Here is a 57,671-nt window from a genome sequence, read left to right as displayed (position 1 = left end):
CGTGACTGATGCGTTCGCGCAACAAGGCGGCGAACAGCTGATCCAGCGCCAACAGCTCGATTTCCGTCGGGGCGCCCTGCAGGCAGGGCTGAAAACGCGCGATTATATCCTGCCCGTCGCAATATTCGGTAATCAGGTAGGCGCGCCCGCGCAGCCAGCACCAGCGCCGCTCCAGCACGGCCAGCGGACGCGGGGTGGCGATGCCGAGCACCTGCAGGCGATGGCCCGCCACCCAGCTGTGCCAAGCGCGACTGGGGCGCCAGAAGCGCTTCAACCAGTGGCCGAGGTGCTTGATGTTGTAGCGTTTGACCACCAGCGTCCGATCCGCCAACTCGACCCGCGCCACAGTGGCGGCGCCGCCGGTCTTGTAGACATGCCCCTGTTCGGTGAACCGGTCGAGGTTAGCCAGCAGCGGCGCCAGGTCTTGCTGCGCCTCGCGATGCACGACACGCAAACCGAACGCGCCGACCCGGGCCGAGAACAGACTGCAATCGCGGGCGATCTTCTTCAGGTAGTCGCGCACCCGCCAGCGCTTGGACTTGGCGATCTGCTTGAGCAAGGCTTCCAGCGGCAGGGCATGCTCACCATTGACCAGCAGGTAATGCACCAGCAGCTCTTCGATATGCGGTTCCAGTTCGGCCGGCAGTTGGGCAAAGAACACCCCGAGATTTTCCAGCACCTTGTCGCGCACCAGTGGCTGTCCCGGTATCTGCGTCCTGACCCCGCCGCCATCGATGACAAACAGCTGGCCGTTATGCCGCAGCAGGTTGTCCAGATGCAGATCGGCCTGCCACAGCCCCCTGGCATGCAGCTGCGCGATCATCGCCAGGGCGTCAGCCAGTACGGCTTGCTGGGCCGCGGACAACCACGGCGGCGCCTCGACGGCGCGCCAGGCATCCCCCAGACTCTCAGCCGGGTCGAGGTACTCGAACAGCAGCCAGCCGCCCTCGCCTTCGCGCAGGCCATCGGCCAGCAGCAGCGGCGTCGGCAGCCCCTGCCCGGCGAGCAAGCGCGCACCGTCCAGTTCACGCTGAAACTGCCGGTCGGCCTTACCGCCCACCAGCAACTTGGCCAGCACCCTGCGCCCACGCCATTCGGCCACACCGACATAGCGCTGCCCCGGCAGCACCCGCAGCAGTTGTTCCAGCACCAGGGTGGCGGGGCCGGCGGCGTCCGCCAGTTCGATGCGCAGCGGCAACGACGGGCAGCGCCCGGCCCGGCTCAGCTCGGCGAGTCTCATCGGCGCGCCTCCTTGTTGCGCCGGCGGCTGCCGAGACGTTGCCACCAGTGTTCGACATCAGCGTCCGCGCCCAGATAGGCCGCCAGTAGCTGACGCACCTCGCGCTCCCCCCAAACACTGGCACGGCGCAGTAACGGTTCAAGATCCTTGACCCGGTCACGCTCGCCGAACAGCAGCGGCCGGGTCTTTTCCAGGTCGATCAACTGCGCCTGAAAACCGCCGGCGCGGCCCTTGAGGAAAATATGCTTGGGATAAAAACAACCGTGCATCTGCCCGGCAGCGTGCAGACAGCGGGCCAGCTCACCGCAGGCTCGCAGGATGCCTGTGCGTTGCGCCTCAGGCCGGGCATTCCAGCCGGGCAACAGGCTATCCAGATCCTGCCAGCCATCCAGGGCCTGGGTCAGCAGGATCGCCCGGCGCTCGCGTGCCACCTTGCGCTCGGCGAAAAACGTCGCTTGCAACGCCGGAATGCCCAGCTGCCGGTAGCGCTGGATATTGCGAAACTCGCGGGCGAAGGTCGGCTCACCCAAGGGGCAGGTCAGGCGGCGGGTCAGGTGATTGCTCTGCCGCTTGAGGTAGAACGCCGCCTCGCCCAGCTCCAGGCGATAGACACTGCTCCAGCCACCGCGCTCGGTATTGGGCTCGTCCACCGCTTCCAGCTTGAGCGCCCAGAGCGCATCGAAGCTGGCCAGCCCATGGCGTTCGAGCAGCGCGCGCTCCGGCGGCGCAATAAAGTCGATCATTCCCGGCCCTCGAAAAAACCCACGATCTGCCGCACGCGTCGCTTATCGCTGCCATTCAGGCGCTGACGCCCGCGGTACTGCAGATAAAAGCGCAGACGCTGAGTGCGCGACAGCTGGTGCTTGGCGACCTTGTCCAGGCAGGCCAGATCCTTGACTTCGCGATAACGCAACAACGGCCCCCACCAGAAGGCACCGGTCGGGCAGTCGATCAGGAACAACTCGGCCCGGTCGTTGACCAGCAGGTTGCGCCACTTCAGATCGTTATGGGTGAAGTGGTGGTCATGCAGAACCCGCGTGGCGCGCGCCAGCTGGCGGCTGATGCCATCCACCCAGCGCGCATCACCGAGCCGGGGATCGCCGCGACCGGCCAGCAGCGCCAGATCCTCGGTACGATCCAGCTCGCGGGTGATCAATGCGCCGCGAACGAAGGCTCCGGCCTTGCGCTCCAAGCCATAGGCGACGATGGGCGCGGTGGCGATGCCCCATTTGGCGAAACACTTGAGGTTCTGCCACTCGGCCTTGACCCGCGGCCGGCCAATGTAGCGACGCAGGCCCTTGCCGGCGCCCCAGTAGCGTTTGACGTAATAGCGCACGCCGGCGCGCTCGATGCGGATGACCTCGGACAGGGGGTCGCGGGTCAGGCGCTCGCCTTCCAGGGCAAACACCGCCTCCAGGCTGGCAAAGTCGCTCGCCAGTTGGGCATAGGCCGGATCGAGGTGCCAACCGGCCATCAGAGCGCATCCCCGTAACGCTGCTTGCGCGCATACAGCTTGTCCGCCTTGCGCTGCAGCCAGGCCAACAGGCGCGCTTCGTCGCGCAGAATCTGGCGTAGCGGCAGACGAAAATAGCCCTGGAGAAAACGCAGTTTGTCGCGCCGGCTCAGGCCGATATTCAGGGCCGAGAAGTACAGCGCGGCGAGATCCTTGTCGCGCCAGCGCCGCGGCAAGCGGGCATGGGTCTGCGCGCGGTGCAGATCGATCAGCGACAGGCGAAAATCGGCGGCGCTGACCGGCTTGTCGGTGTGCAGTAGGAAGTGGCAGATGTAGCAATCGCGGTGATTGACCCCGCCGCGGTGCATGGCGCCGGTCATCTTCGCCACTTCGGCGATCAGCGCGCGCTTGAGTGCTGGCGCCGGCGGGTGCTGCGGCCAGTCGAGGCTGAAGTCCTCCAGGCTGACGGTGGGCGCCAGCTCCTCGGTGACGATGAAGGAATGCTGCCGCGCCGGATTGCTGCCGCATTCGCCATAGGCCACCGCGGTCATGGTCGCCACGCCGACCTCCTGCAAACGCCGGATCGCCCGCCACTCCTGACCCGCGCCGAGCACCGGCCACTTGGCGGTCAGCAGGTTCTTGGCGATCTCGCGCCAACCGATGCCGCGGTGAATCTTGACGAAGTAGCCGCACCCGGCCACTTCGGTGCGCAGGGTACGGCGGCCTTCCAGCTCGCGGTAAACCTGGCCCTGCAAGGCTTCCACCTCGGCAAAGGCATCCTTGCCGGCCCATAGCGTCTCGAAGGGTTCGCTGAGCAACAATTTCATGGACGCTCCGCCAGGATCACATCGGCCGCGCGCTGCGGCATGGAATACAGATCGGCGCAGCCGGCATAGGCCAGGCCGTTGCGCCCCCAGAACGCGCGGCGCCGATCGTCGGCCAGCATATCGGCCAAACAGTGATTGAGCCGCTCCTGCACGAAGGGGCTGGGCAGCACCCGGCCGGCATCCGCATCGCGAATGTAATGGGCATAGCCGCAGACATCGGTCACCAGCACCGGCAAGCCGGCGACCAGCGCCTCGAGCAGCACGGTGCCGGTGTTTTCGTTGTAGGCCGGATGGATCAGCAGGTCGGCGCCGAGCAGGAACCGCGGGATATCGCTGCGGCCCTTGAGTATCTGCACCTGCTCGGCAATCCCCAGCGCCTTGGCCTGCAGCTGAAAGGTGCGCGGGTCGTCCTGGCCGATGACGATCAGCCTGCTGCGCTGGCGCAGCTCGCGCGGCAGGGCGGCGACGGCTTTCAGGCTGCGATCCAGGCCCTTGGTCTTGAACCCGGAACCGATCTGCACCAGCAACAGTTGGTCATCCGCCAGGCCGAACTCGCGGCGGAACCCGGCGCGAATCTCGCCGGCATTGGCCGGCGCCCGACGATCCTGGGCGATGCCCGGCGGCAGCAGGTGAAAGCGCTGCCGCGGGGTGTGGTAATGCTTGACGAACAGCGGCTGCTGCACCTCGGAGATCATCAGAATCGCGGTCTTCGCTTCAGGCGCGAACACCGCCCGCTCGTAGTCGGCGAAATGCTTGTAACGGCCCCACTTGCGGTAAATCGGGTGGCGCAGGGTCTGCGCCTTGTCCTCGAAACAACCGTCGGCGGCGTAATACACATCCAGCCCCGGCATCTTGTTGAAGCCGATCACCCGCGCTACCGGACGCCTGGCCAGATCGGCCTCGACCCAGGCCGTGAGCTTCTCGTTGCGCTTATGGTTGAACAGCGCCTTGACCGGCACCACCACCACCTCGAAGCCGGCGGGAATCTCGCCTTCCCAGATCGGCGTATACACGCGAATGGCGTGGCCGCGCTGCTGGCACTCCAGAGCGATGCGCAGGAAATCGCGCTGCAGGCCGCCAAAGGGGAAGTATTTGTAGAGGATAAAAGCCAACTGCATCAGGCGTGCCCTTCAATCGCGTAGCCCGGATGCACTCCGGGGAAAATGCTCGGCACCCGCATCAGACGGCGTCCTCGGCCAGCAGCAATGCCTGCAACTCGCCGGCCACCCGCTCCGGCAACAGCGTCTCGAAGCAGGGCTTATGGCGGTCGCCGGAACCCGCCGCCGGCCCGGTGGCGCACAAATGAACCTGGCAACGGCCATAGGCGCCCACCCGCCCCGGCAAGGTCGGTCCGTACAGCGAGATGGTCGGCACATCCAGCGCCGCGGCCAGATGGCCGAGCCCGGTGTCGACCGCCACGCAGGCGCTGGCGCCGGCGATCGCCTTGGCCACGCCGGCCAGATTCAATTTGGGTAGCAACGCGGCATGCTCCAGGCCGGCGACTATGCCTTCGGCGCGGGCCTTCTCGACCTCGTTGGCCCAGGGCAGACGAATCGCCCAGCCCTGTTCGCTCATGCGTTCGGCCAGCTCGCGCCAGCAGGCCTCCGGCCAATGCTTGCTCGGCCAGGTGGTGCCGTGCAGGAACAGCAGATACGGCTGCTCCACCGCACCGGCCAGGCGCGCGCGATTCAGGCCGTAGTCGCCCATGCCCGCCGGCAGCGGATAGCCCAGCGCCTGGGCGAACAACTGGCGCACCCGCTCCAGCGCGTGCTGCTCGCGGGGCACGCGGTATCGGCGGTCATAGAAGCGGCTGGCAATCGGCTCGCGCGCGGAATCCGCCCCCAGGCCCGCCACCGGGGCCTTGACGTAACGGCTCAGCCAGGCACTTTTCAACAAGCCCTGGGCATCGATCACCAGGTCGTAACGGGTCTCGCCCAGCCGCTGCTTGAAACGGCGCCACTCGCCGTTTTTCAGGGTCTGCCAGAGGTGCTTGCGCCAGCGCCGCAGCGCCACGGGGATCACCTGGGCCACGGCCGGGTGCCAGGCGGGAATCTCGGCGAAGCCCTCTTCCACCACCCAATCGAACTGGATACCGGGAATCGCCCGCGCCGCATCGGTGAGCGCCGGCAAGGTGTGGATGACATCGCCGAGCGAGGACGTCTTGATCAGCAAAACCCGCACTATTCGACCTCGACCGGATCGGCCACCAGACGCTCCAGCGCCTCGAGCACCGGCCGCGCCGGCAGCTCGCGCAGGCAGTTGTAGTGGCCGTAGCGGCAGGTGCGCTCGAAGCAGGGACTGCAGTCGATGCCCAGCCGGACGATCTCCACCTGCTCGGCCAGCGGCGGGGTGAACTGCGGCGAGGTGGAGCCGTAGACCGCCACCAGCGGCCGATTCAGCGCGGCGGCCACATGCATCAGGCCCGAGTCGTTGGAGACCACGGCGCTGGCGCAGGACAGCAGGTCAATGGCTTCGGCCAGGCTGGTCTCGCCGGCCAGGTTCAGCGCTTCCTCGCGCAGCCCGGGGATCAGCCGCAGGCGGATTTCCTCACCGACCGCATGGTCGTTCTGCGAGCCGAACAGCCACACCTGCCAGCCGGCGCGGATCTTCGCCTCGGCGACCTGGGCGTAATGCTCGCTCGGCCAGCGCTTGGCCTCGCCGAACTCGGCACCGGGGCAGAGCGCCAGCACCGGCCGATCCAGACTCAGGCCGAACTTGGCCTGCGCCGCCGCCCGGCTGCCTTGGTCGATGTGCAGGGACGGCCGCGGATAAGGCCTGGTCAGCTCCGCACCCGGTTCGAAGGCCAGCGCCATGAAGCGCTCGATCATCAGCGGGTAGCGTTGTTTATCCAGGACGCGCACATCGTTGAGCAGACCATAGCGCATCTCGCCCTTCCAGCCGGTGCGCTTGGCGATGCCGGCGAAGAACGGCACCAGCGCCGACTTCAGCGAATTGGGCAACAGGATCGCATGATCGTACTGGCCGGCCAGGGATTTGCCGATCTTGCGCCGGGTCGCCAGTTGCAGCACCCCGTGGCCGAGCGGAAAGCTCAGGGCGCGGCGCACCTCGGGCATGCGTTCGAGAATCGGCCGGCTCCACTCGGGCGCCAGCACGTCGATCTCGCACCCGGGGTGACGCTGCTGCAGGCACTGAAACAGCGTCTGCGCCATCACCATGTCACCGACCCAGCTGGGCCCAACGATCAGAATTCGCATGTATTTTCCACAAACGCGCAGGGAGGCTTACGCCTCCCTGCCATAGCCTCGAACAAGCGTTATTTGACCAGCGTACGCCACTCGGCGTGGCCACTGGCCTTGCCGGCCACCAGGTCGAAATAGGCTTTTTGCAGTTTCTCGGTCACCGGGCCGCGGCGGCCGGCGCCGATCTGGCGGTCATCGACTTCGCGAATCGGCGTGACTTCGGCGGCGGTGCCGGTGAAGAAGGCCTCGTCGGCGATGTACACCTCGTCGCGGGTGATGCGCTTCTCGATCACCGGGATGCCCAGCTCGGCGGCCAGGGTCAGGATGGTGCTGCGGGTGATGCCGTTGAGGCAGGAAGTCACTTCCGGGGTGTAGACCACGCCGTTCTTGACCAGGAAGATGTTCTCGCCCGAGCCTTCGGCCACATAGCCTTCGGTGTCCAGCAGCATGGCCTCGTCGGCGCCGCCGGAGATGGCTTCCTGCAGGGCCAGCATCGAGTTGATGTAGTTGCCGTTGGCCTTGGCGCGGGTCATCGAGATGTTGACGTGGTGACGGGTGAAGGAACTGGTGCGCACCTTGATCCCGACCTGCAGGGCTTCGTCGCCCATATAGGCGCCCCAGCTCCAGGCCGCGACTATCACATGCACCTTCAGACCAGTGGCGCGCAGGCCCATGGCTTCCGATCCGTAGAACACCATCGGGCGGATATAGGCGCTGTCCAGGTTGTTCTCGCGCACGGCGGCGCGGGTCGCCTGGTTGATCTCGTCTTTGCTGAACGGGATCTTCATGCCCATGATGTGGGCGGAGTCGAACAGGCGGTCGGTGTGCGCCTGCAGACGGAAGATCGCCGTGCCGTCCGGGGTGTCGTAGGCGCGCACGCCCTCGAACACGCCCATGCCGTAGTGCAGGGTGTGGGTCAACACATGGGTGGTCGCGTCACGCCACGGCACCAGTTTGCCGTCATACCAAATCACGCCATCACGATCGGCCATCGACATAGTTGCCTGCTCCTCACATTCGATTCGTACACAGTAGCCGGGGCGCTATACGCTACCCGCCCACGCAAAGTTCAGTTCAAGCCCAGTTCCCGCCAGATGCGCAGCACGCTGCGTCTTTGCTCATGGAACTGGTCGCCGCCCACCACCCCCGGCTGCTTTTGCAATGCCTGGCGATGGGCCGCCGCGCGGTAGGCCTTGTAGGCCTCCCGCAACAGGCGGGCATCCTCGACGGCCAGCAAGCCAACGCGTTCCAGGCCTTCCAGGATGCGGATGTTATCGGTGAATTCCACCAGCTCGGGATATTCTCGCGACCAAGCCAAGGCCGCGTATTGCACCATAAATTCAATATCGACGATACCACCGGCATCCTGCTTGAGGTCGAACGGCGCCGAGGCCTCGAACGCATTGACGGCGGTGCCGGCAGCCGTGGCCCGGGTGCCGAGGTTGTCGCGCATCTTCGCGCGCATCTCGCCGACCTCGACGCGCAACAGGTCGAGATCACGCTCGCGGCCGAGCACCGCCGCGCGCACCGCCTCGAACGCCTTGCCGACCCGCGGACAACCGACCAGCACGCGGGCGCGCACCAGGGCCTGGTGCTCCCAGGTCCAGGCTTCGTTTTCCTGATAACGCTGGAAGGCGCCCAGCGAGCTGACCAACAACCCCGCCACCCCCGAGGGCCGCAGGCGCATGTCGACCTCGTAGAGCTGGCCGGAGTTGGTCTGGGTGGTCAGCAGGTGGATGATGCGCTGGCCCAGGCGATTGAAGAACTGCGCGCCGTCGATGGGCTTGGCGCCATTGGTCTCGGCCTGGGAATCGCCATCGTGGATGAACACCAGATCCAGATCCGAGCCATGGCCCAACTCGATGCCGCCGACCTTGCCATAGCCGACGATGATGAAATCCGGATCGCAGACACTGCCATCGGCACGCTGCGGCACCCCGTATTTACCGACGGTATGCCGCCAGGCCAGGGCCAGCACCTGCTCGAGGATCGCCTCGGCCAGCCAGGTCAGGTAGTCGCTGACCTTCATCAGCGGCAGGCTGCCGGCGATCTCCGAGGCGGCCACGCGCAGGCGGTGCGCCAGCTTGAAGTGACGCAGCGCCTCCATCTGCTGTTCGAGGTCGTCCTCGGGGATGCGCATCAGCCGCTCACGCAGCTCGGCCGCCAGTTCCGGCGCCAGCGGCGGCTTGAACAAGCGCCCCTCGTTGAGCAATTCGTCGAGCAATAAAGGAAACCGGGCGATCTGCTCGGCGATCCAGGGGCTGGCGGCGCAGAGGGTCAGCAGGCGCTGCAGGGCACCGGGGTTTTCCGTCAGCAGCACCAGGTAGGCCGAGCGCCGCGCCACCGCCTCGATCAGCGGCAGCACACGCTCCAAAACCAGGTCGGGGTTGTCGTGCTCCACCGCCTGCGCCAACAGCCTGGGCATGAAGGCATCCAGGCGCTCACGACCGAGACGCTGCATGGCCCGCACCTGATTGCCGTTGCGCAAGCCGGCCAGGCGCTGCCACGCCGACTGGGGATCGGCGAACCCCGCTTCGGCCAGTTGCCGACAGGCCGCCGCCTCGTCCTGAACCGCGTCCCACAGCGGCAGCCACTCACCGCCGACCGCTTCATCGGCGGCGCTTTCGGCGTCCTCATCCGGATCGGCGATGACCTGGCGGAAATGCCAGTCGACCCGGCCCCGCCAGTGCATCAGTTGCCGGTGAAACGCCGCCCAGTCGGCGAAACCGAGGATAAAGGCCACCCGCGCCCGATCCCGGTCGTTATCGGGGAGCATCTGCGTCTGCCGATCGCCGATCGCCTGCAAGGCGTGTTCGGTATAGCGCAGAAACTCGTAACCCTGGCGCAACTCGTCGACCACCGCGGCCGGCAGATAACCCTGCCCCTCCAGGGTGCCGAGCACCTGCAGCAGCGGCCGTTGCTGCAGACTCAGGTCGCGCCCGCCGTGAATCAACTGGAAGGCCTGGGCGATAAATTCCACCTCGCGAATGCCGCCGGCACCGAGCTTGATGTTCTCGGCCATGCCCTTGCGCCGCACCTCCTGCTGGATCAGTTGTTTCATGGTGCGCAGCGCTTCGATCGCGGAAAAATCCAGGTAGCGCCGATAGACGAACGGCCGCAGCATCTCCAGCAACTGCGCTCCGGCGACCTGATCGCCGGCGACCACCCGCGCCTTGATCATGGCGTAGCGCTCCCAGTCGCGGCCCTGATCCTGGTAGTACTGTTCCAGCGCGTTGAAGCTGAACACCAGCGAACCCGAGGAGCCATAAGGGCGCAGGCGCATGTCGGTGCGAAAGACGAAGCCGTCGACGGTGATCGCGTCCAGGGCCTTGATCAGGCGCTGCCCCAGACGAATGAAGAATTCCTGATTATCCAGCGGACGCTTGACCCCCTCGGTCTCGCCACCCTCCGGGTAGCCGAAAATCAGGTCGATGTCCGAGGACAGGTTCAGCTCATGGGCACCCAGCTTGCCCATGCCGAGCACCACCATGTGCTGCGCCTGGCCGCTGCGCCGACCCATGGGCGTGCCGAACTGGGCGCAGTGCTGCGGATAGAGCCAGCGATAGGCCAGATCGATGCAGGCATCGGCCAGCGTCGAGAGGTCGCGGCAGGTTTCGATCAAGTCGGCCTGACGGCTGATGTCGCGCCAGATGATGCGCAGCTGCTGGCGGTTGCGAAAACGCCGCAGACGCCGCCCCAGCTCATCTTCATCGGCGCAATCGAGCAATGCCGCAGCCAGTTGCGCGCGCAGCTCGCCGGCTCGCAACGGGCGCTCCAGCTCGCCGCAGTCGCCCAGGCCGAGGAGCATCTGCGGGTCGCGCCGGGCTTGTTCGACGACGAAATCGCTGCTCGCCGCCACGCGTCGGAGCACCTCGCGCCGCGCACTCGGCCAGGCGGCAAAAGCGGCCGCGGCAGCCGCCGAGTGCTCGGCGAAAGCCGCCTGCAAGGACTGCTCCGCACGCAGAGCAAGGGGGGCAAGGGTGGCAGGCAAAGAAGCCAGCACGGGCAGGCTCATGGTCTATCCTTTTTGGCGAACTGCAAGTGACACGCTGAAAGCCGGAAACCCGCTGGGTTGATACGGCGCGCACAACTGACAGACAAATAAAGTGTAGTTTTGCTACTAAAGAATGTATCCGAAGGGCTGAAATTAGCGTCCATATGTAGTAAAACTACACGGAGCCGGCCCTACCCTCCGGTAAATCCAAGAATTCACGTGCCCCGCTCACGAAGCCGGTCACGAATCCTGGCCTCCGATTCTGGAAGCCTTTCCGCCCTGGAGCAAGCCATGCAAGACCTCGATCCCGTCGAAACCCAGGAATGGCTGGACGCCCTTGAGTCTGTTCTCGACAAGGAAGGCGAAGACCGCGCGCATTACCTGATGACCCGCTTAGGCGAACTGGCCACCCGCAGTGGTACCCAGTTGCCTTATGCGATCACCACCCCGTACCGCAACACCATCCCGCTGAACCACGAAGCACGCATGCCTGGCGACCTGTTCATGGAACGCCGCATTCGCTCGCTGGTGCGCTGGAACGCCCTGGCCATGGTGATGCGCACCAACCTGAAAGACCCCGACCTGGGTGGCCACATCGGCACCTTCGCCTCCAGCGCGACCCTCTACGACGTCGGCTTCAACTACTTCTTCCAGGCCCCGACCGAGGAACACGGCGGCGATCTGATCTTCTTCCAGGGCCACGCCTCGCCAGGCGTCTACGCCCGCGCCTTCATGGAAGGCCGGATCAGCGAAGAGCAACTCGACAACTTCCGCCAGGAAGTCGACGGCCAGGGCCTGTCGTCCTATCCGCACCCCTGGCTGATGCCCGATTTCTGGCAGTTCCCCACCGTGTCCATGGGTCTGGGCCCGATCCAGGCGATCTACCAGGCGCGCTTCATGAAGTACCTGGAAAGCCGCGGCTTCATTCCCGCCGGCAAGCAGAAGGTCTGGTGCTTCATGGGCGACGGCGAGTGCGACGAGCCGGAATCCCTCGGCGCCATCTCCCTGGCCGGCCGCGAGAAGCTGGACAACCTGATCTTCGTCATCAACTGCAACCTGCAGCGCCTCGACGGCCCGGTGCGCGGCAACGGCAAGATCATCCAGGAGCTCGAAGGGGTGTTCCGCGGCGCCCAATGGAACGTCAACAAGGTGGTCTGGGGTCGCTTCTGGGATCCGCTGCTGGCCAAGGACAAAGACGGCATCCTGCAACGGCGGATGGACGAAGTGGTCGACGGCGAGTACCAGAACTACAAGGCCAAAGACGGCGCCTTCGTCCGTGAGCATTTCTTCAACACCCCGGAACTCAAGGCGATGGTCGAAGACCTCTCCGACGACGAGATCTGGAAGCTCAACCGCGGCGGCCACGACCCCTACAAGGTCTACGCGGCCTACCACCAGGCGGTCAACCACCAGGGCCAGCCGACCGTGGTGCTGGCCAAGACCATCAAGGGCTACGGCACCGGCAGCGGCGAAGCGAAGAACATCGCGCACAACGTCAAGAAGGTCGACGTCGACAGCCTGAAAAAATTCCGCGACCGCTTCGACATCCCGGTCAAGGACGACGAGCTGGAAAACCTGCCGTTCTTCCGTCCCGAGGAAGGCAGCGCCGAGGCCAAGTACCTGGCCAAGCGCCGCGCCGCCCTCGGCGGTTTCGTGCCGCAGCGCCGGGTCAACAGCTTCAGCATCCCGACCCCGCCGCTGGACACCCTGAAAGCCATCCTCGACGGCAGCGGCGACCGCGAAATCTCCACCACCATGGCCTTCGTGCGCATCCTCGCGCAACTGATCAAGGACAAGCAGCTGGGCGAGCGCATCGTCCCGATCATCCCCGACGAGGCGCGCACCTTCGGCATGGAAGGCATGTTCCGTCAGCTCGGCATCTACTCCTCGGTCGGCCAGCTGTACGAGCCGGTGGACAAGGATCAGGTGATGTTCTACCGCGAGGACAAGAAGGGCCAGATCCTCGAGGAAGGCATCAACGAGGCCGGCGCCATGTCCAGTTGGATCGCCGCGGGCACCAGCTACAGCTGCCACAACCAGCCGATGCTGCCGTTCTACGTGTTCTACTCGATGTTCGGCTTCCAGCGCATCGGCGACCTGGCCTGGGCCGCCGGCGACAGCCGTGCCCGCGGCTTCCTGATCGGCGGTACTGCCGGGCGCACCACGCTCAACGGCGAAGGCCTGCAGCACGAAGACGGTCACAGCCACCTGCTGGCCTCGACCATTCCCAACTGCCGCACCTATGACCCGACCTACGGCTACGAGCTGGCGGTGATCATCCGCGAAGGCACGCGGCAGATGATCGAAGAGCAGCAGAGCATCTACTACTACATCACCGTGATGAACGAGTCCTACCAGCAGCCGGCCATGCCGGAAGGCGTCGAGGCCGGCATCATCAAGGGCATGTACCTGCTCGAGGAAGACCAGAAGGAAGCCGCCCACCATGTGCAGCTGCTGGGCAGCGGCACCATCCTGCGCGAAGTGCGCGAGGCGGCGAAAATCCTCCGCGAGCAGTTCAACGTCGGCGCCGACGTGTGGAGCGTGACCAGCTTCAACGAGCTGCGCCGCGAAGCCCTGGCCGTCGAACGGCACAACCGCCTGCACCCGGAACAGAAGCCGCAGCAGAGCTATGTCGAGCAGTGCCTGAGCGGCCGCCACGGCCCGGTCATCGCCAGCACCGACTACATGAAGCTGTTCGCCGACCAGATCCGTCAGTGGGTACCGAGCAAGGAATACAAGGTGCTGGGCACCGATGGCTTCGGTCGCAGCGACAGCCGCAAGAAGCTGCGTCACTTCTTCGAAGTGGATCGCCACTGGGTAGTGCTGGCCGCCCTGGAAGCCCTCGCCGACCGCGGCGATATCGAACCCAAGGTAGTGGCCGAGGCCATCGCCAAGTTCGGCATCGACCCGGAAAAACGCAACCCACTGGACTGTTAAGGAGACGCATTGTGAGTGAACTGATTCGCGTACCCGACATCGGCAGCGGTGAGGGCGAAGTAATCGAACTGATGGTCAAGGTCGGCGATCGCATCGAGGCCGACCAGAGCCTGCTGACCCTGGAGTCGGACAAGGCCAGCATGGAAATCCCGGCACCCAAGGCCGGGGTGATCAAGAGCCTCAAGGTCAAACTGGGCGACCGCCTGAAAGAAGGCGACGAGTTGCTCGAACTGGAAGTCGAAGGCGCCAGCGCAGCGGCTGCGGCCCCTGCCGCAACGCCAGCCGCACCCGCCGCACCCGCCGCAGCGCCCAAGGCTGCGGAGCCTGTCGCGGCGGCACCAGCAGCGGCGGCCGCCGCGGCCGTGCAGGACATCCACGTGCCCGACATCGGCTCGGCCGGCAAGGCCAAGGTCATCGAGGTGCTGGTCAAGGCCGGCGACAGGGTCGAGGCCGAGCAGTCGCTGATCACCCTGGAGTCGGACAAGGCCAGCATGGAGATCCCCTCGCCGGTTGCCGGCGTGGTGGAAAGCGTCGTGGTCCAGCTGGACGCCGAAGTCGGCACCGGCGACCTGATCCTCAAACTGAAAGTGACCGGGGCCGCACCGGCGCCGGCGGCACCGGCGGCGATGCACACCACGCCGCCCGGCGCCGCGCCAGAAGTGGTCGCCGAAGTCAATGCCATCGCCAAGCTGGCGGCAGCCGCCGCCATTGCCGCGGCCACGCCTCCGGCATCCAGCGGCGACAAGGTGCACGCCGGTCCGGCCGTGCGCCAGCTGGCCCGCGACTTCGGCGTCGAGCTGTCGACCGTGCCTGGCAGCGGCCCGAAAGGCCGGGTGCTCAAGGAAGACGTGCAGGCCCACGTCAAGGCGATGCTGCTGAAAGCCAAGGAAGCCCCGAGCGCAGCTGCTGGTGCCACTGGCGGTGCAGGCATCCCGCCGATTCCGGAAGTGGACTTCAGCCGCTTCGGCGAAGTGGAAGAAGTGGCCATGACCCGCCTGATGCAGGTCGGCGCCGCCAACCTGCACCGCAGCTGGCTCAATGTGCCGCACGTGACCCAGTTCGACTCGGCCGACATCACCGAGCTGGAAGCCTTCCGCGTCGCGCAGAAGGCGGTGGCCGAGAAGGCCGGGGTCAAGCTCACCGTGCTGCCGCTGCTATTGAAAGCCTGTGCTTACCTGCTCAAGGAGCTGCCGGACTTCAACAGCTCGCTGGCGCCGAGCGGCAAGGCGCTGATCCGCAAGAAATACGTGCACATCGGCTTCGCCGTGGACACCCCGGACGGCCTGCTGGTGCCGGTGATCAAGAACGTCGAGCAGAAGAGCCTGCTGCAACTGGCCGCCGAAGCCGCCGCCCTGGCGGAAAAAGCGCGCACCAAGAAGCTCGCCGCCGACGACATGCAGGGCGCCTGCTTCACCATCTCCAGCCTCGGCCACATCGGCGGCACCGGCTTCACGCCGATCGTCAACGCGCCGGAAGTGGCGATCCTCGGCGTGAGCAAGGCGACCATTCAGCCGGTCTGGGACGGCAAGGCGTTCCAGCCCAAGCTGATGCTGCCGCTGTCGCTGTCCTACGACCACCGGGTGATCAACGGCGCCGCCGCCGCGCGTTTCACCAAGCGCCTCGGCGATGTGCTGGCAGACATCCGCAGCATGCTGCTGTAACCCTCGGTTTCAACTTTCGAGCACGCCACGCTCGTACCTCAACCCCGCCCTGTTTGGCGGGGTTTTTTTTGCCCATGTCCTCGTTACGGGTCGCATGAGGGGGGGGCGGGACAGCGAAACGTTCCAACCCGGATTCGCCCCATCGCGCAAAGACGCCGACATCGCCGACATCGCCGGCGTGCCTCAGCCCCGCTGCACCTTGCGGATCAGAAAGCTCAGCGCCTTGGCCAACTCAGCGGCGCCCTGGTGGTCGCGCACGATGGTCAGCAGCGGGCTGCCATCCACCGGGTTATACAGCACGCAGCTGATGCCGCTGGACGGGCAGTCGTAACGGATGAACGGGTCGACCCCGAACAACGCAATACGCTGGTTGCGCACAGCCATGTCGCTGCCTTGGCCACGGATCTCCTCGCGCAGCAGCAACTCACCGGGCGCGCCCAGGCGCAGCTGATAGAGCCGATCCTGGCGCTGCGCCTGGCCCACCTGATAACCGGCGCGCAAGGCGTAGCTCGAGAGCAACGCATTGCAGTGCAAGAGCAGGGCTTGGCGCTCGTCCTGCTGCAGGTACAGGCGCTTCAAGTTCGCCAGATAACCGGCCTGCTCGACGCTGCTCAGCCCCGCTGCCGGCTCGCTGGCCAAGCCCGGTAGTGCAACCAGGCAGCCCAGCAATAACGTGGCGGGCATTAGTTTTCTTGTCAGTCGCAATTGCATGATGCACCCTTACTCGCCGTTATAGTGAAGTGGGCCGAACCCTCGCCTCAGCCAGCATACTGGAAGCCAGCCGCTTGATGAAAAGCCATCCCGATGCCGCGAGTCGATTAGCATCCGAGGTTGTGACGCAGTTGCCAGTGCCGTCGAGGCTCGGCATGCTGCGCTTCGAGCGTTTGAATGAGGCCAGCTGGGCGTTGTTGTTTCTCGACCCGGCCTGCGAACGCCAATTTGGCATCCCCGCCAGCGAGCTCTGCGCGCTGATCGACGCCCCCTATGCCTGCCTGATGGAACCTGAAGCCCGCCATCGGCTGCATGACAGCATTCAGTTGCAACTGGCGCAGCACGCGCATTATCTGATCCATTACACCCTGCATACCGCGCACGGCCCGGTCTGCCTGATGGAAATGGGCGAGCCGTTCAAGCAGCACGACCGCCATCTGCTGTGCGGCTACCTGATAGTCACCGACAGCGCCCCGACCCTGCCCGCGCAGAACGGTGAGGCGCAGCAACGGCAGCAGCGCTCACACGCCCAGCAAAGTCTGATCGTGCGCCTGGCGCGTCAGCGCTACACGGCCAACGATCCGTTGCGCGAAGCCGCCGAGCTGATCACCCGCACGGCTTGCAGCCTCTATAAGGTGGCGCGGGCGAGCATCTGGAACCTAAATGGCGCCTGCCTCGAGCCGGTGGCCCTGTTTCGCCGCGACCTCCACCGCCATGAACGCGCAACGCCGATCGCCATCGGCGAATTCCCCGCCTACCTGCAAGCCCTCCAAGCTGGCCGGGCGATCGATGCCCACGATGCGGCGCTCGACCCGCGCACCCATGAGCTGAGTGCCAGCTACCTGCAACCAATGGGCATCGAGGCCATGCTCGATGCCAGTATCCGGGTCGACGGCGAAGTGGTCGGCGTGCTGTGCCTGGAGCACATCGGTTCTCAGCGGGTGTGGCAGGTCGACGAAATCGCCTTTGCCGGCGAGCTGGCCGATCAGTACGCACAAGTGCTGAGCAATCAGCAACGGCGCAACGCCACCGGCGAACTGCACCTGTTCAAGCGCGCCGTCGAGCAGAGCGCCAGCGCCTTTATCCTGGTCGACCGCGACGGGCTGGTGGAATACGTCAACCCGAGTTTTACCGCCATCACCCTGTACAGTTCCGACGAGGTACAAGGCCAGCGCCTGTCCGAGCTGCCGGCCCTGGAAAACCTCGGCGAGCTGCTCTTCGAGGCGTCCAGCAGCCTCTCCGAACACAACAGTTGGCACGGCGAGTTCAAGAGCCGGCGTAAGAACCTCGACCCCTACTGGGGGCAATTGTCGATATCCAAGGTGCATGCCGATGACGGCAGCCTGACCCACTACATCGGCATCTACGAAGACATCACCGAAACCAAGCAGGCCCAGCAACGCATCGAGCGTCTGGCCTACAGCGACAACCTTACCGGCCTGGGCAATCGCTACGCCTTTATCCGCGCCCTGGAACAGCGCGTTGCCAACGATGACGGCAAGCCGTTCAGCCTGCTGCTGGTGGATATCGACAACTTCAAGCGGATCAACGACAGCCTCGGCCACCAGACCGGCGACAAGCTGCTCGTCAGCCTGGCCCGGCGCCTGCGCAACAGCCTCAGCCCAGCGGGCATACTCGCGCGCTTCGCCAGTAACGAATTCGCCATCCTGCTGGAGGTCGCCGACCTGGCGGATGCCCAACAGCTGGCCCACCAGGTGCTGCATACCCTGGACAAGCCGCTGTTCGTCGACAATCAATTGATCAGCGTCACCGGCTCGGTGGGGGTGGCCAACGCACCCGAGCACGGCACGGATCCACAAACCCTGATGAAGCATGCCGGCCTGGCGCTGCACAAGGCCAAGGCCAACGGCAAGCACCAGCTGCAGGTTTTCACCACGGCGCTGAACGCCGAGGCCGACTACAAACTGTTCGTCGAAAACAACCTGCGCCGCGCACTGACCCAGAACGAGCTGGAGGTGTTCTATCAACCCAAACTGTGCCTGAAGACGGGCCGGGTGGTCGGCATGGAAGCACTGCTGCGCTGGCGCCACCCGGAGAAAGGCATGATCCAACCGGATCAGTTCATCGGCGTGGCCGAGGAAACCGGGCTGATCATTCCCATCGGCAAATGGGTGGTGCGCCAAGCCTGCCTCATGAGCAAACAGCTGAGCGCGGCCGGTCTGGGCAACCTGCAGGTGGCGATCAACCTGTCGCCCAAGCAGTTCTCCGACCCCGACCTGGTTGGCTCGATCGCCGCGATCCTGCGCGAGGAACTGTTGTCGCCAAGCCTGCTCGAGCTGGAGTTGACCGAAAGCCTGCTGCTGGAGGCCACCACCGACACCCACCACCAGCTCAGCCGCCTGAAAAACCTGGGGCTGTCCCTGGCGATGGACGATTTCGGCACCGGCTACTCGTCGCTGAGTTACCTGAAGAAATTCCCTATCGATGTGATCAAGATCGATCGCAGCTTCATCAAGGACATCCCGGACAACCAGGACGACGTGGAGATCACCTCGGCGGTGATCGCCATGGCCCACAAGTTGAAACTCAAGGTAGTCGCCGAAGGCATCGAAACCGCCGCGCAACTGGGCTTCCTGCGCCGCCAGCGCTGCGACATCGGCCAGGGCTACCTGTTCGACCGGCCAATCGCGGCAAGCGAGCTGATCGCACGACTGCAGCGCTACCCCGGCCACGGCTAGCCGCCCAGGCACCGGCCTGTAACGACGCGCCACCCGCGCGGTCTATCGATACACGCGCTTATGTTGAGGAAATCGCCCATGGTTCTGCGTTCGCAAATTCTTGCCCAGCAACTCGAACTGCCCAGCGCCGAGCAGGCGCTGCCCGGCCGCGATACGCCACTGCCGGTGCCGGCTGCCCACTACGTCAACGGCCACTCCCTGCAAGCGCCATTCCCGGCCGGCCTGCAGCAAGCGCTATTCGCCCTCGGCTGTTTCTGGGGCGCCGAGCGACGCTTCTGGCAGCAACCGGGCGTGTGGAGCACCGCCGTCGGCTATGTCGGCGGCCATACGCCCAACCCGACCTACGAGGAAACCTGCTCCGGCCTGACCGGCCACACCGAAGCGGTGCTGGTGGTGTTCGACCCGCAACAGATCAGTTACGCGGCGCTGCTGAAAGTCTTCTGGGAAGCGCACAACCCGACCCAAGGCATGCGCCAGGGCAACGACAGCGGCAGCCAGTACCGCTCGGCGATCTACTGCTACGGCGCCGAGCAACTGGCCGCCGCCCAGGCCAGCCAGGCACAATTCCAGGGCGAACTGGAGAAGGCCGGCTTCGGCCCCATCACCACGGAAATCCGCGAAGCGCCGCCCTTCTACTATGCCGAGGCCTACCATCAGCAATACCTGGCGAAGAACCCCGGCGGCTATTGCGGCCTGGGCGGCACCGGGGTGTGCCTGCCGGCGTAGCCGGCAGCTGCAAGCCTTGTAGGGCGGGTGCAACCCGCCCTACGAGCTTTTCACTTGAAGCTTATGGCTTGCCGCCTGCCGCTTGCTCCTCGATCAGCCAGTCCATCCGCCAGCCGGCCTGGCTTTGCCCGAGCAACGAGGTCAGCCAGGGCAGGATCTGCTTGAGCTCGTCCTCCAGGCCCCAGGGCGGATTGCTGATCACCAGGCCGGAACCGTTCAGGCGTTGCGCATCATCGGCGGGGTGCACATAGAGTTCGATGCGCAGCAGCTTGGGCGCGTTGCTCTTTTCCAGATCGCGGTAGAAGCGCCGGAGCTGGCCCAGTTCCTTGATCGGGTACCAGATCGCCACCACCGCCTGGCGCATGCGGCCAATGGCTTCGCTCAACGCTTGCACGCAACGCTCCTGTTCATCGGCCTGCTCGAACGGTGGGTCGATCAGCAGCAATACGCGCTTCTCGCGGGTCGGCAGCAAGGCTCGCGGCACGTACCAGCCTTCGCCCAGGTGCACGGCGACGCGGCGGTCAGCGGCCATGTTTTCCTTGAGCAGGCGGCCGTCTTCCGGGTGTTTTTCGTTGAGGTGCAGGCGGTCCTGTTCGCGCGTCAGCATGCGTGCCAACTCCGGCGAACCGGGGTAATGGCGCAGCACGCCGTCGGGGTTCATGGCGCGGATCACTTCCAGGTAATCGACCAGCTGATCCGGTACATCCTCGGCCCGCCACAGCCGGGCGATGCCCTGCAGCCATTCGCCGGTGCGGCTGGCCTGATCCCCGGCGAGGTCGTAGAGACCCACGCCGGCGTGGCTGTCGAGGTAGGCGAACGGCGCCTCCTTGCGCGACAGCAGAGCGATCAGGCGGCTCAAGATAACGTGTTTCAACACATCGGCATGGTTGCCGGCATGGAAGGCGTGACGGTAGTTCATGGTGGCGGGGCTCCTCAGGCCGCACAGTTTAACAGGCGCCCTGGCTTGGCGTGCTAGCGGATCGATTGCCCCAGTGGCGCCCGCAACAACTCGAGCAGGCGTTCCAGCGCGGCATGTTCGGCGGCATCGCGACGACGCATCAGCAGGGTCGGCGCCGCCGCCAGATCTGCCTCGATGGCCCGCCAGGCCACCAGTTGCCCACGCGGGTGCGACTGCAGCAGGCTGCGCGGCAGCAGGCCGATGCCCATACCGGCAGCGATACCGCCGAGGATCGCATCGATAGAGCCGTAGCTCTGGCGCGCTACCACCTGCAGCGCATGGCGTTCGCTCCAGCTCTGCAGACGCTCGCGGTAGTGACAGCCGATGGGAAAGCCGAGCAGACTCAGCGGCTCCTGCAGCAGCCGCTCGGGATCCTGCCCGATCGGCAGCACCAGCACCAGCTCTTCGTGCCAGAGCACTTCGCCCTGCAGTTGCGGATGCTCGAACGGCCCGCCGATCAGCGCCGCCTCCAGACGCCCGGCCAGCAGCTCATCGAGCAGGTGACGGCTGGTGCCCGTCAGCAGGCTCAGATCGACCCGCGGCGCATCGCGATGAAAGGCCGCCAGCACCTCCGGCAGGCGTACGGCAGCGGTGGTTTCCATGGCGCCGAGACGCAACTCACCGCCCCAGTTGTCCTCCTGCACGCTGCTCCAAGCCTGTCGACAGAGCTGCTCCAGCGCTTCGGCGTGAGGCAGCAGACGCTCACCGGACGGGGTCAGGCGCAAGCGCTGCGCCTGGCGCTGGAACAGGCTGACGCCAAGCTGCTCTTCCAGTTGCCGCAGACGCGCCGACACATTCGACGGCACACAGTGCAGCTGCTGCGCGGCAGCGGTTAACGAACCGCTGCGACTGACCGCGAGAAAATGACGTAACAACTGCGGATTCAGACGTTCCCAGGATGACACCGCCACCTCGACTTTCATTAAAAGTGAAAAACAGGCGCAGTATTCTTCACTGGCAGTCTTGATTCGGCAACCGTTAAGGTAGCCGGGTCATCCCGTAGAGCGCCCTTATGCAGCCGGTATCGCCCCGCCAGATCTTTCTCGCCCTGCTCGCTGGCGGCGCTGCTCTGGTGGTGGTGCATGCCCTGGGGCGCTTCGCCTTCACCCCGCTCCTGCCGCACTTGCTCGGCGATCAGCTGCTCAGCCTGGAACAGGGCGCGCACCTGGCTAGCTGGAACTACCTCGGTTACCTGCTCGGCGCGCTGTTGGCCCTGGCCCTGTACACGCCATCACGCCTGCGTCTGGCGCTGCCGCTGGCCCTGCTGCTGAATGCCCTGCTGACTCTGGCGCAAGGTTTCTGCAGCGATTATCCGCTGCTGCTGGGGTTACGTCTGGCCAATGGCATCAGTAACGGCGTGGTCTTCGTGCTGGCTCCGGCCCTGGTGCTGGAGTGGCTGGCCCAGCGTCAGCGCGCCAGCCTCAGCGGCCTGGTCTACCTCGGCTTCGCCGCCGGGCTGATGTTGGCCGGCTGGCTGGCCGACGCGCCCGCCAACTGGCTGCACGGCCCCGAACGTTGGTGGCCGGTCGCCGCCTTTGCCCTGCCACTGGCCCTGCTCAGCGCCTGGTTGCTCAGCCGCCTGCACCTGCAGCAGCCGCAAGGCGAGCCCGTCGCAGCCCGCAGCCGCTTGTTCGATCGCGCCAGCACGCCGCTGTTTCTGGCCTACGCCGGCGCCGGCCTGGGCTACATCCTGCCGATGACGTTCTTGCCAACCCTGGCGCAGGAACAATTACCCGCCGGCCACGCCCTGATCGGCGGTGCCTGGCAATGGAGCGCCCTGGCCTGCGTGTTCTCCATCCCACTGTGGAATGCCCTCGGCGTAGGCTTCGGCGACCGGCGTGCCTTGCTCGCCACCTACCTGCTGCAAGCCCTGGGTTGCGCCGCCCCCCTGCTGTACCCCGGCGCCGCCGGCGTGCTGCTCTGCGCCCTGCTGGTGGGCGGCACTTTTATGGGTAGCGTACTGCTGACCCAGCGCCTGGCGCGCACCCTGCAGCCGCATCAGGGGCCACGCCTGTCGGCCGCGCTGATCGCCCTGTACGGCGGAGCGCAACTAGCCGGCCCCTGGCTGGCCGGGGTATGGCTGGGCGCCGGCGGCAGCCTCACAGAAAGCTTCGCCCTGGGTGTCGCCGCGCTGTTATGGGCGCTCGCCTGGATCTGGCCAACCCCAATCTGTACTCACCCTGCATCAGGAGCCGCGCATCCATGACCCTGCAATCGCTGTTCGACTGCCAATGGCCAATCATCCAGGCGCCCATGGCCGGCGCGCAAAACCACAGGCTCGCCGCCGCAGTGTGCAATGCCGGCGGCCTGGGATCCCTGCCCTGCGCCATGCTCGACGCCAGCGGCTTGCGCGCCGAACTGGCGGCGCTCAAGGCCAAGACCGCCCAGCCGTTCAACCTGAACTTCTTCTGCCATACCCCGGCAGCCGCCGAGCCGCAGCAGGAAGACGCATGGCGCAGCAGCCTCGCGCCCTATTACCGCGAACTAGGCATCGACCCGGCCAGCATCAGCGCCGGCGCCGGCCGACAGCCGTTCAGTGATGAGTTGGCCAGGGTCGTCGAGGAATACCGCCCGGCCGTGGTCAGCTTCCACTTCGGCCTGCCCGGCGCCGAGTTGCTGGCCCGCGTCAAAGCCTGCGGCGCCAAGGTGCTCAGCTCGGCGACCACGGTCGAAGAAGCGCTCTGGCTTGAGGCCCAGGGCGTCGATGCGATCATCGCCCAGGGCCTGGAAGCCGGCGGCCATCGCGGCCACTTTCTCGACCTGGATATCAGCCGCCAGCTCGGCACCTTCGCCCTGTTGCCACAGATCGTGCAGGCGGTGCGCGTGCCCGTGATCGCCGCGGGCGGTATCGCCGATGCCTCAGGCGTGCGCGCGGCCATGGCGCTGGGCGCGGCCGGAGTACAGGTCGGCACGGCTTATCTGTGCTGCCCGGAAGCCACCACCAGCGCCGTGCATCGCGCCGCGCTGACCAGCCCAGAAGCCCGCCACACCGCGCTGACCAACCTGTTTAGCGGCCGCCCGGCGCGGAGCATCGTCAATCGGCTGATCCGCGAGCTGGGCCCGATCAGTTCCATGGCGCCCGGCTTCCCCCTGGCCACGGCCGCGGTCGCACCGCTGCGTAGCACGGCGGAAAGCCTCGGCAGTGGCGATTTTTCACCCTTGTGGGCGGGGCAGAATGCGAGCGGCTGCCGCAACATACCCGCCGCCGACTTGACCCGGGAACTGGCCAGCGGCTGTGCCCGCTGAAGCTTTATCACCCCCATGGATAATACTGGGCAGGCACTAGCGGCGCTCCTTAGACTCCGGCTCAACGCCATTGGAGATACGTCCATGTCCGAGTCCCTGCTCAGTTCCCGCAACCTGGCCTTCGAACTTTACGAAGTGCTGGACGCCGAAGCCCTGACCCAGCGCGAGCGCTTCGCCGAGCACAGCCGCGAGACCTTCGACGCGGCCATCGACACCGCCCGCAGCATCGCCGAGAAGCTGTTCGCCCCGCATAACCGCAAGAACGACGAGCACGAACCCGAGTTCGTCGACGGCGCGGCGCGGCTGATCCCCGAGGTCAAGCCGGCGGTGGACGCCTTCCTCGCGGCCGGCTTTCTTAACGCCACCCGCGAATTCGAACAGGGCGGCATGCAGCTGCCCAACCTGCTGTCGCAGGCCTGCTTCGCCCACTTCCAATCGGCCAACGCGGCGACCGCCTCCTACCCGTTCCTGACCATGGGCGCGGCCAACCTGATCGAGACCTTCGGCAGCGCCGAGCAAAAGCGGCGCTTTCTGCAACCGATGATCGACGGCCGCTGCTTCGGCACCATGGCCCTGACCGAACCGCACGCCGGCTCCTCGCTGTCGGACATCCGCACCCGCGCCGAACCGGCGGGCGATGGCACTTACCGGCTCAAGGGCAACAAGATCTTCATCTCCGGCGGCGACCACCCATTGAGCGAAAACATCGTGCACATGGTGCTGGCCAAGCTGCCGGACGCACCGCCCGGGGTGAAAGGCATCTCGCTGTTTATCGTGCCCAAGTTTCTGGTCAACGACGACGCCAGCCTGGGCCGACGCAACGACGTGGTGCTGGCCGGGCTGCTGCACAAGATGGGCTGGCGCGGCACCACCTCCACCGCGCTCAACTTTGGTGATAACGCGGGGGGCGACAACGACGGCTGCGTCGGCTACCTGGTGGGCCAACCGCACCAAGGCCTGAGCTACATGTTCCAGATGATGAACGAGGCGCGCATCGGCGTCGGCATGGGCGCGGTGATGCTCGGCTACGCCGGTTACCTGTATTCGCTGGACTACGCCCGCCAGCGCCCGCAAGGCCGCCTGCCGGACGGCAAGGATCCGACCTCGAGCCAGGTGGCGATCATCGAGCACGCCGATGTGCGGCGCATGCTGCTGATCCAGAAGGCCTATGTGGAAGGCGCCTTCGACCTCGGCCTGTATGCCGCGCGGCTGTTCGACGACACCCAGACCCTGGCAAGCGAGGAACAGCGCCAGAGCGCCCTGGAACTGCTGGATCTGCTCACCCCGATCGTCAAATCCTGGCCTTCGGAGTTCTGCCTCAAGGCCAACGAGCTGGCGATCCAGGTTCTCGGCGGCCACGGCTACACCCGCGATTACCCGGTGGAGCAGTACTACCGCGACAACCGCCTGAATCCGATCCATGAAGGCACCCACGGCATCCAATCGCTCGACCTGCTCGGGCGCAAGGTGTCGATGAACGGCGGCGCGGCGCTCAAGCAACTGGTCAAACTGATCCAGCAATGCTGCCAACAGGCCAGCCAATACCAGGCGCTGAATGCCCTGCGCCAACCGCTGGAACAGTTGCTGGCGCGGCTGTCGGCGGTGACCCTGGCGCTGCTGGGCGATTTGCTCGGCGGCCAGGTCAACCAGGGCCTGGCCAACTCGGCGCTGTACCTGAATGCCTTCGGCCATATGGTGATCGGCTGGCGCTGGCTGGAGCAAGCGATCAAGGCCGAACAGGGTTTGGCGGCGGGCAATCCGGCGGATGCCGACTTCTACCGGGGCAAGCTGCAAGCCGCGCGCTACTTCCTGACCTGGGAAGTGCCGAGTTGCCAGCACCACCTGGCCATCCTCGAAGCCCGCGACGACACCTGCCTGGGCATGCAGGACGCCTGGTTCTAGAACCCCCAGGAGGAATCATCCAACGCCTCGCATTCGCGAGGCGTTTTTTTTGACAGCCGGGCAAAGGCAACGGTTAGAATCCGTGGCACGCACCATGCATATCGGTGTGACCGCCTTTCGAACCGGAGTACCTCCTTGGACGCCAGCACCATCAATAATCTGTTCTTGATCGGTGCATTGCTGGTGGCCCTGAGCATTCTGGTCAGCGCCTTCGGCTCGCGCTTCGGCATCCCCATCCTGGTGATCTTCCTCGCCGTCGGCATGCTCGCCGGGGTCGACGGCCCCGGCGGCATCCTCTTCGCCGACTACTCCCTGGCCTACCTGGTCGGCAACCTGGCGCTGGCGGTGATCCTGCTCGACGGCGGCATGCGCACCCGGGTCAAGAGCTTTCGCGTGGCGCTGTGGCCGTCGCTGTCGCTGGCCACCGCCGGGGTGCTGGTCACCGCCGGACTGACCGGCGTCGCCGCCGCCTGGCTGTTCGAGCTAAGCCTGATGGAGGGCCTGCTGATCGGCGCCATCGTCGGCTCCACCGATGCCGCCGCGGTGTTCGGCCTGCTCGGCGGCCGCGGCCTCAACGAGCGGGTCAGCGCCACCCTGGAAATCGAATCCGGCAGCAACGACCCCATGGCGGTGTTCCTCACCGTCACCCTGATCGCCCTGCTGGCCAAGGGCCAAAGCGGTTTCGGCTGGGATCTGCTGAGCCAGCTGCTGTTGCAGTTCGGCCTCGGCGGTCTGTTCGGCCTGGGCGCAGGCTGGCTGCTGCTCAACCTGGTCAATCGCATGAGCCTGGCGGGCGGCCTCTATCCGCTGCTGGTGGTCAGCGGCGGATTGATCATCTTCGCCATCACCAACGCCGTCGGCGGCAGCGGTTTCCTCGCCATCTACCTGTGCGGCCTGCTGCTGGGCAACCGGCCGATCCGCTCGCGCCACGGCATCCTACACATGCTCGACGGCCTGGCCTGGCTCAGCCAGATCGGCATGTTCCTGGTGCTCGGCCTGCTGGTCACCCCCCGCGAGCTGCTGCCCATCGCCCTGCCGGCCCTGGGCCTGGCGCTGTGGATGATCCTGATCGCCCGGCCGTTGTCGATCTACCTCGGCCTGCTGCCGTTTCGCGCCTTCCATGACCGCGAGAAGCTGTTCATCGCCTGGGTCGGCCTGCGCGGCGCGGTGCCGATCATTCTCGCGGTGTTCCCGCTGATGGCCGGCCTGGAGCATGCCCAGCTGTTCTTCAACCTGGCCTTCTTCATCGTCCTGGTCTCGCTGCTGCTGCAGGGCACCAGCCTGCCCTGGGTGGCCAAGTGGCTGCGCGTCACGGTGCCGCCGGAACCGGCGCCGGTGTCGCGCGCCGGCCTGGAGGTGCACCCGACCAGCCAGTGGGAGCTGTTCATCTACCGCCTCGGCGCCGAGAAGTGGTGCATCGGTGCCGCCCTGCGCGAACTGAAGATGCCGGAGGGCACGCGTATCGCCGCCCTGTTTCGCGGCACGGAACTGCTCCACCCTTCCGGCAGCACCCAGCTGGAGGCCGGCGACCTGCTCTGTGTGATTGGCCACGAACACGACCTGCCCGCCCTGGGCAAACTGTTCAGCCAGGCTCCCAAACGTGGCCAGGATCTGCGCTTCTTCGGCGACTTCGTCCTGGAAGGCGATGCCGAACTCGCCGCGGTTGCCGCGCTGTACGGTCTGAAGCTGGAGGGCATCAATGGCCAACAATCGCTCGCGCGCTTTATCGCCCACGAGATCGGCGGTGAACCTGTGATCGGCGACCAGGTCGAATGGCAGAGCCTGATCTGGACAGTGGCGGCAATGGAAGGGAACAAGATCCGTAAAGTCGGCGTCAAATTCCCCGAAGGTAGCCGTCCAGGGTCAGGTCTGTTTCTCTGATCGGCGGCTGCAAACCTGCTGCGCCACCCCTTTCAGCAGCCTGTTAGACTCAATATCTTTTCGAGCCGCACGATCGCGACCATGCCCTCTCTACGCACCTATTTAATCCTAGCCCTACTCGGGTTCTGCCTGAGTGCGGCCCCGAGCCACGCCGTCGAGCCGCCCCAAAGCGCCGACGTGCAGCGCAGCCTGGACGGCCTGGCCGAGCGCAAACTGCCGGAGGCCGAGCAATTGGCGCTCAAGCAAACGCTCGAGCAGACCCTCGGCTTCCTCAATGCACAGGCCGACAGCGAAAAACGCCTGGCCGACCTCAAGCAACAGCTCGAACAGGCGCCACGGCTGATCCATGAAGCACAGCGCGAGCTAACCCGTCTCAAGGCCAGTCAACCCGCCTCGGCCACCCAGCGCCATGCCAATGCAACTGTGCCGCAATTGGAGCAATTGCTCGGCGAGCGTAACAGCCAGCTGAACGACTGGCAGAAGCAGATCGCCGACGCCAACAGCCTGATCATCACCGCGCAAACCCGCCCCGAACGGGCGCAAGCGGAAATCAGCCACAATCAGACGCGCACCCAGGACATTAACAACCTGCTAAAAAACGGCAAGGACGCCGGCAAGGCGCTGACCGGCGAGCGGCGCAACCTGCTCAATGCCGAACTTGCCGCACTCAGTGCGCAAACCCTGCTGCGCCGCCAGGAACTGGCCGGCAACAGCCTGCTGCAGGATTTCGGCGGCAGCCAGCGCGATTTACTCGACGAGCGGATCAAGCGTCTGGAGCAGGAACTGCTCGACCTGCAGTCGCTGATCAACGAAAAACGCCGGGCGCAATCCGAGAAAACCGTCGCCGAACAATCGCTCGAAGCAGAGAAAGCCGGTTCCGGCAAGCTGCTGACCAGCGTCAGCAGCCACAACCTCAAGTTGTCCGACTACCTGCTCAGCGCCACCGAGCGCCTCAACCAGCTGACCCAGCAGAACCTGCAGATCAAGCAGAAGCTCGACAGCCTCAACCAGGCCGACCAGGCCTTGGACGAGCAGATCAGCGTGCTGCAGGGCAGCCTGCTGCTGGCGAAGATCCTCTACCAGCAGAAACAGGCGCTGCCCGCCCTGGAACTCGACAGCAATCTGGCCAACGAGATCGCCGACCTGCGCCTGTACCAGTTCGAGCTCAACCAGCAACGTGAGCGGCTCAGCAATCCCGACGCCTATGTCGACAAACTGCTGGCCAAGCAGCCCGCCGCCGACACCGCCGCTCCGGAGCTGCGCGACACCCTGCTCGAGCTGATCAACTCCCGCCGCGAGCTGCTCGACCGCCTCAACCGCGAACTCAATACGCTGCTCAACGAGTCGATCACCCTGCAGCTCAACCAGAAACAACTGCAGAGCACCGCCGGCACCCTGCGCGCCACCCTGGACGAGCAGATGTTCTGGATCCCCAGCAACAAGCCGCTGAACCTGGACTGGTTCGTCAGCGCGCCGGAACTGTTCCAGCGCCAGATCGCCGACCTGCCCTGGGGCTCCAACCTGCGCGCCCTGGGCGCCGGCCTGGCCGAGCGGCCGCTGCTGTTCCTGCCGCTGCTGCTGCTGATCGGCCTGCTGCTGTGGAAGCGCGGCTTCCTCTACCGCAAGCTGGCCGAGCTGCACCAGGACATCGGCCACTTCAAGCGCGACAGCCAGCTGCACACGCCGATGGCAATCCTGCTCACGGTGCTGCTGGCCCTGCCCGGCACGCTGTTCCTCGCCCTCTCCGGCCTGGCCCTGCAGCTCGACGCCCGCGGGCAGAACCTCTTCCTCGGCGCCGCCCAGCTAGAAATGGCCCAGGCCTGGCTGGTGTTCTACACCGTCTACCGCATCCTCACCCCCGGCGGGGTGGCCGAGCTGCATTTCCGCTGGCCACACGTGCAAGTGAATTTCCTCCACCGACAGATCCGCTACCTCGGCCTGGTGGTGCTGGCCCTGGTGGCGGTGGTCACCGTGGCCGAACACCAGCCCGCCAGCCTGGCCGAAGACGTGATCGGCATCGCCGTGGTGCTGACCTGTTACGGCCTGATGGCCTGGTTGCTGCACAAGCTGCTGCTCAGTGGCCCGGCGCGCGAGCATTCCTCGACCTTCCGCACGCTCATCGGCCTGCTGTTCGGCCTGCTGCCGCTGACCCTGATAGTCGCGGTCGGCTTCGGCTACTACTACACCGCGCTGAAGCTCAGCGACCGCCTGATCAACACCCTCTACCTGCTGATGATCTGGCCGATCGTCGAGGCGGCCTTCGTCCGCGGCCTGGCGGTCGCCGCCCGGCGCCTGGCCTACCAACGCGCCATGGCCAAGCGCCAGGCACTGGCCAAGGAAGGCGCCGAGGGCGGCGAGGCGCTGGTCGAGGAGCCGACCCTGGATATCGAACAGGTCAACCAGCAGTCGCTGCGCCTGATTCGCCTGACCCTGCTCGGCCTGTTCATCGGCGCGCTCTACTGGGTCTGGGCCGACCTGATCTCGGTGTTCGCCTACCTGGACAACATCAGCCTCTACGAATACAGCAGCGGCAGCGGCGAAAGCGCCAGCCTGGTGCCGATCAGCCTCAGCGACGTGCTCGGCGCGCTGATCATCGTCGCCATTACCGTGGCCCTGGCGCGCAACCTGCCCGGCCTGCTCGAAGTACTGGTGTTGTCGCGTCTGCGCCTGGCGCAAGGCAGCGCCTACGCCACCACCACCTTGCTGTCCTATGCGATTGTCGGCATCGGTTTCGTCATTACCCTGTCGACCCTGGGGGTCAGCTGGGACAAGCTGCAGTGGCTGGTGGCGGCGCTCTCGGTCGGCCTCGGCTTCGGTTTGCAGGAGATTTTCGCCAATTTCATTTCCGGCTTGATCATCCTGTTCGAGCGCCCGGTGCGCATCGGCGACGTGGTGACCATCGGCAACCTGTCCGGCACGGTCAGCCGGATTCGCATCCGCGCCACCACCATCACCGATTTCGACCGCAAAGAAATCATCGTGCCGAACAAGACCTTCGTCACCGACCAGTTGATCAACTGGTCGCTGAACGACACCGTCACCCGAGTGATCATCAAGATCGGCGTGGCCTACGAGACCGACCTGCCGCTGGCGCGCCAGTTGATGATGCAGGCCGCCGCGGAGAACCCGCGGGTATTGCGCGACCCCGAGCCGCAACTGTTCTTCCTCACCATCAGCGCCAGCACCTTCGACTACGAGCTGCGCTTTCATGTGCGCGAGCTGGGCGACCGCAACGCGGCGACCGACGAGATCCTCACGCGCATCGCCCTGCTCTTCCGCGAGAACAAGGTGGAGATGGCCTTCAACCAGGTCGAGGTCATGGTGAAAAACCACCAGGGCCAGGAGCTCAACCTGGGCAGCGGGCAGCCCCACAGACTGCAACCGGCACAGCCGTCGTCGCCGCCACAACTGGCACCGGCCGCCCCCGCAGTCGACCCGCAATAAGCAGCGCGCTATGGTCGAGGTCTAGACCATAGCGCGCCCGCCGATCACTCGCCCACTGGAGTGTTGCTTTGAAGTCGCTCACCGATCTGACCTTCGACAATCGCTTCGCCCGTCTCGGCGACGCCTTTTCCACCCCAGTGCTGCCCGAGCCGATTGCCGAACCGCGCCTGGTGGTCGTCAGCCCGGCGGCCATGGCCCTGCTCGACCTCGATCCGGCGGAGGCCGAGCGCGAGGAGTTCGCCCAACTGTTCGCCGGGCACAAGCTGTGGGGCGCGGCCGAACCGCGGGCCATGGTCTATTCCGGCCACCAGTTCGGCAGCTACAACCCGCGCCTGGGCGACGGTCGCGGCCTGCTGCTCGGCGAAGTGGTCAACCAAGCCGGCGAATACTGGGATCTGCACCTCAAGGGCGCCGGGCAGACCCCTTACTCGCGCATGGGCGACGGCCGCGCGGTGCTGCGTTCATCGATCCGCGAGTTCCTCGCCAGCGAACACCTGCATGCCCTCGGCATCCCGACCTCGCGGGCGCTGTGCGTGACCGCCTCGAGCACCCCGGTGTGGCGCGAGAAACAGGAAACCGCGGCCATGCTGCTGCGCCTGTCGCGCAGCCATGTGCGCTTCGGTCACTTCGAGTACTTCTATTACACCCAGCAACACGCACTGCTGAAGCAACTCGGCGAGCATGTCCTGAGCTGCCACTTCCCGGCATGCCGGGAGCAAGCCGAGCCCTACCTGGCCATGTTCCGCGAGGTGGTCGAAGGCAACGCCGAGCTGATCGCCCGCTGGCAAGCCTATGGCTTCTGTCACGGGGTGATGAACAGCGACAACATGTCGATCCTCGGCGTCACCTTCGACTACGGCCCCTACGCCTTTCTCGACGACTTCGACGCCGACTTCATCTGCAACCACTCGGACGACAACGGCCGCTACAGCTTCAGCAATCAGGTGCCGATCGCCCAATGGAACCTCGCCGCCCTCGGCCAGGCGCTGACCCCTTTCGTCGAGATCGATGCGCTGCGCGAGACCCTGGGGTTGTTCCTGCCGCTGTACCAGGCGCACTACCTCGACCTGATGCGCCGCCGCCTCGGCTTGCTGACAGCCGCCGAGGCCGACGAGGCGCTGATCCGGCGCCTGCTGCAGCTGATGCAGGGCAGCGCCGTGGACTACACGAACTTCTTCCGCGAACTGGGCGACAGCGCGCCGCAGCAGGCGCTCGCCCGTTTGCGCGAGGACTTCCGCGATCTGCAAGGCTTCGACACCTGGGCCGCCGACTACCGCGCCCGCGTCGCCAGCGAAACCGACAGCCAGGCGGCGCGGCGCACGCGCATGCAGGCCGTCAACCCCAAGTACATCCTGCGCAATTACCTGGCCCAGCAAGTCATCGACGCGGCCGAACAGGGAGACTACGCTCCGGTGCGCGAACTGCACGCGGTGCTCAGCCGGCCGTTCGACGAGCAACCGGGTTGCGAGCGTTACGCCCAGCGCCCGCCGGAGTGGGGCAAGCACCTGGAGATCAGCTGCTCGTCGTAGCAACGGCGGCAGGCGAGCGCAGCGGCATCAAGGCGGATCTGGCTTCCCGCGCTGGCCTTGTCTTTGAGCTTGCAGTTACGCACCACCCAACAGCCACTCCAGTCCCATCTTCACATGCAACTCGGTACTGTCGAGCAGCGGCAGCGGCGCTGCGACGCCTTCGAGCAGCAGGCCGATCTCGGTGCAGCCGAGAATCGCCACCGCGGCGCCCTGCTCGCGCAGTTGCGCCAGGCAATCCAGGTAAAAGCGCCGGGCACTGGCCTGAAATACCCCTTGGCACAACTCGGCGAAGATCACCCGGTCGATCTCCTCGACCTGTGCCGGAGCAGGAGTCAGCACCTCGATGGCGAAGCGCTCGGCCAGACGCTGGCGATAGAAGTCCTGCTGCACGGTGAAACGTGTGCCGAGCAGCGCCGCACGCTGGACGCCTTGCCGCTGCAGGGCCTGGCCGACGGCATCGCCGATATGCAGCAGGGGGATGTCGACCGCCGCCTCGATGGCCGGCGCCACCTTGTGCATGGTATTGGTCGCCAACAGCAACGCCCCGGCCCCGGCCCGTTCCAACCCCTGCGCGGCGACCGCCAGCTGGCGCCCGGCTTCGGCCCAGTCGCCCTGCTTCTGCAAGGCAGCGATGCCGGCGAAGTCCAGCGAATGCAGCAGCAGGGACGCCGAGTGCAGCCCGCCCAAACGCTCGCGCACGCCCTGATTGAGCAGGCGGTAATAGCTCGCGGTGGACTCCCAGCTCATGCCTCCGACAATGCCTAACGGTTGCATAGGTCAGCTCCTGCATGGAAAAGACGATGTCCCCGTTAACAGGCCCAGGCGTGGGGGGGTACCCGTGCAAGCGGCTTCGGCCGCGAGCTGCGCGGGTAGCTCCGCCCCCAAAGCTCGCCCGCCCTGCACCACGTAACGGGGACATCGCCATGAAAAACCCGAGCCTACCCGGCCAATGACCGACTGAGACAGAGACAGTGCGTGACCAGAGCGGCGGTACAGCCTTATTTGTTAAACCGAAAAGGCATATAAACCTTATCAAACATTCTTAGACTCTCTAAGCCGCAACCCTTATCTTCAGCGCCTCGGGTGACCGCCCTTGAGCACGGCCGCCACCTCACACGAGACTCGTACGCTAAGGACATTCATGTTCTGGGATTCACTCCCCCTGCCCTTGCTGTTTGTCGGCGCCCTGCTGCTCTGGGTGCTGTACGCCTTCGTGCGCGAGAAGTGGAGTCCGGACATAGTCGCGGCCATCGCCGTGGCGGCGCTGTTGATTACTCAACTGCTCGAACCCAAGGAAGTGCTCAGCGTCCTCTCCAACTCGGCGCCGGTGACCATCGCCTGCATGTTCGTGCTGTCTGCCGCCCTGGAGCGCACCGGCTGCATCGACGCCCTGGGCAACTGGCTGGGCGACCTGGTCGGCACCAGCCCGATTCGCGTGCTCACCGGGCTGACGGTCACCGCGCTGGCAATCTCCGCCTTCCTCAACAACACCCCGGTGGTGGCCATCCTCACCCCGGTGGCGATCTCCCTGGCCCGCCGCGCCGGCACCCTGCCGTCCAAACTGCTGATCCCGCTGTCCTACGCCACCATCCTCGGCGGCACCCTGACCATGATCGGCACCTCGACCAACATCCTGGTCGACGGGGTGGCGCGCAAGGCCGGCCTGGCGCCGTTCGGCATCTTCGAGATCACCGGCGCCGGACTGATCCTGGCCACGGTCGGCATGCTTTATCTGCTGACCATCGGCCGCCACCTGCTGCCCGAACGCGACACCCTGTCGCGCCAGCTGCGGCCGAATCTGGATCGCACCTTCATGACCGAGCTGCTGGTGCCGCACGACTCGCCGGTGATCGGCAAGACCCTGGCCGAAGCCAACCTCAATGGCGGCAGCGGCCTGCAGGTGCTCAAGCTGTTTCGTCAGGAACAAGAACTCACCGAGCCGGATCATCACACCCTGCTGGCCAGCGGCGACCGCCTGGTGCTGCACGGCCAGGTGAAGAACGTGGTGGAACTGCGCGAGAGCGGCCACCTGAGCTTCAACCGCGGCGACGCCTTCGAAACCATCAGCAGCCACGACGTGATCCTCGCCGAGGCCATAGTCGGGCGCAACTCGCGCTACAGCCACAGACCCATGCGCGACCTCGACCTGACCGCGCGCTACGGCATCGCCGTGCTCGCCGTGCACCGCCAGGACGAGAACATCCAGGGCAACCTCGACGACTTCGAGCTGCAATTCGGCGACGTCATGCTGGTCGAGGGCACCCCGGCGCAGATCAAGCGTTTCGCCGACAACGGCGAGCTGATCAGCCTCAACGCCGTGCAGGAGCGCGCCTTCCGCCGCGACAAGGCGCCGATCGCGATCATCGCCACCCTGGCGGTGATGCTCCTCGCCGCCTTCGGCCTGATGCCGATCGAGGGGCTGGCGATCATCGGCGCGGTGAGCGTGCTGGCGACCCGCTGCCTGGACGTGGAAGACGCCTACAAGGCGGTGGACTGGAAGATCCTCAGCCTGATCTTCGGCATGCTGGCGATCAGCATCGCCATGGACAAGGTCGGCCTGGTCAGGCTGCTGGTGGAGAACGTCATGGGCCTGCTGCCCTGGGCCGGGCCGCTGCTGATGCTGTCGTTCATCTACCTGTTCACCTCGATCCTCACCGAGATGCTGTCGAACAACGCCGTGGCGGTGCTGGTCACCCCGATCGCCATCGGCATGGCCCAGCACCTGGGGGTCGACCCGCGCGCCTTCGTGGTCGCGGTGATGTTCGCCGCCAGCGCCAGCTTCGCCACGCCCATCGGTTACCAGACCAACACCTTCGTCTACAACGCCGGCGGTTACCGCTTCAGCGACTTCATGAAAGTCGGCATCCCGCTCAACCTGCTGCTCTGGCTGGTGGCCAGCTTGGTGATTCCCTGGTTCTGGCCGCTGACGCCGCTGTGAGCCATTGCGCGACACAAGGTCAACGCCATTGCGCCTAATCGCGCGGGTTTTATTGCCGCAAATCATTGACCAGGCTTGCCTTCCCTCCCCATGCTGCGACTCTTTCAATCTGCCCGAAGGAAAGCTCGCATGAAACTGGAAACCCTGGCCATCCACGCCGGCTACAGCCCCGACCCGACCACCAGGGCGGTGGCGGTGCCGATCTACCAGACCACCTCCTACGCCTTCGACGACACCCAGCACGGCGCCGACCTGTTCGACCTCAAGGTCGCCGGCAACATCTACACGCGGATCATGAACCCCACCACCGACGTGCTGGAAAAGCGCGTGGCGGCCCTGGAAAACGGAGTCGGCGCGCTGGCCGTGGCCTCCGGCATGGCGGCCATCACCTACGCCATCCAGACCATCGCCGAAGTCGGCGACAATATCGTTTCGGTGGCCAAGCTGTATGGCGGCACCTACAACCTGTTCGCCCACACCCTGCCGCGCCAGGGCATCGAAGTGCGCTTCGCCGCCCATGACGACATTGCCGCCCTGGAAGCGCTGATCGACGATAAAACCAAGGCCGTATTCTGCGAGTCCATCGGCAACCCGGCCGGCAACATCATCGACCTGCAAGCGCTGGCCGACGCGGCCCACCGCCATGGCGTACCGCTGATCGTCGACAACACCGTGGCCACGCCGATGCTCTGCCGCCCCTTCGAACACGGCGCCGACATCGTCGTGCACTCGCTGACCAAGTACATGGGCGGCCACGGCACCAGCATCGGCGGCATCGTGGTCGACTCCGGCAACTTCCCCTGGGCGCAGCACCAGCAGCGCTTCGCACTGCTCAATACCCCGGACGCCTCCTACCACGGCGTGACCTACACCGAAGCCTTCGGCCCGGCCGCCTTCATCGGCCGCTGCCGGGTGGTGCCGCTGCGCAACATGGGCGCGGCGATCTCGCCGTTCAATTCCTTCCTGATCCTGCAAGGCCTGGAAACCCTGGCCCTGCGCATGCAGCGTCACTGCGACAACGCGCTCAAGGTGGCCGAATACCTGCAGAATCACCCGCAGGTGGCCTGGGTCAAGTACGCCGGCCTGAGCGATCACCCCGAGCATGGCCTGGCGCAAAAATACTGCCAGGGCAAACCGGCCTCGATCCTCTCCTTCGGCATCGTCGGCGGCTTCGATGCCGGGGCGCGCTTTATCGACGCGCTCAAGCTGGTGGTGCGCCTGGTCAATATCGGCGACGCCAAGTCGCTGGCCTGCCATCCGGCTTCCACCACCCACCGCCAGCTCAACGACGAGGAACTGGCCAAGGCCGGCGTGCCGCGCGACATGATCCGCCTGTCGATCGGCATCGAGCACAGCGACGACATTCTGGCCGACCTGCAACAGGCCCTGCAGGCCGCCGGGGCTTGAGCCCCACCCTCCTGGCTCGGCCTTGATAATTCGGCCTGCCGGCTCCAGATAAGGGCTATCCCGTCTCTGGAGCCGCCCATGTCCAATCCGCTGCTGATCCCTTGCCCGAGCTGCAACGGCCTCAATCGTATCCCCGCCGAGCGTCTCGCCGAGGCGCCGCGCTGCGGGCGCTGCAAGGCGCAAGTCCTGCCGGGCACCCCGATCGAACTGACTCAGGCCAGCTTCGCCAGCCAGCTCAAGGGCGACTTGCCGCTGCTGGTGGATGTCTGGGCCGATTGGTGCGGCCCCTGCAAGGCCTTCGCCCCAACCTTCGACCAGGCCGCCAAGCAGCTGCAGGAACGCTGTCGCCTGGGCAAACTGGATAGCGAAGCCAGCCCGCAACTGTCCGCGCAACTGGGCATTCGTTCGATTCCCAGCCTGATCCTGTTCAAGGGCGGCCGTGAAATCGCGCGTCAGAGCGGTGCCCTGCCACTGCCACAATTGCTGGCCTGGCTACATGGCCAAGGCATCTGAGCGAAAGGGTCAATCACGCTGACGGTTGCGGTCAATTGCAAGCCGCCAGCCACGCCTTAGGCTGGCAAGTCAAACCCATGAGGCTCGACGCCATGCCCCTACCTGCCGACATTGCCCGCCAGCTCACCGAAGAACAGATCGCCTTCGTCAAACGCAGCGGCCTCAGGGCCGAAGTGCTCGAACCGGGGCATGTGCGCCTGTGCATGCCGCTGGCCGGCAACCAGAACCATATCGGCAGCATGTACGCCGGCGCGCTTTTTACCCTGGCGGAGATTCCCGGCGGCGCGCTGTTTCTCACCAGCTTCGACAGCCAGCGTTTCTACCCGGTGATCAAGGAAATGAACCTGCGCTTCCGCCGTCCGGCCATGGGCGATATTCAGGTCGAGGCGCGACTCGATGCCGGGCAGATCGAGCGGCTGCAGAGCGAGGCGCATTCCCAGGGCAAGGCCGACTACCTGCTGCAATTGCAGCTGACCGACGCCAGTGGCGAAGTGGTGGCCGAGAGCCGCGGCCTCTATCAATTGCGCGCACGCTGACGCCTGGCCTTGCCTTAGATCAAAAGAACGGCTATTGCTTGAAGGATAATAAATCGCCGACATCCATCGGCCGGAGATTTACCCCATGTTCACCCACATCCTCATTGCCCATGACTTGCGCGACACCGCCGATATAGCGCTGTGCCGTGCCACCCAGCTGGCCCGGCAGCACAATGCCAAGCTGACGGTACTGCACGTACTCGACCCCACCCAGGGCAGCCAGGCGCATGAACAGGCCCATCAGGCCCTGGATCGCAGCCTGACCCGCTACGCCCCGCCGAGCAGCGAGCTGCGCTTGATCGGCGGCAAACCTGCCGAGACGGTGCTGCAGCAAGTGCAGGAGCTGGGTTGCGACCTCCTGGTTCTGGGCGCCCACCATCAACGCCACGACTTCTTCTCCGGCACCAGCCTGGATCGTATCGCCAGGAACTGCAGCGTGCCGCTGCTGCTGGTGGCGCGCAACGACTCCCAGCCCTACCAGCGCGCCTTGGCCGCCATCGATTTCTCTCTCTGCGCCTGCAGCGCCCTGGAGCAGGCCTACCGCCTGCTGCCGGCAACGGCCGAGCTGCATGCGCTGCATGTGTTCGAACCGGACAAGGGCACGGCCAAGCAAGTCGAGGCGCAACTGCAGATCCAGCACGCCTTGATCGATCAGCTGCTGCAGGACGAGGCGCAGACCCTCCCCGCCGACGGCCCGACCCTGACCCATGCGGTGCAACAGGGCGGCATCCTGCGCAGCCTGCAAGAACAACTGAAAACCCGCCGTAGTGAGCTGCTGGTGCTCGGCAGCCATGGCCGCAGCGCCCTGTCCCAGGCATTGCTCGGCAGCCTGGCCCAGCACTTCCTGCACAAGGCCCCCTGCGACATTCTGGTCGTGCGCTAAGCCAGCGCCAGCCGCACCAACCACAAAGGCGCCACTGGCGCCTTTGTGGTTACTCAAGCCCGCCTAATCGGCCAGGTTGAGCCAGTCGTGCAGTTCGACGAACTGCCGGGTCAACTTGTGCCGTGCATCCAGATAGATCAGCGGCGTGCAGGCTTGGTGCGATTCACGCATGCGCACCGAACTCATCAGGTTCACCGGCAATACCGGCAGGCCCTCCGCGACCAGCTCATCGAGCAACTGCTGCGGCAAGGCCGCGCGGGGCTGAAACTGATTGACCACTATGCCTTCCACTTCCAGCCCTTCGTTGTGGTCTTCCTTGAGCTCCTCAATCTCGCGCAACAGGCCGTACAGGGCCTGACGCGAGAAACTGTCACAGTCGAAGGGGATCAATACCCGGTCGGCGGCGATCAATGCGGAAACCGTGTAGAAGTTCAACGCCGGCGGCGTATCCAGGTAGATCCGATCGTAATCCCCGGCCAGTTCATCGAGCAGTTTGCGCAGCTTGTTGATCTTGTGTTTCGACTCGAGCTTGGGCTGCAGGTCGGCCAGTTCGGCCGTCGCCGTGACCACATGCAAGTTGTCGAACGGCGTCTCGTAGATGTCGACCCGGCCTTTCTTGGCAAAAGGGCCGCTGCTCAGGCTGAGCTTGAAGAACTCGGCGATACCCATGGGGATCTCAGCGCCCGTCAGGCCGGTGAGGTAGTGGGTGGAGTTGGCCTGGGAATCCAGATCGACCAACAACGTGCGATAGCCCTGCGAGGCGCTCACGGCCGCCAGGTTGCAGGCAATGCTGGACTTGCCCACCCCGCCCTTCTGATTGAACACCACACGCCGCATCGCACACCTCCCTGATTCCGAATGGTCTTGGATTCTATGCAAAGCGCGTGACAAGGGCGAGGCTTTCGGTCATCCAATGACTCTTACGCCCCCGAATAACGCCACAACAGCCGGCTACAGGATCGTCACAGCGACCCTGCTCGTTTACTCGCCGTGATACTGCGCCGACAACTCGTGCACCGCCTCGAGGAAGGCGCCGGCATGGGCCGGGTCGACTTCCGGGGTGATGCCGTGGCCGAGGTTGAACACATGGCCCGTGCCCTGGCCGTAGCTGGCGAGGATGCGCGCCACTTCGGCGCGGATCGCCGCCGGCTGGGCATAGAGTACGGTCGGATCCATATTGCCTTGCAGGGCCACCTGAGCGCCCACGCGGCGACGCGCCTCGCCGATGTCGCAGCTCCAGTCCAGACCGAGGGCGTCGGCGCCGGTCGCCGCCATGGACTCCAGCCACAGGCCGCCGTTCTTGGTGAACAGGATCACCGGCACCTTGCGCCCGTCGTGCTCGCGGATCAGGCCGTCGACGATCTTCTGCATGTAGGCCAGGGAGAATTCCTGATAGGCCGCCGAGGACAGGTTGCCGCCCCAGGTATCGAAGATTTGCACTGCCTGGGCGCCGGCGAGGATCTGCCCGTTGAGGTAGCCGACGACCGACTGCGCCAGCTTGTCGAGCAGCGTGTGCATGGCCTGCGGGTTGTCGTAGAGCATGGCCTTGGACTTGCGGAAGTCCTTCGACGAGCCGCCCTCGACCATGTAGGTGGCGAGGGTCCAGGGGCTGCCGGAGAAGCCGATCAGCGGCACCCGGCCGTTCAGCTCGCGGCGGATGGTGCGCACGGCGTCCATCACGTAGCCGAGGTCTTGTTCCGGGTCGGGAATCGGCAGAGCCTCGACATCGGCGGCAGTGCTGATCACTTTCTTGAAGCGCGGACCTTCGCCGGTCTCGAAGTACAGGCCCTGACCCATGGCATGGGGGATGGTCAGGATGTCGGAGAAGAGGATCGCCGCGTCCAGCTGCGGGTAGCGATCCAGCGGTTGCAGGGTGACTTCGCAGGCGAACTCGGGGTTCATCATCAGCTTCATGAAGTCACCGGCCTTGGCCCGACTGGCGCGGTACTCCGGCAGATAACGGCCGGCCTGGCGCATCATCCACACCGGGGTGACGTCGACGGGCTGCTTGAGCAGGGCACGCAGGAAACGATCGTTCTTCAGGGCGGTCATGGCAATTCCCGTGCAATAAGTCGTCAGCATAAAAGTGCCGGCATTTTCGCAGACCCCCAAACAAAAGGCACGGCGGGTGCCGTGCCTTTTTTCCATTGCGACAATTTGCCTCGGCAGAGCGCGACGTCGGATGGGTTGAGCGCAGCGCTAGCCATCAACCGTTGCGATGGGTTACGCCTACGGCTAAGCCATCCTAGGCATCACACCTCGAGGTAATCCAGGATGCCTTCGGCGGCGTTGCGCCCCTCGAAGATCGCCGTCACCACCAGATCGGAACCGCGCACCATGTCGCCACCGGCGAAGATCTTCGGGTTGCGGGTCTGATGCTTGAACTGCGACTGTTCCGGGGCGATCACGCGGCCCTGGCCATCGGTCTCGATCTGAAAATCGCTGAACCAAGGTGCCGGGCTCGGGCGGAAGCCGAAGGCGATCAGCACCGCGTCGGCCGGGATGATCTCCTCGGAACCGGGAATCGGCTCGGGGCTGCGGCGACCGCGGGCATCCGGCTCGCCGAGGCGAGTCTCGACCACCTTGACCCCTTCGACCCGATCCTCGCCAACGATGGCGATGGGCTGGCGGTTGAAGAGGAACTTAACCCCCTCTTCCTTGGCGTTCTTCACTTCCTTGCGCGAGCCCGGCATGTTCTCTTCGTCGCGACGATAGGCACAGGTGACGCTCTTGGCGCCCTGGCGAATCGAGGTGCGGTTGCAGTCCATGGCGGTGTCGCCGCCGCCGAGCACGACGATGCGCTTGCCCTTGGTGTCGATGAAGTCTTGCGCATCCTTCTCGAAGCCGAGGTTGCGGTTGACGTTGGCAATCAGGAAATCCAGGGCGTCGTACACGCCGGGCAGGTCTTCGCCGGGGAAGCCGCCTTTCATGTAGGTGTAGGTACCCATGCCCATGAACACGGCATCGTACTCATCGAGCAACTGCTGCATGCTCACGTCTTTGCCGATCTCGGTGTTCAGGCGGAACTCGATGCCCATGCCAGTGAAGACATCGCGGCGATGGCTCAGCACGGTCTTTTCCAACTTGAACTCGGGAATGCCGAACGTCAGCAGGCCGCCGATTTCCGGGTTCTTATCGAACACCACCGCAGCCACGCCGTTGCGCGCCAGCACGTCGGCGCAACCCAGGCCCGCCGGACCGGCACCGATCACGGCGACGCGCTTGCCGGTCGGGACGACCCGCGACATATCCGGACGCCAGCCCATGGCAAAGGCGGTGTCGGTGATGTACTTCTCCACCGAGCCGATGGTCACCGCACCAAAGCCGTCGTTGAGGGTGCAGGCCCCCTCGCACAGACGATCCTGCGGGCATACGCGACCGCAAACTTCCGGCAATGTATTGGTCTGGTGCGACAACTCGGCGGCGGCGAGGATGTTGCCCTCGGACACCAGCTTCAGCCAATTGGGAATGTAGTTGTGCACCGGGCACTTCCACTCGCAATAGGGGTTACCGCAACCCAGGCAGCGATGCGCTTGCTCGCAGGCCTGGGCCGGCTTGAAGTTGTCGTAGATCTCGACGAATTCTTTCTTGCGCTGACGCAACAGCTTCTTCTTCGGGTCTTTGCGCCCGACATCGATGAACTGGAAGTCGTTATTCAGACGTTCAGTCATAGCAAACCTCTTTACAGCAGCCGCAAGCCACAAGCTGCAAGCTGCAAGACTCATCACGGTAGCAGGCAAGCCTCGCGCTGCTATTAGCGTGAGGCTTGCCGCTTGAAACTGCGTTACTGCGGGTTGGCGCGGGTGCTGGAGAGCAGCGACTTCAGGCTTGCGGCCTTGGGCTTGACCAGCCAGAACTTGCGCAGGTAGTCATCCAGGTTCTCCAGCAGGTGGGCGCCCCACTCGCTGGCGGTCTCCTGCACATACTCGGCGAGCACACGTTGCAGATGGCTGCGGTAGGCCTCCATGGCCTCGTTGTTGATCCGCTGGATCTCCACCAGTTCATGATTGACCCGGTCGTAGAAACTGTTGTCCAGGTCGAGCACATAGGCAAAGCCGCCGGTCATGCCGGAACCGAAGTTGTAGCCGGTCTTGCCCAGTACGCAGACGAAGCCGCCGGTCATGTACTCGCAGCAATGATCGCCAGTGCCCTCGACCACGGCATGCGCACCGGAGTTGCGCACGGCGAAACGTTCGCCTGCGGTGCCGGCAGCGAGCAGTTTGCCGCCCGTGGCGCCGTACAGGCAGGTGTTGCCGATGATGGCGCTGTCCTGGGTCTTGAACGGGCTGCCTTGGGGCGGAACTATGATCAGCTTGCCGCCGGTCATGCCCTTGCCGACATAGTCGTTGGCATCGCCTTGCAGGTACAGATTCAGGCCACCGGCATTCCACACGCCGAAGCTCTGCCCGGCAGTGCCCTTGAAGCGGAAGGTGATCGGCGCCTTGGCCATGCCCTGGTTGCCATGCACCCGGGCGATTTCGCCGGAGACGCGGGCACCGATGGAACGGTCGCAGTTGCAGATATCCAGTTCGAACTCGGCACCGCTGGCGGCATCGATTGCCGGCTTGGCCAGCTCAACCATCTGCTCGGCCAGCAGACCCTGATCGAACGGCGGGTTGCGCTCGACCATGCAGAACTGCGGTTTGTCGGCCGGGATATGTTCGCTGCCGAGCAGCGGGCTGATATCCAGGTGATTCTGCTTGGCGCTTTCGCCCGGCAGTATCTCCAACAGGTCGGTTCGCCCGATCAGCTCTTCCAGGCTGCGCACGCCCAGCTTGGCCAGCCACTCGCGGGTCTCTTCGGCGACGTAGGTGAAGAAGTTCATCACCATCTCGACGGTGCCGATGAAGTGATCCTTGCGCAGTTTGTCGTTCTGCGTGGCGATGCCAGTGGCGCAGTTGTTGAGGTGACAGATACGCAGGTACTTGCAGCCCAGGGCGATCATCGGCGCGGTGCCGAAACCGAAGCTCTCGGCGCCGAGGATGGCGGCCTTGACCACATCCAGGCCGGTCTTCAGGCCGCCGTCGGTCTGCACCCGCACCTTGCCGCGCAGGTCGTTGCCGCGCAAAGTCTGGTGGGTTTCCGCCAGGCCCAGCTCCCAGGGCGCGCCGGCGTACTTGATCGAGCTCAGCGGCGATGCGCCGGTGCCGCCATCGTAGCCGGAGATGGTGATCAGGTCGGCGTAGGCCTTGGCCACGCCGGCGGCGATGGTGCCGACACCGGCTTCCGCCACCAATTTGACCGAGACCAGCGCGGCCGGATTGACCTGTTTGAGGTCATAGATCAGCTGCGCCAGATCTTCGATGGAATAGATGTCGTGGTGCGGCGGCGGCGAAATCAGGGTCACCCCAGGTACGGCGTAACGCAGCCGCGCGATCAGGCCGTTGACCTTGCCGCCGGGCAGCTGGCCGCCCTCTCCGGGCTTGGCGCCCTGGGCCACCTTGATCTGCAGCACTTCGGCGTTGACCAGGTATTCCGGGGTCACGCCGAAGCGGCCGGTGGCCACCTGCTTGATCTTCGAACTGCGCACCGTGCCGTAACGGGCCGGGTCTTCGCCGCCTTCGCCGGAGTTGGAGCGCGCACCGAGGCGGTTCATCGCCTCGGCAATGGCTTCGTGAGCTTCCGGCGACAGCGCGCCGAGGGAAATACCGGCGGAGTCGAAGCGCTTGAAGATGGCCTCCAGCGGCTCGACCTGGTCGAGGCCCAGCGGTTGCTCGGCCAGTTTCAGCTTGAGCAGATCGCGCAGCATCGACACCGGCCGGGTGTCGACCAGGCTGCTGTATTCCTTGTACTTCTCGTAACTGCCTTGCTGCACGGCGACTTGCAGGGTACTGACCACGTCCGGGTTGTAGGCGTGGAACTCGCCGCCATAGACGAACTTGAGCAAACCGCCCTGCTGAATCGGCTTGCGATTGTTCCAGGCCTCGGCCGCGAGCAATTTCTGCTCGGCTTCGAGGTCGACGAAACGCGCGCCCTTGATCCGGCTGGCCACACCACGGAAGCACAGCTCGGTGACTTCATCGGCCAGACCGACCGCTTCGAACAGCTGCGCGCCGCGGTAGGAGGCAACGGTCGAGATGCCCATCTTCGACAGGATCTTCAGCAGCCCCTTGGAGATGCCCTTGCGGTAGTACTTGAACACTTCGTACAGGTCGCCCAGCACCTCACCGGTACGGATCAGGTCGCCCAGCACTTCGTAGGCCAGGAACGGGTAGACCGCCGAGGCACCGAAGCCGAGCAGCACCGCATAGTGGTGCGAGTCACGCGCGGTCGCGGTCTCGACCAGGATGTTGCAATCGCAACGCAGGCCCTTCTCGGTCAGGCGATGGTGCACGGCACCGGTCACCAGCGCGGCATGCGCCGGCAGCTTGCCGGGGCCGATATGGCGGTCGCTCAGCACCAGCAGCACCTTGCCGGCGCGCACGGCTTCCTCGGCCTGGTCGGCCATGTTGCGCACGGCCGCTTCGAGACCGATCGACTCGTCGTAGTTCATGTCGATCAACTGGCGCTCGAAGCCCGGGCGCTCCAAAGTCATCAACGTGCGCCACTTGGCCGGGGAGATCACCGGCGAGCTGAGGATCACCCGCGAAGCATGCTCCGGCGACTCCTGGAAGATGTTGCGCTCGGCACCGAGGCAGATCTCCAAGGACATGACGATGGCTTCGCGCAGCGGATCGATCGGCGGATTGGTGACCTGGGCGAACTGTTGACGGAAATAGTCGTAGGGCGAACGCACGCGCTGCGACAACACCGCCATAGGCGTGTCGTCGCCCATGGAACCGACCGCTTCCTGGCCTTGCTCGGCCAACGGGCGCAGCACCTGGTCACGCTCCTCGAAGGTGACCTGGTACATCTTCATGTATTGCTTGAGCTGGTCGACGTCATAGAACGCCGAGCCATGGTCGTTGTCTTCCATGGTCGCCTGGATACGCAAGGCGTTCTTGCGCAACCACTGCTTGTAGGGGTGACGCGACTTCAGGCGGTTGTCGATATCGTCGGTACCGAGTACCTGGCCGGTTTCGGTGTCCACCGCAAGGATCTGCCCCGGACCGACGCGCCCCTTGGCGATCACGTCCTCGGGCTGGTAGTCCCACACGCCGATTTCCGAAGCCAGGGTGATGTAACCATTGCGGGTGGTGACCCAGCGCGCCGGGCGCAGGCCGTTGCGGTCGAGCAGGCAGACGGCATAACGCCCATCGGTCAGCACCACTCCCGCCGGACCGTCCCAGGGCTCCATGTGCATGGAGTTGTATTCGTAGAACGCGCGCAGGTCGGCGTCCATGGTCTCGACGTTCTGCCAGGCGGGCGGAATGATCATGCGCACGCCGCGGAACAGGTCGATGCCCCCGGTGACCATCAGTTCGAGCATGTTGTCCATACTCGAGGAGTCGGAACCGACGCGATTGACCAGCGGGCCGAGCTCTTCCAGATCGAAGATCTGGTCGTTGGCGAACTTCAACCGACGCGCCTGGGCCCAGTTGCGATTGCCGGTGATGGTATTGATCTCGCCGTTGTGGGCGAGGAACCGGAACGGTTGCGCCAGCGGCCACTTCGGCAGGGTGTTGGTCGAGAAACGCTGGTGGAACACGCAAATGGCGGTCTGCAGGCGCTCGTCACCCAGATCCGGGTAGAACTGCTGCAGGTCGGCCGGCATCATCAGGCCTTTGTAGATGATGGTCTTGGGTGAAAAGCTGCAGATGTAGTGATCGCTGTCCGCGGCGTTGCTCACCGACGAACGCCGGCGGGCGCTGAACAGCTTGATCGCAAACTCCTGATCGGCGAGCCCCTCGCCGCTGATGAACACCTGCTCGATCTGCGGTAGACGCTCCAGGGCCAGACGGCCAAGCACGCTGGTGTCGATCGGCACTTTGCGCCAGCCAACCAGGGTCAAGCCGGCAGCCAGAATCTCGCGGTTCATGTTCACGCGCGCAGCTTCGGCTTTTACCGGATCCTGATTGAAGAACACCATGCCCACCGCGTACTGCTTGGGCAGCTCGACAGCGAAGTGCTGCAGGGCCATGGCGCGCAGAAAGGCATCGGGCTTCTGAATCAACAGACCACAACCATCACCCGTCTTGCCGTCGGCGTTGATCCCGCCGCGATGGGTCATGCATGTCAGCGCTTCAATAGCGGTCTGCAGCAGGTGATGGCTCGCCTCGCCTTGCATATGGGCGATCAGGCCGAAGCCGCAGTTATCCTTGAACTCATCAGGACGGTACAAACCTGCTTTCATAGGGACTCTCACCAGGCTGCCTCTCAACGAGGCAAATTGCTTTCTAATTCAGACACTTACCGTGCAAGCAGGGCATAGCCCCAGCTGAGCGCAGGCAAAAGGGAGGTTATTGTACATATCCACCAAGGTCGTCACAAATCCATGTGACGAACCACCGAAAACTTATGTCGCGAAAACGAAGGCATAGACCGGAAGGTCATGCTAACAACCCACGAGTCATCAGCACACCCCCGCCAGGCGCGCGAGCAACCGCCGCACCCGCTAGCGAGCCTGGGCAATCTCGTGCTTGATGCTGGCAAAAGTGCGCGGCCAGGGTTTACCTGCCTGCACTTTGCCCGGCAAGCCTTTCAAGGCGGCCTGAGCCGCCTCGCGAGTGGCGAAACTGCCATAGGTCACGACGTACAGCGGCTGACCTTGATGCTGCTTCTTGAAATAGTGGTACTGCCCACCGAACTCGCGCACAAACGATTGAGCCCCGCCCTCTGCGCGCGCGCCGAGTATCTGCAAGGTATAGCGCGAGCCTGCCTGAGCGGCGTACCAATCATCGACCGCCACCTTCGCCGGCGCAGCTGTTGGCGCTGGCGACTTCGGCGCAGGCGCCACCACTGGTGCGGGCTGAACGACCGGCGCAACAGGTTTCACCGGAGCTGGAGCTGGAGCTGGAGCTGGAACTGGAACTGGAACTGGAACTGGAGCCACTGACGCAATCGGCGCAGGCCGCTCGTCCACCAGCACACCGACAGCACTCGCCCCCGCCACCTCCACGACATCGGCCTCCTCGACCCCGCTCAAACCAGCAGCCCGAGCCAAAGGCTCACGCATAACCGGCTGAGCCTCGCCAACCAAGGGCAGCGGGACGGGCTGACTGCCACCCTCGAACTCAATTGCCGGCGCGCCCGCACCAACAGCCCCGGAAGCAGGAACAGGGACATCAACCACAGGCTGCTCGACTCGCCCCAGCGGCAACTGTGTCGTAACAGGCATGGGCGCCCCGCCCTCCGGGCGGCCTTGCACCAGCCAGGCCGCCAATACGCCAAGCCCCACCACAGCCAATGCCAGCAGATGCTTCCTCGGCAGACTGAATACAAAACCTGCACGTTTGGCGGCGCCGCGCTGAATCAGCATGGCCTCGACCAAGGCGTCACGGGCAACCTGATTGATTACCCCAGGCCAGCCCCCGGATTGCTCATGAATGGCGACGATCTGCTCATCGGTTAACAACTCGAGTTCCCGCCCGGCGCCCTCTAGGCGCTGAGTCAGGTATTCACGCGTTTCAGCCTCGGCGTAAGGCTGCAATTCGATGGCGTGGAAACACTCCTCGCCATCGGCCAGTAGCTCAAGCCGAGCAATCAACCCCGGCTCGGCGAACAGAAAAACATGCGGCCGCCCTTCGCTGTTGCCGGCCGCCAGAGTCAGCAAGCTGGCGAGCGCCGCATCACTCAACTGCTCTGCATCGTCGACCAGCAAGTAGACGTCCTGCCCAGTCAATGCCAACTGCCCGACTTGCGCCAGAATCGCCTGCGACTCTGCCTGCTGCACCTGCAGACCCTGGGCCACCTGACGCAGAATGCCCGCCGTATCGGCTGCACCCTGGGCGGAAACAACCACGCTATGCACAGTTTGCTTGTTGGTACTGGCCACCAGCGCCTGGCGCAATAGGGTTTTGCCGCTGCCCAGAGGGCCGCACACCAACAACAGCAACTGGCTGTAACGCGCAAGGTGATGCAACTGGCCCAATACCGGCTTGCGCTGAGCCGGAAAAAACTTGAAGCCCGGCACTCGCGCCGCAAAGGGATCGTGGCTGAACTGGTAGTGATCGAGAAAAGCCTCGTCAGCATGCAAACTGGTCATTGGACACTCATTAATTTTCAAGCTGATCCACCAGCGCGGCGTAATCTACGCTCAGCGTGGCATTCAAAATTTCGCGCGGGAACTCCCCGGTAACCACGGCCTCGCCGATGTGCCGCAACAACACCAGGCGCAACTGGCCATCCAGCACCTTCTTATCGACCGCCATATGAGCCAAAAAGTGCTCGGGCGTCATGCCTTTTGGCGGCACAACGGGCAAGCCCGCCGCCTGCAACAGGCGAATACCGCGATTGCGCTCGGCCAGCGAGATCCAGCCCAGACGCTGCGACATCTCCAGCGCCATGACCGTACCCGCCGCAACCGCCTCGCCGTGCAACCAAACACCATAACCTTGCTGCGTCTCGATGGCATGACCGAAAGTATGCCCAAGGTTGAGCGTGGCACGCAGCCCTGCCTCGCGCTCATCCGCGCCGACAATCCGCGCCTTGGCCGCACAAGAGCGCTCAATCGCCGCAGTCAACGCCTCCTGATCGAGTGCCCGCAGTGCGGGCATGTGCTGCTCCAGCCAAGAGAGAAAAGGCTCGTCACAGATCAAGCCATATTTGATCACCTCGGCCAAGCCCGCCGACAGCTCGCGTGCCGGCAAAGTGGCCAGGCTGGCGGTATCGATCAACACGGCCTGGGGCTGGTAGAACGCCCCCACCATGTTTTTTCCAAGCGGGTGGTTGATACCGGTCTTGCCACCAACCGAGGAATCGACCTGGGACAGCAACGTGGTCGGGATCTGGATGAAATTGACCCCGCGTTGATAACAGGCCGCAGCAAAACCGGCCATATCACCGACAACCCCACCACCCAGTGCAATCACGGTCGTATGCCGATCATGCCGTGCGCCAAGCAGGCCATCGAAAATTGCCTGCAAAGTTTCCCAGGTTTTAAACGCCTCGCCATCCGGCAAGACAATCGCGGTTACCGCATAACCGCCAAGTGCAGCCTTGAGTGCATCCAGGTAGAGCGGCGCGACTGTTTCATTGGTAACGATGGCCACCTGGCGACCAATGATATGCGGCGCCAGCAAATCCGCACGACGCAATAGGTCGGCACCGATATAAATGGGATAGCGACGTTCACCGAGATCGACCTGAAGAGTTTGCATGGAGCCCCCGATGTCAAAAGGGCTCTAGGATAGCGCAGTTCGGTCTGCGCTTTAACGGGGAGAAAGCTCTTCGAGACACTCCAATATTTCCTGCACAACCAGCCGCGGCGGACGCTCGTCGGTTTGCACGATGACATCGGCAATTTCGCGATACAGCGGATCGCGAATCGCCAGCAGATCAGCGAGCACCTTGCCCGGGTCGGCAGCGCGCAACAGAGGGCGATTACGGTCACGCGAAGTACGATCGAGCTGCTGCTCGACCGAGGCGTACAGATACACCACTCGACCACCACGCCTCAGTGCTGCGCGGTTGTCCGGATGCAGCACCGCACCACCGCCAGTGGCCAGCACCAGACCGTCCAGCTCGCACAGCTCGGCAATCACCGCTCGTTCGCGTTCGCGAAAGCCCTGCTCCCCCTCGACATCGAAGATCCATGGAATGTCGGCACCGCTGCGCTGCTCTATTTCCTTGTCGGAGTCCTTGAACAGCAGTCGCAACTCTTTGGCAAGCAAACGCCCGATGGTGCTCTTACCCGCGCCCATCGGGCCAACAAGGATTACATTACGTACAGATTTCAACGATTTATCGCCACCGCTTGGTTATTCAGAATTCGAGGAGTAAGGAAGATCAGCAGTTCGGATTTTTGATCCCGAACAATATCGCGGCGAAACATGCGCCCGAGAAATGGCAGGTCGCCAAGAAATGGAACCTTTTCAACGGATCGACTTTGAGTATTGGAAAATACACCGCCTATCACAATGGTCTCACCGTCACTGACCAGCACTTTGGCATTGACCTCGTTTTTCTTGATTGGCGGCACATTAAGCACGGCATTCGGATAATCAGGCTCATCCTTATTAACCTTAACGTCCATAATAATACGATTATCTGGAGTAATCTGCGGGGTTACTTCAAGCGACAGAGCGGCCTCTTTGAAAGACACCGTGGTAGCCCCACTGGAGCTTGCCTCTTGATATGGCACCTCCGTACCTTTCAAAATCTTGGCGGTTTCCTTATCAGAGGTCACGACTTTAGGCTGAGAAACAATTTCACCGTTACCGGTCTTCTCCATCGCCGTCAACTCCAGGTCAAGAATTGTATTATCGGTAATAAAACCAATACCAATACCAGACGTACTATTAGTCACACCGAGATCGACAAAGGGAAAATTTCCATTCGCTTCTTTACCAGACTTACCTCCCTCATCCCCCCTATCATCATTACCATAGGCCAGCCACTTATCATTAAATATCTTTGTCCCCCCCCAACGCACACCCAAACTTTTATCATAATCGACGTTGGCCTCAACTATGCGCGCCTCGATCATAACTTGACGAACGGGTATATCCAGCTGAGCGACAATCCGCCGCAGCTCGTCCAAACGCTCCTGTGTTTGGTAGGCAATAATACTGTTTGTTCTATCATCTACAGTGATGGTGCCACGCTCATCAGTAGAACTCTCGGCACTGGTGACAGACTGAAACAATTTGGCCATGTCGGCGGCCTTGGCATAGTTCACTTGAATAAGTTCGCGCCGCAGCGGCGCCAATTCCGCGATCTGTTTCTGCGACTCGAGCTCCTGACGCTCGCGCGCGGCAATTTCATCGGCGGGCGCCACCAACAACACGTTGCCGATTTTACGCTTGTCCAGCCCCTTGGTTTTAAGCACCAGATCCAGCGCTTGATCCCAAGGCACATTCTGCAAGCGCAAGGTGATGTCACCCTGTACCGTGTCGCTGGCCACCAGGTTTAGATCGGTGAAATCTGCGATCAACTGCAGCACCGAACGAACATCGATACTCTGAAAGTTCAAGGACAGCTTTTCGCCACTGTAAGCAAACCGCTCGCTTTTCCGCGTATCGACTTCATCTTGAGTCAACGGCTTGATGCTGAGCGTGAGTTTATTATCGGTTTGATACGCCAAGTAATCATAGAAACCTGTCGGCTCAATCACGATACTCGCCTTGTCCGCCGAGCCAGTCGCACTGACGAATTGCACCGGCGTGGAAAAATCCTTAACGTCGAGACGAACCCGCAACGACTCAGGCAGTTGCGTCTTGGCGAAATCCAAACGAATTTTTCCGCTCTGCTCTTGAATATCAGGGCTTACCGAAGCATCCGACAAAGTAATGACCACATTGCCTTCGCCTTGCTCGCCGCGCTGGAAATCAATATTGCTAATAGCCTTACCTTGTGCGACATAGCTCTTTACTGGCGTAGCCGTATTGGCCACCGCCGTCGCTACAGGGTGAACGGCGGCCGCGCTAGATGCCCCCTCGCCAACCACGACATAAAGGTTGTTGCCATCGACCCGCGTATTGTAGGGAGCCAAGTTGGTCAGGTTGATGATCAACCGCGTTCGGTCTTTGGCCTCGACCACCGTGACACTGCGTGCATTCCCCACCCCCAACTCACGATTTTTCGCGCCTAACTTGTTGGAAACACCGGGAAAGTCCAGGGCAATACGCGCTGGCTGCTCAATCGTGTACCCGCGCGGGGCAAGCACCGGCTCGTCAAAAGCCAACTTCAACTCGACACGGTCGCCAGGCAACGCAGAAACATCGAGCGCCTGCAAGTTAGCTGCCAACAATGCTGGCGATAGCAGCAGTGCTAATAGAGAAATACCTAGGTGCGAAAAGGGGCTATTCATTCTCAGGTTCCGTTGAGCAGACTGGTTATTTTTTTTCATGTTCACTCCGCTCATTTAAGAGCGCTCCTTGAGGGAGACGCTACGCGGCCGTTCGAGCCAGCCGCCTTCTCCGTCTGGAACGATTTCAACCACATCGATTTTTGATTCATCGACAGCAAGAATGCGACCATGATTTCGGCCCAGATAGTCTCCCGGCTTGACTCGATGCACTCCCCCAGCCCCACTAACCAAAGCAAAAATACCTTGCTCGTTACCAAGAGTGCCAACCATCTCGAAAACTTCAATATTGAAACCTTCGAGAAACTGTTTGACCCGCGCATCATCAGGCTTTACTTCTCGCGAACCTTTCTGGCGGCTCACCATGTCTATCTTGATCGGCGGCTGAAACGGACTACGCAAAGATGCAGCACTATAAGCAAAGCTTTCATAAGGCTGGAATTTTGGCGCCGGCTCTATGGAGCCTTTCGGCCGCGCCCTAACCTCATCCATATACGCTTGCAAATCATCAAAATCGCCACTGGAGCCGCAACCAGTAAGCCCCACAGCGATCAGACACAATAGAAGGGAGAACCTCATTGCTGCACCCCCTTGTCATTATACCGATACGTCTTTGCCAGGATACTCATACGTAACTGGGAGGTAGTTTCTGCAGTAGCCGGTACAAGTTCAAAATCATGCAAAGTAACAATTCTCGGAAGACTAGCGACGCCACTCACAAAAGTCGCCAAATCGTGATAGGCACCCACAACTTTTATTTCAATAGGAAGCTCAATATAAAACTGCTGGATCACTTCCGGCAACAACTTGATCTCCTCAAACTCCAGGCCACTACCGAGGCCAGTGCGAGTTATATCCTCAAGCAGGCCAGGCACCTCAGTATCGCTCGGCAACTGTTTCAATAAAGCACCAAACGAAACCTCCATCTCCTTCATTTGCTCCTTGTATGCCTCAAGGTTAGCCGCCTGGAATGCCTTATTGGCAAATTGCTCCTTTAGCGTAACCTCTTCACTGTGTTGCTGATCAAGCCGTGCCTGCAAGTCTTTCAAATGAAAGTTATAACCTAGCCCCACCACCACAATTACGACCAACACCCCAGAAATAAACTTCACCGCAGCCGGCCAAGAACCAAGATTGTTCACGTCCAGCTCACTGAGCTCGATTTTACGCAAGTTGTCTAGCGATTCACTCAGGCTCATTGTTCATCTCCCCCGCCTCAGACTGCGGCTGCGGCTGCGTCTGCTGCACAGTTAACTTGAAGACATTTGCTTGATCGACCGCACCAGCCGTTACAGCCTTCACCTCTGTCAGGTTGGGAGATTCTAGCCAATCCGACGAATCAAAATTTCGCATCAAGTTAGAAACTCGATTATTTGATTCAGCCGCGCCAACGACAGCAACAACCTTATCGGTCATTTTAAGACCGGTAAAATAAACACCATCCGGCAAGGTTCTCACCAACTGATCGAATACTCGCCCAATGATCGGCCTGTTGCCCTGCAAGTCCTGAATAATCTTCATCCGCTCCAGCAACTGCTGGCGCCGGGTTTTCAGCTCGCTGATTTCCTTGATCCGCGCGTCCAGCACTGCAATTTCTTTGCGCACGAACTCGTTGCGTGCATTTTGCTGTTCGATTGCGCCGCTTAGATACTGATCACCGAGGAACACCGCACCGGCCGCGACCATCAAGACACCGACGAGAGTCACCAGAAAACGCTGCTTGCGCTCCTCGCGTAACTGCTCACGCCATGGAAGAAGGTTAATCCGCGCCATTAATCGAAACTCCTCATCGCCAAACCACAGGCAATCATCAATGCCGGAGCATCACTGGCCAACGCCCCCGCATTGACCCTGCTACTCAGCGCCATGTCCGCAAAGGGATTGGCGACCAGGGTTTGCGTGCCGATCTTCTGCTGAATCAGACGATCGAGGTCGGGAATAGAAGCCGTGCCGCCCGCCAGGAGGATATAGTCGACATCGTTGAACTGACCTGCGGCAAAGAAAAACTGCAGGGAGCGCGAAACTTGTTGCACGACCGCTTCTTTGAACGGCTGCAATACTTCGCTGTCGTAATCATCGGGAAGGCCGCCCTGCTTTTTCGCAAGCCCAGCCTCTTCTACGGACAGGCCGTAGCGTCGCTGGATTTCCTCGGTGAGCTGTTTGCCGCCGAAGAGTTGCTCACGCGTATAGATGGTGTGGCCGTTGTGCAACACGCTAAGGGTGGTCATGGTGGCACCAATATCGACCACCGCCACCGTCAGCTCGTCATGCCCACTGCCCAGTTGCTCGGTGAGCAAGCCATAAGCACGCTCGAGGGCATAGGCTTCGACATCAACTACTTTGGCGACCAGTCCGGCCAAGGCCAGGGCAGCTTCGCGAACTTCGACGTTTTCCTTACGGCAGGCGGCCAGAAGCACCTCGACCCGTTCGGGGTTGCGCAGCGAAGAACCCTGCACCTCGAAGTCGATCGCCACTTCCTCAAGCGGATACGGAATATATTGGTCGGCTTCGATTTTCAGCTGATTCTCGAGGTCATCATCGGAAAGCCCGGCTTCCATCTCGATGGTCTTGGTGATCACAGCAGAGCCGGCCACGGCGACTGCCACGGACTTCACTCCGGTCTTGGCTTTGGCCAGCACGCGCGCAAGCGCTTGCCCGACCCCTTCCAGTTCGGCAATGTTCTTCTCGACCACGGCATTGGGTGGGAGCGGCTCGACAGCGTAAGCCTCTACCTTGTAGCGGCTTCCTGAGCGACTCAATTCGAGGAGCTTGACGGAGGTCGAACTGATATCGATCCCCAGCAGCGTATTCGCTTTCTTATTGAAGAGCCCTAGCACGACCGATTTCCTATTGGCATCCGTAACTTACGGACTATTTATGTTTTTTCACATTAAATAACAGTCTTGACAGAAGCGCAAATGGATCACTGGGAAAAAAAACGCTTATAATGTGATCAGTTTTCCCCTTTTAGCATTGCCCTTCGCTTAACTCATTCTTTTATCTGGAAATCCAAAAATCTTGATGCGTCTGCTGAAGTTCTTCTGTTGGTCTGGTGTCGCCACTTTTTGTGCGCTGCTACTCAGTTTCAGTGGCGCCTTTCTCTATCTTAGCCCCAGCCTGCCATCTGTTGAGTCGTTGCGCAGCATCCAGCTGCAGATCCCTCTGCGGGTATACAGCAGCGACGCCAAGCTGATCGCGGAATTTGGCGAAATGCGCCGTTCACCGATCAAATTCGACGATATCCCACCTGACTTCATCGGCGCCCTGCTTGCGGCTGAAGACGACAATTTTGCGAATCATTATGGCGTCGACCTTACCAGCTTGATGCGCGCTGCCACGCAAATATTGAAAAGCGGGCACATCCAGAGTGGCGGCAGCACCATCACCATGCAGGTGGCGAAGAACTTCTTCCTGTCTAACGAGAGAAGCTTCTCGCGCAAGATCAATGAGATCCTGCTTGCGCTACAGATCGAGCGCGAGCTGAGCAAGGATGAAATTCTCGAGCTCTATGTCAACAAGATCTACCTCGGCCATCGCGCTTACGGAATCGAAGCCGCCGCCCAAGTCTATTACGGCAAATCGATCAATCAGCTCAGCCTGGCCCAACTGGCGATGATCGCAGGCCTGCCGAAAGCGCCCTCCCGCTTCAATCCGCTGACCAACCCCAGCCGCGCCAAAGAACGCCGCGACTGGATTCTCGGCCGCATGCAGATGCTCGGCCGCATCGATCAACAGAGCTATGAAACCGCCTTGGCCGAACCGAGCGGCGCCAGCCTCCATGTAGCTGCACCCGAAGTCACCGCCCCCTATGTGGCGGAAATGGTTCGCGCAGAAATGGTCGGCCGCTATGGTAGCGAAGCCTACACCGAAGGATTCAACGTCACCACCACCGTCCCAAGCGGCCTGCAAAACGCCGCCAACACTGCCGTTCGCGAAGGCTTGATCAGCTATGACCAGCGCCATGGCTATCGCGGCCCGATACGCCGGCTGCCCGACATGGGCAAACCAGCCTGGCTGAGCGAACTGGCCAAGCACAGTTCGCTGGGTGGGCTTGAACCTGCAATCGTCAGCCAAATCGAAAAAAGCGGCATCCTCGTGTTATTGCGTAGCGGCGTGGAAGAAGCGGTCGCCTGGGACAGCATGAAATGGGCCCGGCCCTTCCTCAACACCAACAGCCTCGGCCCCCGCCCGCAGCGGCCAGGCGACGTCGTCCAGACTGGCGACCTGATTCGCGTGCAGCGCCAGGGCGACGGCAGCCTGCGCTTCGTCCAGTTACCACTGGCGCAGAGCGCCCTGGTGTCACTCGACCCACACAACGGGGCGATCCGCGCACTGGTCGGCGGCTTCTCATTCGAACAGAGCAACTATAATCGCGCAGCACAAGCCAAACGCCAGCCGGGCTCCAGCTTCAAGCCCTTTATCTACAGCGCCGCGCTGGATCGCGGCTACACGGCCGCGAGCCTGGTGAACGATGCACCGATCGTGTTCGTCGACGAATACCTCGACCAGGACTGGCGACCGAAAAACGACAACAACACCTTCCTTGGCCCGATCCGCCTGCGCGAAGCCCTGTATAAGTCGCGCAACCTGGTTTCGATTCGCCTGCTGCAAGCCATCGGCATCGACTACGCCTTGGACTATGTCAGTCGTTTTGGCTTCGACAAGCAGGAACTACCGCGCAACCTGTCCCTGGCACTCGGCACCGCCAACCTGACGCCACTGGAAGTTGCTGGCGGCTGGGCCGCATTCGCCAACGGCGGTTACAAAACCCAGCCTTACCTGATCGAGCGCATCGATAGCCGCCACGGCGAACCGCTGTTTGTCGCCAACCCGGCAAGCACTCCAAGAATCACCGACACCCCGCCCCCCGATGACGGCGATGCAATAATCGCCAGCAACAGCCACGAGACCATCACCGAGCAAGCGCTGGTTGCCGAACCGGTTGCCGCCGAACGGATCATCGACGAACGCACCGCCTACATCATGACCAGCATGCTGCAGGATGTGATCAAGCGCGGCACCGGGCGCAGAGCCCTGGCCTTGGGACGCAATGACCTGGCCGGGAAAACCGGCACGACCAACGAGTCCAAGGACAGTTGGTTCTCCGGTTACAACGCCGATTACGTAACCACCGTCTGGG

General features: G+C 63.5%; 41 protein-coding genes (2 of these 41 only partly in view). 16 read left to right on the top strand and 25 right to left on the bottom strand.

Annotated elements, in window-relative coordinates; genetic code table 11:
• From P8H27_RS05875 to glnE, 9 genes are all read right to left on the bottom strand, one after another.
• Window positions 1–1,240 carry the 5' portion of a lipopolysaccharide kinase InaA family protein gene (locus tag P8H27_RS05875; protein ID WP_289635781.1) on the bottom strand. It extends 218 nt beyond the left edge of the window, so only the first 1,240 of its 1,458 coding nucleotides appear in the window; the start codon lies at window positions 1,238–1,240; its stop codon lies beyond the left edge, outside the window.
• Window positions 1,237–1,983 (bottom strand): lipopolysaccharide kinase InaA family protein, encoded by a 747-nt coding sequence (locus P8H27_RS05870; RefSeq protein ID WP_289635780.1) that lies wholly within the window; start codon window positions 1,981–1,983, stop codon window positions 1,237–1,239. The genes P8H27_RS05875 and P8H27_RS05870 overlap by 4 nt, the downstream gene beginning before the upstream one ends.
• Complete coding sequence (locus P8H27_RS05865; protein ID WP_289635779.1) at window positions 1,980–2,714, bottom strand: lipopolysaccharide kinase InaA family protein; 735 nt, start codon at window positions 2,712–2,714, stop codon at window positions 1,980–1,982. Before P8H27_RS05865 ends, P8H27_RS05870 begins: the two co-directional genes overlap by 4 nt.
• A complete protein-coding gene (gene rfaP, locus P8H27_RS05860) occupies window positions 2,714–3,520 on the bottom strand; it encodes a lipopolysaccharide core heptose(I) kinase RfaP (RefSeq protein WP_289635778.1) in 807 nt (268 codons plus the stop codon). The genes P8H27_RS05865 and rfaP overlap by 1 nt, the downstream gene beginning before the upstream one ends.
• Complete coding sequence (locus tag P8H27_RS05855; RefSeq protein ID WP_289635777.1) at window positions 3,517–4,638, bottom strand: glycosyltransferase family 4 protein; 1,122 nt, start codon at window positions 4,636–4,638, stop codon at window positions 3,517–3,519. The genes rfaP and P8H27_RS05855 overlap by 4 nt, the downstream gene beginning before the upstream one ends.
• Before the next feature lie 61 nt (window positions 4,639–4,699).
• Window positions 4,700–5,701, bottom strand: coding sequence for a lipopolysaccharide heptosyltransferase I (gene waaC / locus P8H27_RS05850; RefSeq protein WP_289635776.1), 1,002 nt, complete (start codon window positions 5,699–5,701; stop codon window positions 4,700–4,702).
• On the bottom strand, window positions 5,701–6,735 hold the full coding sequence (waaF, locus tag P8H27_RS05845) for a lipopolysaccharide heptosyltransferase II (protein WP_289635775.1): 1,035 nt from the start codon (window positions 6,733–6,735) through the stop codon (window positions 5,701–5,703). Before waaF ends, waaC begins: the two co-directional genes overlap by 1 nt.
• Before the next feature lie 59 nt (window positions 6,736–6,794).
• On the bottom strand, window positions 6,795–7,718 hold the full coding sequence (locus tag P8H27_RS05840) for a branched-chain amino acid transaminase (protein WP_289635774.1): 924 nt from the start codon (window positions 7,716–7,718) through the stop codon (window positions 6,795–6,797).
• Window positions 7,719–7,789: 71 nt separating this feature from the next.
• Entirely contained in the window at window positions 7,790–10,735 is a 2,946-nt protein-coding gene (gene glnE / locus P8H27_RS05835) for a bifunctional [glutamate--ammonia ligase]-adenylyl-L-tyrosine phosphorylase/[glutamate--ammonia-ligase] adenylyltransferase (protein ID WP_289635773.1), read from the bottom strand.
• A 270-nt stretch (window positions 10,736–11,005) separates the two neighbouring features.
• Here glnE and aceE point away from each other — a divergent pair, with 270 nt between their 5' ends.
• Both aceE and aceF read left to right on the top strand, forming a co-directional pair.
• Entirely contained in the window at window positions 11,006–13,651 is a 2,646-nt protein-coding gene (gene aceE, locus P8H27_RS05830) for a pyruvate dehydrogenase (acetyl-transferring), homodimeric type (protein ID WP_289635772.1), read from the top strand.
• A gap of 11 nt (window positions 13,652–13,662) precedes the next feature.
• Complete coding sequence (aceF, locus tag P8H27_RS05825) at window positions 13,663–15,312, top strand: dihydrolipoyllysine-residue acetyltransferase (RefSeq protein ID WP_289635771.1); 1,650 nt, start codon at window positions 13,663–13,665, stop codon at window positions 15,310–15,312.
• A 183-nt stretch (window positions 15,313–15,495) separates the two neighbouring features.
• Here the strand turns inward: aceF and P8H27_RS05820 are convergent, their stop codons facing one another.
• A complete protein-coding gene (locus P8H27_RS05820) occupies window positions 15,496–15,996 on the bottom strand; it encodes a hypothetical protein (protein WP_374761329.1) in 501 nt (166 codons plus the stop codon).
• 104 nt (window positions 15,997–16,100) lie between these two features.
• Here P8H27_RS05820 and P8H27_RS05815 point away from each other — a divergent pair, with 104 nt between their 5' ends.
• Both P8H27_RS05815 and msrA read left to right on the top strand, forming a co-directional pair.
• Window positions 16,101–18,722 carry a bifunctional diguanylate cyclase/phosphodiesterase gene (locus tag P8H27_RS05815; RefSeq protein WP_289635769.1) on the top strand — a complete coding sequence of 874 codons (2,622 nt, stop codon included), beginning with the start codon at window positions 16,101–16,103 and terminating at the stop codon, window positions 18,720–18,722.
• A gap of 78 nt (window positions 18,723–18,800) precedes the next feature.
• Window positions 18,801–19,448 carry a peptide-methionine (S)-S-oxide reductase MsrA gene (msrA, locus tag P8H27_RS05810; RefSeq protein ID WP_289635768.1) on the top strand — a complete coding sequence of 216 codons (648 nt, stop codon included), beginning with the start codon at window positions 18,801–18,803 and terminating at the stop codon, window positions 19,446–19,448.
• A 61-nt stretch (window positions 19,449–19,509) separates the two neighbouring features.
• On the opposite strand, the gene P8H27_RS05805 is transcribed toward msrA, so the two are convergent.
• Together P8H27_RS05805 and P8H27_RS05800 are read right to left on the bottom strand one after the other, a co-directional pair.
• On the bottom strand, window positions 19,510–20,367 hold the full coding sequence (locus P8H27_RS05805) for a 23S rRNA (adenine(2030)-N(6))-methyltransferase RlmJ (RefSeq protein WP_289635767.1): 858 nt from the start codon (window positions 20,365–20,367) through the stop codon (window positions 19,510–19,512).
• 53 nt (window positions 20,368–20,420) lie between these two features.
• A complete protein-coding gene (locus tag P8H27_RS05800) occupies window positions 20,421–21,311 on the bottom strand; it encodes a LysR substrate-binding domain-containing protein (RefSeq protein WP_289635766.1) in 891 nt (296 codons plus the stop codon).
• A gap of 107 nt (window positions 21,312–21,418) precedes the next feature.
• Here P8H27_RS05800 and P8H27_RS05795 point away from each other — a divergent pair, with 107 nt between their 5' ends.
• The 6 genes from P8H27_RS05795 to selO all read left to right on the top strand — a co-directional run bounded on the left by P8H27_RS05795 (window position 21,419) and on the right by selO (window position 32,408).
• A complete protein-coding gene (locus P8H27_RS05795) occupies window positions 21,419–22,612 on the top strand; it encodes a YbfB/YjiJ family MFS transporter (protein ID WP_289635765.1) in 1,194 nt (397 codons plus the stop codon).
• A complete protein-coding gene (locus tag P8H27_RS05790) occupies window positions 22,609–23,652 on the top strand; it encodes a nitronate monooxygenase family protein (RefSeq protein ID WP_289635764.1) in 1,044 nt (347 codons plus the stop codon). The genes P8H27_RS05795 and P8H27_RS05790 overlap by 4 nt, the downstream gene beginning before the upstream one ends.
• An 84-nt stretch (window positions 23,653–23,736) precedes the next feature.
• The gene (locus P8H27_RS05785; RefSeq protein WP_289635763.1) at window positions 23,737–25,554 is read left to right on the top strand and encodes an acyl-CoA dehydrogenase; all 1,818 of its coding nucleotides are present in this window, start codon (window positions 23,737–23,739) and stop codon (window positions 25,552–25,554) included.
• 135 nt (window positions 25,555–25,689) lie between these two features.
• Entirely contained in the window at window positions 25,690–27,435 is a 1,746-nt protein-coding gene (locus P8H27_RS05780) for a potassium/proton antiporter (protein WP_289635762.1), read from the top strand.
• Between the two features lie 81 nt (window positions 27,436–27,516).
• The gene (gene mscK, locus P8H27_RS05775; protein WP_289635761.1) at window positions 27,517–30,879 is read left to right on the top strand and encodes a mechanosensitive channel MscK; all 3,363 of its coding nucleotides are present in this window, start codon (window positions 27,517–27,519) and stop codon (window positions 30,877–30,879) included.
• Between the two features lie 68 nt (window positions 30,880–30,947).
• Entirely contained in the window at window positions 30,948–32,408 is a 1,461-nt protein-coding gene (gene selO / locus P8H27_RS05770) for a protein adenylyltransferase SelO (protein ID WP_289635760.1), read from the top strand.
• A 75-nt stretch (window positions 32,409–32,483) separates the two neighbouring features.
• On the opposite strand, the gene P8H27_RS05765 is transcribed toward selO, so the two are convergent.
• Entirely contained in the window at window positions 32,484–33,182 is a 699-nt protein-coding gene (locus tag P8H27_RS05765) for an aspartate/glutamate racemase family protein (protein WP_289635759.1), read from the bottom strand.
• 367 nt (window positions 33,183–33,549) lie between these two features.
• Here P8H27_RS05765 and P8H27_RS05760 point away from each other — a divergent pair, with 367 nt between their 5' ends.
• The 5 genes from P8H27_RS05760 (at window position 33,550) to P8H27_RS05740 (ending at window position 38,685) form a co-directional block, all read left to right on the top strand.
• A complete protein-coding gene (locus tag P8H27_RS05760) occupies window positions 33,550–35,346 on the top strand; it encodes an SLC13 family permease (protein WP_289635758.1) in 1,797 nt (598 codons plus the stop codon).
• Window positions 35,347–35,475: 129 nt separating this feature from the next.
• Window positions 35,476–36,753 (top strand): bifunctional O-acetylhomoserine aminocarboxypropyltransferase/cysteine synthase, encoded by a 1,278-nt coding sequence (locus tag P8H27_RS05755; protein WP_289635757.1) that lies wholly within the window; start codon window positions 35,476–35,478, stop codon window positions 36,751–36,753.
• 78 nt (window positions 36,754–36,831) lie between these two features.
• On the top strand, window positions 36,832–37,266 hold the full coding sequence (trxC, locus tag P8H27_RS05750) for a thioredoxin TrxC (RefSeq protein WP_289635756.1): 435 nt from the start codon (window positions 36,832–36,834) through the stop codon (window positions 37,264–37,266).
• 92 nt (window positions 37,267–37,358) lie between these two features.
• Window positions 37,359–37,802, top strand: coding sequence for a YiiD C-terminal domain-containing protein (locus P8H27_RS05745; RefSeq protein ID WP_289635755.1), 444 nt, complete (start codon window positions 37,359–37,361; stop codon window positions 37,800–37,802).
• An 85-nt stretch (window positions 37,803–37,887) separates the two neighbouring features.
• Window positions 37,888–38,685 (top strand): universal stress protein, encoded by a 798-nt coding sequence (locus tag P8H27_RS05740; protein WP_289635754.1) that lies wholly within the window; start codon window positions 37,888–37,890, stop codon window positions 38,683–38,685.
• Between the two features lie 63 nt (window positions 38,686–38,748).
• Here P8H27_RS05740 and P8H27_RS05735 read toward each other — a convergent pair whose 3' ends face one another.
• The 12 genes from P8H27_RS05735 to P8H27_RS05680 all read right to left on the bottom strand — a co-directional run bounded on the left by P8H27_RS05735 (window position 38,749) and on the right by P8H27_RS05680 (window position 55,368).
• Window positions 38,749–39,522 (bottom strand): ParA family protein, encoded by a 774-nt coding sequence (locus tag P8H27_RS05735; RefSeq protein ID WP_289635753.1) that lies wholly within the window; start codon window positions 39,520–39,522, stop codon window positions 38,749–38,751.
• A gap of 144 nt (window positions 39,523–39,666) precedes the next feature.
• Window positions 39,667–40,737: a uroporphyrinogen decarboxylase gene (hemE, locus tag P8H27_RS05730; RefSeq protein ID WP_289635752.1), complete on the bottom strand. Its 1,071-nt coding sequence runs from the start codon at window positions 40,735–40,737 to the stop codon at window positions 39,667–39,669.
• Between the two features lie 200 nt (window positions 40,738–40,937).
• On the bottom strand, window positions 40,938–42,356 hold the full coding sequence (locus tag P8H27_RS05725) for an FAD-dependent oxidoreductase (protein WP_289635751.1): 1,419 nt from the start codon (window positions 42,354–42,356) through the stop codon (window positions 40,938–40,940).
• Between the two features lie 113 nt (window positions 42,357–42,469).
• Complete coding sequence (gene gltB, locus P8H27_RS05720) at window positions 42,470–46,918, bottom strand: glutamate synthase large subunit (RefSeq protein ID WP_289635750.1); 4,449 nt, start codon at window positions 46,916–46,918, stop codon at window positions 42,470–42,472.
• A 261-nt stretch (window positions 46,919–47,179) separates the two neighbouring features.
• Window positions 47,180–48,769 carry an SPOR domain-containing protein gene (locus P8H27_RS05715; RefSeq protein WP_289635749.1) on the bottom strand — a complete coding sequence of 530 codons (1,590 nt, stop codon included), beginning with the start codon at window positions 48,767–48,769 and terminating at the stop codon, window positions 47,180–47,182.
• 10 nt (window positions 48,770–48,779) lie between these two features.
• Entirely contained in the window at window positions 48,780–49,883 is a 1,104-nt protein-coding gene (gene aroB, locus P8H27_RS05710; protein ID WP_289635748.1) for a 3-dehydroquinate synthase, read from the bottom strand.
• A 51-nt stretch (window positions 49,884–49,934) separates the two neighbouring features.
• A complete protein-coding gene (gene aroK / locus P8H27_RS05705) occupies window positions 49,935–50,462 on the bottom strand; it encodes a shikimate kinase AroK (RefSeq protein ID WP_289635747.1) in 528 nt (175 codons plus the stop codon).
• The gene (gene pilQ, locus P8H27_RS05700) at window positions 50,459–52,534 is read right to left on the bottom strand and encodes a type IV pilus secretin PilQ (protein WP_289635877.1); all 2,076 of its coding nucleotides are present in this window, start codon (window positions 52,532–52,534) and stop codon (window positions 50,459–50,461) included. Before pilQ ends, aroK begins: the two co-directional genes overlap by 4 nt.
• A gap of 54 nt (window positions 52,535–52,588) precedes the next feature.
• A complete protein-coding gene (gene pilP, locus P8H27_RS05695; protein WP_289635746.1) occupies window positions 52,589–53,110 on the bottom strand; it encodes a type 4a pilus biogenesis lipoprotein PilP in 522 nt (173 codons plus the stop codon).
• Window positions 53,107–53,730 carry a type 4a pilus biogenesis protein PilO gene (gene pilO / locus P8H27_RS05690; protein ID WP_289635745.1) on the bottom strand — a complete coding sequence of 208 codons (624 nt, stop codon included), beginning with the start codon at window positions 53,728–53,730 and terminating at the stop codon, window positions 53,107–53,109. The genes pilP and pilO overlap by 4 nt, the downstream gene beginning before the upstream one ends.
• Window positions 53,717–54,304: a type 4a pilus biogenesis protein PilN gene (gene pilN, locus P8H27_RS05685; RefSeq protein ID WP_289635744.1), complete on the bottom strand. Its 588-nt coding sequence runs from the start codon at window positions 54,302–54,304 to the stop codon at window positions 53,717–53,719. The genes pilO and pilN overlap by 14 nt, the downstream gene beginning before the upstream one ends.
• Window positions 54,304–55,368, bottom strand: a complete 1,065-nt coding sequence (locus tag P8H27_RS05680) for a pilus assembly protein PilM (protein ID WP_289635743.1) — start codon at window positions 55,366–55,368, stop codon at window positions 54,304–54,306. Before P8H27_RS05680 ends, pilN begins: the two co-directional genes overlap by 1 nt.
• A gap of 181 nt (window positions 55,369–55,549) precedes the next feature.
• Between P8H27_RS05680 and P8H27_RS05675 the strand changes: the two genes are divergently transcribed.
• Window positions 55,550–57,671: the 5' portion of a penicillin-binding protein 1A gene (locus P8H27_RS05675; protein WP_289635742.1), read on the top strand. The gene runs 314 nt beyond the window's last position; the window shows 2,122 of its 2,436 coding nt (coding positions 1–2,122); it begins with the start codon at window positions 55,550–55,552; the stop codon falls past the right edge of the window.

The sequence above is a fragment of the Pseudomonas sp. sp1636 genome, from assembly GCF_030376615.1.
Taxonomy (GTDB): domain Bacteria; phylum Pseudomonadota; class Gammaproteobacteria; order Pseudomonadales; family Pseudomonadaceae; genus Aquipseudomonas.
Note: the sequence above shows the minus strand (reverse complement) of the source record. Positions and strands in the feature narration are given on the sequence as shown.

Coding starts and splice junctions, on each gene's coding strand:
- P8H27_RS05870 (WP_289635780.1), bottom strand. CDS start 1,983: ATGATCGACTTTATTGCGCCGCCGGAGCGCGCGCTGCTCGAACGCCAT.
- P8H27_RS05865 (WP_289635779.1), bottom strand. CDS start 2,714: ATGGCCGGTTGGCACCTCGATCCGGCCTATGCCCAACTGGCGAGCGAC.
- rfaP (WP_289635778.1), bottom strand. CDS start 3,520: ATGAAATTGTTGCTCAGCGAACCCTTCGAGACGCTATGGGCCGGCAAG.
- P8H27_RS05855 (WP_289635777.1), bottom strand. CDS start 4,638: ATGCAGTTGGCTTTTATCCTCTACAAATACTTCCCCTTTGGCGGCCTG.
- waaF (WP_289635775.1), bottom strand. CDS start 6,735: ATGCGAATTCTGATCGTTGGGCCCAGCTGGGTCGGTGACATGGTGATG.
- P8H27_RS05840 (WP_289635774.1), bottom strand. CDS start 7,718: ATGTCGATGGCCGATCGTGATGGCGTGATTTGGTATGACGGCAAACTG.
- glnE (WP_289635773.1), bottom strand. CDS start 10,735: ATGAGCCTGCCCGTGCTGGCTTCTTTGCCTGCCACCCTTGCCCCCCTT.
- aceE (WP_289635772.1), top strand. CDS start 11,006: ATGCAAGACCTCGATCCCGTCGAAACCCAGGAATGGCTGGACGCCCTT.
- P8H27_RS05820 (WP_374761329.1), bottom strand. CDS start 15,996: ATGCCCGCCACGTTATTGCTGGGCTGCCTGGTTGCACTACCGGGCTTG.
- P8H27_RS05815 (WP_289635769.1), top strand. CDS start 16,101: ATGAAAAGCCATCCCGATGCCGCGAGTCGATTAGCATCCGAGGTTGTG.
- msrA (WP_289635768.1), top strand. CDS start 18,801: ATGGTTCTGCGTTCGCAAATTCTTGCCCAGCAACTCGAACTGCCCAGC.
- P8H27_RS05805 (WP_289635767.1), bottom strand. CDS start 20,367: ATGAACTACCGTCACGCCTTCCATGCCGGCAACCATGCCGATGTGTTG.
- P8H27_RS05795 (WP_289635765.1), top strand. CDS start 21,419: ATGCAGCCGGTATCGCCCCGCCAGATCTTTCTCGCCCTGCTCGCTGGC.
- P8H27_RS05790 (WP_289635764.1), top strand. CDS start 22,609: ATGACCCTGCAATCGCTGTTCGACTGCCAATGGCCAATCATCCAGGCG.
- P8H27_RS05785 (WP_289635763.1), top strand. CDS start 23,737: ATGTCCGAGTCCCTGCTCAGTTCCCGCAACCTGGCCTTCGAACTTTAC.
- mscK (WP_289635761.1), top strand. CDS start 27,517: ATGCCCTCTCTACGCACCTATTTAATCCTAGCCCTACTCGGGTTCTGC.
- P8H27_RS05765 (WP_289635759.1), bottom strand. CDS start 33,182: ATGCAACCGTTAGGCATTGTCGGAGGCATGAGCTGGGAGTCCACCGCG.
- P8H27_RS05760 (WP_289635758.1), top strand. CDS start 33,550: ATGTTCTGGGATTCACTCCCCCTGCCCTTGCTGTTTGTCGGCGCCCTG.
- P8H27_RS05755 (WP_289635757.1), top strand. CDS start 35,476: ATGAAACTGGAAACCCTGGCCATCCACGCCGGCTACAGCCCCGACCCG.
- trxC (WP_289635756.1), top strand. CDS start 36,832: ATGTCCAATCCGCTGCTGATCCCTTGCCCGAGCTGCAACGGCCTCAAT.
- P8H27_RS05745 (WP_289635755.1), top strand. CDS start 37,359: ATGCCCCTACCTGCCGACATTGCCCGCCAGCTCACCGAAGAACAGATC.
- P8H27_RS05740 (WP_289635754.1), top strand. CDS start 37,888: ATGTTCACCCACATCCTCATTGCCCATGACTTGCGCGACACCGCCGAT.
- P8H27_RS05735 (WP_289635753.1), bottom strand. CDS start 39,522: ATGCGGCGTGTGGTGTTCAATCAGAAGGGCGGGGTGGGCAAGTCCAGC.
- hemE (WP_289635752.1), bottom strand. CDS start 40,737: ATGACCGCCCTGAAGAACGATCGTTTCCTGCGTGCCCTGCTCAAGCAG.
- P8H27_RS05725 (WP_289635751.1), bottom strand. CDS start 42,356: ATGACTGAACGTCTGAATAACGACTTCCAGTTCATCGATGTCGGGCGC.
- gltB (WP_289635750.1), bottom strand. CDS start 46,918: ATGAAAGCAGGTTTGTACCGTCCTGATGAGTTCAAGGATAACTGCGGC.
- P8H27_RS05715 (WP_289635749.1), bottom strand. CDS start 48,769: ATGACCAGTTTGCATGCTGACGAGGCTTTTCTCGATCACTACCAGTTC.
- aroB (WP_289635748.1), bottom strand. CDS start 49,883: ATGCAAACTCTTCAGGTCGATCTCGGTGAACGTCGCTATCCCATTTAT.
- pilQ (WP_289635877.1), bottom strand. CDS start 52,534: ATGAATAGCCCCTTTTCGCACCTAGGTATTTCTCTATTAGCACTGCTG.
- pilP (WP_289635746.1), bottom strand. CDS start 53,110: ATGAGGTTCTCCCTTCTATTGTGTCTGATCGCTGTGGGGCTTACTGGT.
- pilO (WP_289635745.1), bottom strand. CDS start 53,730: ATGAGCCTGAGTGAATCGCTAGACAACTTGCGTAAAATCGAGCTCAGT.
- pilN (WP_289635744.1), bottom strand. CDS start 54,304: ATGGCGCGGATTAACCTTCTTCCATGGCGTGAGCAGTTACGCGAGGAG.